The sequence below is a fragment of the Pseudomonas migulae NBRC 103157 genome (assembly GCF_002091715.1).
GTDB lineage: Bacteria > Pseudomonadota > Gammaproteobacteria > Pseudomonadales > Pseudomonadaceae > Aquipseudomonas > Aquipseudomonas migulae_A.
In genome coordinates this window covers 1-57,671 of record NZ_BDAG01000044.1, presented here as the reverse complement: position 1 = coordinate 57,671, position 57,671 = coordinate 1, and the positions used below count along the sequence as shown (strand labels likewise).

Below are 57,671 nucleotides of genomic sequence, written 5' to 3'. Positions count from 1 at the left end.
CGTTGATCCCGTCCGCGATCGAATCGCTGATCAGGCTTTCCCGTGGCCCACTGGTGCCTCGAAAGGCGATGCCGATTTCACTGAGATGGCCCTGGGCGTCGTACTTGCCGAGGATTTCCACCTGCGCGCTGGTGTAGCCGGCCTTCTCGCCGAAAAACGTTCCGCGGGCATCGACCTTGCCGTCATAGCCCAGCTGAGTCGCAGTAAGGGGCGTCCAACCGGCCTTCTGCACCGCCTCCCGCGCGGCTTTTTCCGAATCCGGATTCCATGGCACGCCGGGGATGACGCCCTGGGAATCGGTGCCGCCAATCAGCGCGGTCACCAGCGTCGCCGGCAAGCCAAGGCCAAAGCCGTTGTGCTGATAACCGGTGGCAAAGCCGTTATCGAGGTTGTGATAGGAATACAGCGTGATCGCCATGGCGTCCGTGAACAACGCCTTTGAATCTGCCGGGCCGAAGTTTTTGTAGTCGTAAACACCCATGGTAAAGCCTCTTTTTTTGTTGGAATTGTCAGAGATCGTTGCGGCGGCCTCGCCCAAACGCCTCGTCAACCTTGGCCAGCTCCTGCTCGCTCAAGGTTCCGGCGTAGTAATGCAACTTGATCCAGGCCATCAAATAGTCGTACCGGGTCTGGGCCAGGTCGCGGCGTGTGGTGTAGAGCTGCTGTTCGGCGTTGAGCGCATCGAGGTTGACCCGTTCGCCGCCAAGGATGCTTTGCTTCGTCGAGACCACCAGGGCTTCGGCGGACGTCAGGGCTTTCTGATAGGCCCGCAATTTGCTCACCCCGGACTGGCACGCGCTGAACTGCCGACGCAGCTCGATCAGCGTCTCCCGGGTCTGACCGTCAAGCTGATATTCAGCCTGCTCCATCGCGCGGCTGGCCTGGCGCGTCGAGGCGGAAACCCCGCCGCCGGCATACAGCGGCACATTGACCTCGATACCAATGGTGTTGGTGTCGTAACGCTGGTTGTAGGTGTTGCCACTTTCCGATTCGTTCTGCCGCACCGACGCGTAGGCACTGACTTTCGGCAGGTGCCCGGCGCGATTGCGTTCGACTTCGTAACGCGCCACTTCCACGGCCTGGCGCTGTGAAGCCAGGTTCGGGTTGTTTGCCACGGCCATCTCGTGCCAAGTGTCGTAGCGGGCGGGTCGCAGGGTGAAGGTCTGGAAGTTCTGGTCCAGCGGCGCCAGGTCTGCTATGTCGATGGCCGGCACGCCAATCAGCGCGCCGAGCTCTCGCAAGGACGCATCCTGCTCATTGCGCGCCTCGATTTCTTCGGCGGTCGCCAGTTCGTAACGGGATTGCGCCTCGAGAATATCGGTGCGCGTGCCCTCACCCTGACGGAACATGTGTTCGTTCTGCTGGAACTGTTGTTCGAAGGCTTTCTTTTTCGCCAGTGCAATGTCGATCTGGTCCTGGGCGAACAGCGCCTGGGTGTAGCTTTCCAGCACGCGTACCAGCAACTCCTGGCTCTTGCCACGGAAGGCTTCGTCGGCAAACAGCGATTGCGCCACGCCTTTTCGGTACGCCGCATAGGCTTCGTAATCGATCAACGGCTGCTGCAACGTCAGGGTCGAGCCGTAACTGCTGTAGTTGCGATCATCTCGCTGGTTTTGCCCGCGCTCATTGAGGTAGGTGACCTTGGAGGTGTTGCGGCCCTTGTTGTAGGTGTAACCCAGGTGTGGCAGCAGCCCGGCGCGGCCAATGGCGCGATTTTCCAGGCCGGCATCGCGTTCCTTGATGGCACCGAGAAACACCGGATCATTGCGCAACGCTTGTTCGTAAATGTCGAACGGGCCCATGGCCATTGAAGTGTTGCAGGTCAGCAACGCGAAACTCGCTGCAAAAAGGGAAAGCTTATTCATACAGCGGAACATCCTTATTCCTCGGTCAACGCGGAACCTGCGCGGTCGAGCAGCGGTTTGAACAGGTAGTTGAGGAGAGAGCGCTCGCCGGTGCGCACGAACATTTCCGCAGGCATGCCGGGCTTGATCACCAGACCGTTGAGTTTTTCCATGGCCTGATCGCTGACGCTGCTGCGCAGCACGTAATACGGCACGCCGGTTTTCTCATCGACCATCTGGTCGGCGGAAATCAGGCTGACTTCGCCGGGCACGCGCGGGGTGCGGCTCTGGTTGAACGCGGTGAACAGGATGTCCACCGGCAGGTGCGTGCCGACCTTGTCGATCAGGTTGATCGGCAAGTGCCCTTCGACTTCCAGGTGTGTGCCTTGCGGGACGATCTCCAGCAGAGTTTCGCCCTGACGCACCACGGCGCCTTCGGTGTGCACACCCAGGTTGACCGCAATGCCGTCGGCGGTGGCGATAATCTCGCTGTGTTGCAGGTCGAATCCGGCAGAGGTCAGTTGCTCTTCGAGGGTCACGCTTTTGAGCTGCGCATCGGCCAGTTGGGTGCGGACTTCTTTCTGGTATTCCTCGATGTGTTGTTGCAGCTTCAGGCGCGATTCGAGGATCCCCTGCTCTACCCGGCCGCTTTCTCCGGTGTTTTCTGCCAATTGTTGTTGAACTTGCGATAGCTGACGCTGGTACTCCATCAACCGGTTGCGCGGAATGTAGCCGTTGTCTGCCAGCGGCTGGAGATTGCCCAACTGTTGTTGCAGCGAACTGGCTTGAGCCGTCAGGTCCGAACGGGCGCGGCGCATGCCGGCCAGTTGCGCCCCGGCGCCTTCGATGCTGGCGCGCAAGGCGGCCTGTTCGCGGGAAAACGCTTGGCGGCGACTGCTGAACAACTGCCGCTGACCTTCCAGCACCAGTGCCAGGCGCGGGTCAGGATCGGTGCTCAGTTCGGCAGGAAAACTCACCTGCCCGAGGTTGTCCCGTTCGCTTTGCCAGCGTGCCAGGCTGGCCCAGGCCATGCGGTATTGGGCCCGCAGGGATTGCACGTCGGCGGCGACTTGCGTGCGGTCGAGCTGGAACAATGGCTGACCCTGCTTCACCACCTCGCCTTCGCGCACCAGAATCTGGCTGACCACGCCGCTGCTCATCGATTGCACGGCTTTGCGTTTACCGGAGACCACGACCGTGCCTTGCACGGGAATGCCCTGGTCGAGCGGCGCGAGGCTGGCCCAGGCAAAGAAACTGCCGGCGCCGACAATCGCCAGTATCCAGCCCGCGCGGGCGAAATAGCGTGCATCGCGTTCAGGGCGCTCGGCGATGTAATCGTGTTCCAGGGTGGCTTCGCTAGTGTTGCTCATACGCCCGAACTCCTTGTCGAGGACTGATACTGCCGGCTCATGCTCAGCCCGGCCGGTGCCTGCGCTGGCTTGTGTTCCTGAGCGCCGGCGAGCGCCTTGAGCACATCCTGGCTCGGGCCGAACGCCTGCAAACGTCCATCGTTGAGCACCAGCAATTTGTCGGCCTGGGCCAGCGCCGAAGAACGGTGAGTCACCAGAATCACGCTGGTGCCCTGGGCTTTCATTTGCGCAATCGCGCCGGCCAATGCGGCTTCGCCGACGGTGTCGAGGTTGGAATTCGGTTCATCCAGCACCACCAGGCTCGGTTTGCCATACAGGGCTCGCGCGAGTGCCACACGCTGTTTCTGACCACCGGACAAACCGCTGCCATCCTCGCCAAGCACCGTGTCGTAGCCCCGAGGCAGGCGCAGGATCAAGTCATGGACGCCCGCCTGATGCGCCGCTTCCACAACTTTTTGGGGGTCGGCGTCACGGAATCGGGCGATGTTTTGCGCGATGCTGCCGCTGAACAGTTCGATGTCCTGCGGCAAGTAACCGATGAAGGGACCGAGTTCGTCGCGATTCCAGCGATGGATGTCGGCACCGTCCAGCCGCACGGTGCCGCCGAGGGTCGGCCACACGCCGACCAATACTCGAGCCAACGTCGACTTGCCGGAACCGGAGGCACCCAGCACGCCCAGCACTTCGCCGGCACCGAGCTGGAAACTGACCAGGTGCAAGGTCGCGCCCCGTTGGCCGGGAGGACCGGCACTGACCTGTTCGAAGGTGATCTGCCCTTTCGGCGCCGGCAACGCCATGGCGTCGTCGCTCGGTGGAAAGGCTTGTAGCAGCGCGTCGAGACGTCGGTAGGCGAGTTTCGCGCCACTCCACTGTTTCCACACGGCGATCAACTGGTCGATGGGGCTCAGCACACGCCCCATCAGGATCGAGCCGGCGATCATCATCCCGGCCGTCATGTCGCCCTTGATCACCAGCAATGCACCCAGTCCCAGCACGAGTGATTGCAGGCAAAGGCGCAGGGTTTTGCTCAGGGAACTGATGACTGCGCCGGTATCACTGGCCAGGTTCTGCAGGCCGAGGAAGCGCGAATGCACCTGGAACCAGCGATGGCGCAAGGCACCGAGCATGCCCATGGCTTGAATGGTTTCCGCGTTATGCAGGTGACTGGTGGCCATCTGGCTGGACTTCTGGGAAAAAAAAGCCGCTTCGCCCAGCGGCTTTTTGGTCATCGCCTCGTTGAGACACGCCAGCCCGATCAGCAATACCGCGCCCGCCGTGGCAAACACGCCGAGCCAGACGTTGAACAGATAAATCACGAACAGGTACACCGGAAACCAAGGTGCGTCGAAGAAGGCAAACAGCGCCGGGCCGGTGACGAACTGGCGTATGTGAGTCAGATCCCCCAGCGACTGCCCGGCGTTGCCCTCGCCCCTGAACAGGTTGCGTTCGAAAGCCGCCTGATACACCCGCAGGTTGAAGCGGCGCTCCAGTTGGCTGCCGATACGAATGACGATGAAACTGCGAACAATCTCCAGCAAACCGATAAACGCAAAGAACCCGACGACCATGAGCGACAACATGGCCAGCGTGGTTTCATTTTGTGAGGACAATACCCGGTCATAAACCTGAAGCATGTAAATAGAGGGCACTAACATCAGAATGTTGATCAGCGCCGTAAAACAGCCGACGCTGATCAGAATGCTCTTGTAATCACCCAGCGCCATAATTAACGGCACGGTGACCGGGTTCTTAGCCATCTTCATGCGCTCTTCCTGAGGTGTTATCCCTCGCCTGCCTGGCGAGGTCGTTACTTACACTTTAATTACAACTTGTAGGGTTTCGATTAATGCAGCGGGTGCTCAAGTGTAATGACCCGCCCGGTCTTCGAAGTGCCTCGATACAGTCCGTCACGCTGACGACTGAAAAACACAATCTTCGACCCTTCCTTACCGGTGAGCGCGATGCCGTCGGGCTCAGGAAACCAACCGATCGGCTCCTCTCCCAGCCATCCAGCGAGGCATTCGGTGCCGTCGCCCAAGTTCTGGTCAGCTTTTAATTCCAGGGGGCAAACGTTCGACGGGTCGTCCTGCTGCGTCACCCGCCATTTCCCCGCCAACTCCGACGGGTCTGCCAACTTCAGGCTGCTTGCCATGGCTACATCTCCAAAAAAAATCATGAGCGTCGCGAACAGCCACGCGGTTGCTTTGTAGGTAAAAGCGTCAGGGATCATAAGGCGTTTTACTCAGGGTTGTGGCTCAAGGGGCAAAGAGCGGCGCTTTCGGCACCGCCCTCCTTTTGCCTTGAATCAGGCCACGATGTCCGAGAACGCCGCCTGGCCCACGGTGCTGACGAGGAAGTCAGCCACGCCATGCCCGGAGAAGTCCACCGACAACAGGCTGTTGCCACCAGAGGTGGTCAGCACTGCATCGCCCGCCGCACCCGTGAATGCGCTCACGAAATGCAGGCCTGCGCCGTTGGTGATACCGGTCAGGTCGATCTTGTCCAGACCGCTGACAAAGTCGAGGATCTGGTCGACCGAACCCGGCTTGGAGTCGCTGCTGGCCGCGAACACAAAAGTGTCCGAACCGGCGCCGCCCCACAACTTGTCTGCACCGCCCGCACCAAAAAGGATGTCGTTGCCGGCACCGCCCTTCAGCTCGTTGGCGACACCGTTACCGATCAGCAAATCATTGCCCGAACCGCCGATAGCGTTCTCCACAGTAACGCCTTTGGCAATGGACACGTTGCCCACCAGGCCGCCAACGTCGGAGAACGAGGCTTCATTGAGATTGATCTTCTGGTTTTGAGTAAACCCGGAGAAATCCAGGGTGTCCTTGCCGCCCGCATCCCACACCGAAAACACGACCTTGTCCGACGACGAGGACGCGCTGAGGAAGTCGCGACCGGCGTTGGAGTTGAAACCGTAGGTGGTGTCGCCGGTCCGGGTGGTGGTGTTGGCGCCGTAGAGTTTCTGGATGGCAGCGATATCGTCCATCAGCGGGCCCGATGAATAGGCTTCGACACCGCCCTTGCTGAAGTTCTGGCTGGTGTTGCTTTCACTCCAGTAACTCATGACGCTGTAGCCGCGGGTGTCTTGCCCGTAGGACGCGTCGTTGTAGGTCGGTGCGCCTTCACCGGCGTTGTAGTCGCCGGGATGGGCCAGGCCCAGGGTGTGACCGATTTCGTGGGTCAGGGTTTGCCGGCCGTAGTTGTTCAGGTCCGGGGTCTTGTTAGGCGTGTAGCTGCTGTTAGTCAGGTACCAGGAAGTCCCGTCGTAACCTGCGCCCGTGCCGGGCAAATAAGCGAATGCCGCTGCGCCGTCCTGACCACCGCTGTAGTTGCCGAAGGTCATGTGACCGTCGCCGCCGGTGGCCTTTTCCGTGAAGGTGACGTTGGCCACGTCGGCCCAGGATTGCATGGCGAGCACGGCCTGGCCTTTTTGCTGCGCACTGAATTGGCTGAACCCGGTGATCCCGTGCTTGTTCATGGTGCTCGACGAGGCCGAGGTCAGGAACGTGTAGGTCAATTCGATTTTGCCGCTGCCGTCCTTGTCCTGGTAGGCAGCACCGTCGCGCAGCAATTGGGTGGCTGCCTGATCGACGGAGAACGACGGTTTGCCATTGACCGTGAGGTTGCCGCCACGGTCGTATTGATGGCTGAAACTATTGATCTGATTGAACGCGGAACTCGGGGCAGCCAACGCTTGCAAGGGCTGAAAGGCCAGTTCGGCACTCTCAATAGCGTTACCTTTTACTTTCGACATAAACACACTTCCTTGTATTGCTATGGAACAGTTTTAGTCAGATAGCGACAATCTCTGGCGAGATCGTCCTATCACTCGCCCAATGAAGGCGAAAGAAAACTGACACAATTTGAAATCAAACGTCCACTACTTTTTTGACGTTAAGTTTGTGTGTTTGGGAAAGTGCCCGAAAACAATAGGCGCATCGAAAAAGCATGGAATATAAAAATAACGATTCAGCGCATTGTCTGACAATCGACAATTTAAATATTAAATAAAGGTAAGTTGCCCGAATGAGAATCGTCCGACTATTCAAGTTCTGCTTCGTACAGTTCGATCAGTGAAAATTAGACTTTTCGAGGAATGTGACCACACTGAAATACCGAGTTATCGTTCTTCGCGAAGCTCATAGACGATCCGGGTGGAAGCCGAAATGAAAATGGTCACGCCCTTTTTGGCCGCTCTCATCGCCGCCAGCGCGTGCGCGACGACCAGCCTTTGTGCAAAGGCCGGGACTTCTACGGTCCTGGCGACCAGCTTCGATTGTGCCAGGGCCAGCGCAGCCGTCGAGAAACTGATCTGTCGCGACCCCCAACTGAAGCAGATGGAGATCGAACTGACGCGCCTTTATCGCCTGGCACTCACGGACGATCATTCAGTGCCGCGTCCTGACAAAGTCGAGATCGACCAGCGATTCTGGGTCGACGCCCGCAATCAGTGTGCAGCCGACAAAGAGCCCAAGGCATGCACAATTCGAAGTTATGCCGAGCGTGCGCATCAGCTCCGTCAGGGTTCGGCGATTGCGCGAACCAAGGATCCGTACAGGCTCACCGATGGTCCCGTCGCCTTGCATTGCACAGGGTTAAACGCGTTGATTGCCGCCACGTTCTTCAACGTCGAGCCGGGTGTCGTATACCTGAAATGGGCGAATACCTCTGTCACCCTCACCCAGGTGCCGAATGATTCCGAGACCCGATACAGCGCCAGGGATAACCGGGGCAACTACAGCTTCTGGCAAGACGGCAACGAGGCCTTTTTCCAGATGCCGGGTTCTGCGCTAATGAGTTGTACCGTCGAGCAGACGGGCTGATCGCGCAACAGACAACCTGTCAATTTTTGCCGGGGCGGGTCACAGTTGTAACTCCTGTCACCTCAAATACCATCTCTACATGATATTGGTGCCACCCCACAACCGCTTCCGCTGTGAAGTCCAAGACACCAGTGATTCTTGACTCCGGGGTATGGTTTTCAAGGGTGATATAGCCGCTTATGGCATTGAATGTATAGAAGGGATCATAAGGGTTATAAATGAAAAGAGCTTCAACCTCTGGATCGTCAAATCTGTATGTCTTCGAGGGTGCATTTTCGCCGACGAGCTGAAATTCCACGTGAACCGGGGTATCGGCGTCCTGCACTGTCATCTTACTCTCTACACGCATGATGCCATTCTGTGATCTACGTATTACCACGGTACTCGTGTAGTCGAATTTTTTGTCAGGAGCATCCGTCGGCGTGATGGTCCCTTTCATCGTACCGGCGAGTGGTGTTTGCACAGGCGCTTGAAATTTTTTGTTCAGATCATTTGTCATGTCATTTCCCTTTGATTGGGTAACCGCTTTTGCGGTAGCGAGCTACTGCTCACCTGATCATTACAAATCAAAAATGACGCAGATAAACCTGATAAAAATGACAGGCCTCAAGACTTGTTCGGCATATCAAATGCCTTTTACCAAAGGTCCGGCGCCGGGAGTACCAGCGCCGGGACGACAACTCCCGTTACCTCAACTGCCAGTGCGAATCTTGTTCCAAACCCGTGTCCGGATCCGGTCTACATTCAGCTGCATCGCTTCCAGTGCAAACAACTTGCCCATCATTTCCGGGCTCGGGTAGACCTTGGTGTCGTTCTTGATGGCCGGGTCGATCAGTCTGTCAGCCTGTTCGTTGCCATTGGCGTAATGCACGTAGTTGCTGATGCTGGCCATGACGTCCGGGCGCAGCAGGTAGTTCATGAAGGCATAACCGGCTTTTTCGTCCGGGGCGTCGGCGGGCATGGCGACCATGTCGAACCAGATCGCAGCGCCTTCCTTGGGAATCGCATAGCCAATGTCGACGCCGTTGTTGGCTTCCTTCGCGCGGTTTTCGGCTTGCAGGATGTCCCCGGAGAAACCGACGGCCACACAGATATCACCGTTGGCGAGGTCGCTGGTGTACTTGGACGAGTGGAAATAGCTGACATAAGGCCGGACTTTCATCAGCAGCGCTTCAGCCTTTTTGTAGTCTTCCGGGTTCTTGCTGTGATGCGGCAGGCCCAGGTAGTTCAGCGCCGCCGGGAGCAATTCCGGGCCATTGTCGAGGATCGCCACGCCGCACTTCTGCAGCTTCGCCATGTTCTCGGGCTTGAAGATCAGGTCCCAGGAATCCACGGGGGCGTTATCGCCCAACACGGCTTTGACCTTGGCGATGTTGTAGCCGATGCCGGTGCTGCCCCATAGATACGGGAAGCCGTGCTCGTTGCCCGGATCGTTGGTCTGCAAAGCCGTGAGCAAGACCGGATTCAGATTTTTCCAGTTCGGCAACTGACTTTTATCGAGTTTTTTCAGCGCCCCGCCCTGAATCTGCCGGGCCATGAAGTGGTTGGACGGGAACACCACGTCGTAGCCGGATTTACCGGTCATCAACTTGCCGTCGAGGGTTTCGTTGCTGTCGTAGACGTCGTAGCTAAAGCCAATGCCGGTCGCTGTCTGGAAGTTTTTGGTGGTGTCCGGGGCGATGTAGTCAGACCAGTTGTAGATCTTGACGGTGTCGGCCGCGTGACTGAAGGAGGCGACGAGCGCCAATGGGGCCAATGCCAGGGTCTTTCGGATCATGAGTGGATTCCTGTGGGGGTTATTGTTGTTGGCAGGCAATCAGAGGATCAAAAAATCAGAACGTAGGTCTTGCGCACGGTTTCCTGGATGTCCCAGATCCCGAGGCTGTTGGCTGGCAACATCAGTGCATCGCCGGCTTCTATGTAGAGGGTTTCACCATCGTCCGGAGTGAAGGTGCAGCGTCCCTGGATGAAATGACAGAATTCCTGGGCCACGATCTGCCGGCGCCAGCGACCGGGGGTGCATTCCCAGATGCCGGTTTCGACGCCATCGTCGCGTTCGACACTGGTGGTGGACGCCACCGCCACGGGCGTTCCCAGTGGCATGGCGACCGGGTTTGATTCGTCCAGCTTCAGCGTTGCGGTGTTCTTGAATTGCGTGATGCTCATGGGAATACCTTTGGATGTAGAGAGCCGCCGTTTACTGCATGAAACCTTCCATGAACCCAGCTACGCCGCTGGCCAGTTTGCGCCGCCAGGGTGCAGTCGCCGGGTTGGCCAGGGTCTGGTCTTCATGGACGAAGCTGCGGATGATCGCGTTGTAGCCGAGCCAGCGGCAGGGTTCCGGCTCCCAGGCTTTGAGCGCATCGAGACCGCCTTGAGGGATGACCCACGGCTGGTGAACCAGCCCGGTATCGCGCTGCAGAATCAGATCGGCCAGGGTTCGCCCGCCCAGGTTGCTGGCGCCGACACCCTCCCCGCCATAGCCGCCAGAAATCGCTATGCCGCTCGCTTGATCACACAGCATGTGCGGCTTGAACCGCCGGGACATGCCAAGGTTGCCACCCCAGCCGTGAGTGATCCGTACGTTCTTGAGTTGCGGGAACAGTTCGCCGAACAGGTAACGGCGCAGCTCTACTTCGCTGGTGGTCAGGTCGAAGTCATGGCGCAGCTTGCCGGCGAACTGATAGCCGCCCCTCGCGCCGAACACCAGACGGTTATCCGCCGTACGCTGACCGTAAGTGACCTGGCGGCTGCTTTCGCCAAACGCCTGGCCGCGACTCAGGCCGATTTCGTCCCAAGTGGCAGCGGACAGCGGCTCAGTCGCCACAATCAGGCTTTGCACCGGCAACTGGTAACGGCCCAACGGTGGCAAGGTGGCTGCGTAACCTTCTACCGCCGGAACGATCCAGCGAGCGCGTACCGCGGCTTTCGCCGTGCGCAGGCTGCCCGACTGCCAATGGGTGACCGGGCTGTTTTCGTAAATCCTGACGCCCATGCGTTCCACCGTCCGAGCCAGTCCTCGCACCAGTTTTGCTGGATGAAGGGTCGCGACGTGCGGTGCATAGATACCGCCATAAGGCTTGGCAATTCTGATTTGTTGCGCCAACTGCTCCGGGCTGAGCCAGCGGTAATCGCTTTCGGTCAGGCCTTGTCGGTAGAGCTTGTCCAGATAGTGCCGCAGGCTGGCTTCCTGTTCCGGATAGCGCGCGGCGCAATACAGCGCACCACCTTTTCGGAAATCGCAGTCGATGCCTTCACGTTCGATGACAATCTCGACTTCATCCGGAATGCTGTGCAGAAGATCATAAGAGGCGCGGCGCTGTTCAGCGGGCAGATCCGCCAGCAAGCGGTCTTCGCCGAGGATGTTGCCCATCAGCCAGCCGCCGTTGCGGCCCGAGGCACCGAAACCGGCGGTCTGCGCTTCAATGATGGCGATGTCCAGGCCCGGCGCCAGGCGCTTGAGGTAGTACGCGGTCCAGAGGCCGGTATATCCCGCGCCAATGATGGCGACATCGACGTCCAGATCCTGCTCCAGCGCCGGACGCGCCAACAAGGTCTCGTCGAGCTGGTCCATCCACAAACTGATTTTGCGCCACGCCGGCATGCAGGACTCCGCCACTCAAGTTTCGATGGCGTCGATCCTAGTGCGTGGGCTCAGAGGCTGTCTTGCGCGCGTGCACGCAAAGAAATTTGTTTGGCGTAGGCCTTCGGCGACAGGCCAGTGTGCTGGCGGAAGCAGCTGTAAAACGCCGACAGCGAATTGAAGCCGGCTGCAAACGCCAGCTCATCGATCCGTAGCGGCGGCGTGGCGGTGTCCAGCGCGGCAAGCAGATGCTGCAACCGCGCCTGGTTAACGTAGCGATAGAAACTCTGGCCCAGCACCTGATTCAGCAGATAGGAAATCTGGTTGCGACTGTAACCGCACTCCTTCGCCACCCGTTGCAGGTCGAGCTCGGGATCCAGATAAGGCTGCTGACGCTGGAAATACTGTTGCAGGTCTTGCGCCATGAAACTCAGCTGACGCGGCGACAACCCGAGCCGGCTGGCGGCTGGACGCTGATTGTTGGCGGTTTTGCTGACGGGCCGCTCATGCACCAGCGAGGCGTATTCATTGACCCGCCAGATCAGCCCGTCGCGCACGGTAATCGCTTCACTGGCTCGAAAGGACACCAGCCCTTCACCGCCGCGCAGCGTAATGCGGTATTGAATGAATGCCGTGTTGCCGTCCAGTCGAATGCGGTCCGAGTGCTCCAGCGCTTCATCGGGATCGCGCGGCATGCTGCTGCGCACGTACTCGCGCAACTCGTCCAGCCCCATCACTCGGTTCTGGAAAAAGTCGTTGTACTGAACATCCGGGTGATACAGCGCCATGACCCCGTCCAGGTCCCGGTGTTTCCAGCGCAGGTGATAGCGCATGACCGTCTCGCTCGTGGCCTGGGTTTGCAACGGACCATCGTCATCGGCGGGCATAAAGGTCTCGATGAGAAAAAAGCGAGCTTGCCGAAATTCAGCCCCGGCTTCAACGTCGATTCGATACTGGCCTTTCGCCTAACAAACGCAGCGCTGTGACCTGAATCAAAAAAAACTGAACCAATCGCTAAACGGCCTGAAAAATCCACATTCCTTTCACATACGGATGCTACTTTTAAATGCAGTCACCGGTTGAGCCAATGAAGGCTCTTCCCTCCTAACATGAGCTAACGGAAGCGCTCGATGAAGAAGGCGGGCAACATATGAATAAAGGGTTCAGTAAGGTCACCTTTCCAAACGCCTGCCAGCTGATGCGCTGGCATTTTCATCCCATGGGTTTTGAGGCGACCATGGACGCACCGGGCAGCATGATCGCCCGTCTGTTTGACCGCGCCAGTGGCGAGACCATGATCGCCATCGCCGGTATTCCATGCGCAACGGTCATGAATGCCGCGGATGTAGAACGCATCATCGAAGCGGTGGAGGATGAGCTGGAGTCTTTCATTCCACCGGCAGCCCTCAGGAGTTATGCCTGAAGGTTGAACCGCTTTTTTTTAGAAATGATCGCAGCCTCGTTTCACTCGACAGCGCCTACCAAGGGAATGCGTAACCCTGTAGGAGCTGTCGAGTGAAACGAGGCTGCGATCTTTCAAGGCTTACGCCGATGTCTTGCCTGCGCGATGATCGGCAAAAAACGCTTTGCCCTTGCCAATCCGGTCGGAAGCCTTGGGCAGGTTCGCCGCTTGAGTGTCCTGGCCGTCGACATACCAGTAGCAATGGCTCACCGCCCGGGTGATGCCGACATAAGCCAGTCGCAGGATCTCGTCTTTCTGGGCGTTGTCATACGCCTCGTTGTCGCCCGGTTTGCCGAGACCCGCCATGCGGTAGACCTGATTCTTGTAAGGCGAACTGGTCAGGTGCTGACAATCCCCGAGCAAGAACACGGCATCGGCCTGAAGGCCTTTGGCGCTGTGGTAGGTCAGTTGCTTCAGCCGTCGCGATTCGTACGGCAAGCTAGAATCAACATTAACTACAGACTGAATATGCTCTTCTATCAATGACTTATCGCTACTTTTTCGATAAAGCATCAAGATTGAATCACCCTTTCTGTAGTGATCCATCAAGCGCTTGGCCATGCCCTGATCGTCGCGATCCAGCACATTGACCGGAAGCAGCGACCTCGGCTCGCCGCTGGCCTTGGCCTTTTTCCCGGCGATCGCCGGTGCGGCGCGGACGATATGTTCGGCGGCATCGATGATGTGCTGATGGCTGCGGTAGTTGTCACTGAGCATGACCCTGGTGGTGCTCGGCGACGGGAATTCCTTGTTGAATTCCATGAAGTACGTGGGCGAACTGCCGCGCCATCCATAAATGGACTGCCAGTCATCGCCCACGCAGAGCAGCGACGAACGCTGTGCGCCGCGACCGACGTGCATGGCCGGGCCACGACTGCGAATTTCCGTCAGGCTGGCACGAATCCAGGAAACGATCTGCGGCGAGACATCCTGAAATTCGTCGATCATCAGGTGCGACAGGGGCCGCAGCAATTCATCGCTCAGCAGCTTCTGATTTTCCGGGGAGTGCTCGCTGAACAAGGCAAACATGCGGTTGTAGGTCATCACCGGCGGTTTCTGATCCAGCAGATGATCTTCCAGTGCTCGCCAGTAAAGGCTCAGGGCTTCGAAGAAAAAACGGTCCGGGTCGTCCTTCGCGAAACTCATCTGGCCAACGGCGCCCGGAACATCCAGCCCCAGGTTCTCGATAAACCCGGCCGCTGCAACGAAACAGTCGAGCAACGGCGCGGAACCGAGTTCACCCTTGACCTTGTAATCGAACCCCGGCCCGGCGCTGGCATCCCCTGCCAGCGAGGCCAAAACACGCTTTGATGATTCGTAACTATCGAGCCATATCAATGGTTTACGACAGAAAGCTTGAAACAGTGTTCGTTTCACAGCCCACTCGGCGCGAACGCTGAGCTTGGCATTCGGACGGCTGACCTGCGGATTTTCCCGTGGATCGAACCCCAGTACCACCCAGGCGTCCAGGCTTGGAATATAGCCATGGCAGTGAAACGTCGAGCCATTGATATCGAACGACTGACGATTGGGCTCGATGCCCTTGATCGGCCAGGCACCGGCGCGGAACCACAAGTCCTCGATGAAATCGCACAGTTCTTCATCACGCTTGGCCGCCAGTTCGGTCACGGCCATGCGCTTTTGCACATCCGGGTGATCGCGCTCCAATTCCTTGAGCTGCAAGGCATGGCGGGATAACGGTTTGATCAGCTCGCGGAAACGCTCATCGCGGGTGTGCAGGCTGTGGTAACAGGCGTTGAGCTGCTGACGCTGAGCGTCATTGATACGCAGGTCGAACGGATTGCTGTCGGCTTCCTCATCGCCATTTTGTGGGCGATGACTGAGGTTTTCGAAGGCTTGTAGCCGTTCGAAGCCCGGCAGACTGCGCACCATCGGCAGGATTCGCGAATGGAAGGTGCGCACCAGATCCCGCGCCTCTTTGAAGCTGAGTGACCGGCCCCAGAGCGCAAACAACTCGATCAGCTTATTGATGAAGTCCTTGCGCGACTCCCGCGTAAACGTCACCACGGTCATCGAATCGAGCTCGAAACCCAAATAGTGAGTCAGCAGCAAGATACGCAACACCAGTGTGGTGGACTTGCCCGCACCCGCTCCGGCGATCACCGACGTCGATGGCGTGTCACTGAAGATCATCTTCCACTGCGCGGCACTGGGTTGGGAATGGGCTGGCAGGAAACGGGCAACGTCGGCCTTCATGCGTTTTTTCAAGTCCGCACTCAAGGGCAGGCGCCAATCATCGAACAAGTTGTCGTCGACGTTGGGCGCGCGGTGTTCGGTCGAGCGCGAGTCACGGATCAGCAACACCTGCCGACCTTCCTCCAACCCTTCGAGCTTGCCTTCCTTATAGCCATAATCCACACCCGCGATGTGACCGCTGCGAAAGCCATCAGCCTGGCCATGCAGCCATGAGGCGCGGTGCTGCGCGCGCAGCCGGGTCAGGCCATGGCCGAAGAACCGGGCCGCAAGACGCTTGAGCAGCGGCATCTCGGCCAGGGGACGAAGTTCAGGAGGAAGATCGGGGGTGTGTTGCGGCACGCGGGCTGACTCCAGGGTGTGAGGCTGTTGAAGGCTATGGTGTCTGCATTTGCCGTTCAGTTCTAGTGAAATGCTTACAGGTCATTGGCTTATGCGATGAAGTGAAGGCTGGGTGAGAATGTTTCGAGGTTATTTGATATCAACTTATTCGATGGTATTGAGGCACTTTTTACGCTTTTTATCGATCGATGCCTGATGGATGATGCTCGCCATCAAAACCCATTTCAGGAGACGATCATGCTCGAACTCAGACCTTTCAACTCCCTGGGCGGCGCCCACCATGGCTGGTTGGATGCTCATCACCACTTTTCGTTCGCCGAGTACCACGACCCAAAACGCATGAACTGGGGCAACCTGCGGGTGTGGAACGATGACGTGATCGCCTCCGGCACCGGCTTCCCGAAACACCCTCACCGGGACATGGAGATCATCACTTACGTTCGTGAAGGCGCGATTACTCACGAAGATAACCTCGGTAACAAGGGCCGCACCGAAGCGGGTGACGTTCAGGTCATGAGTGCCGGCACCGGGATCGCACACAGCGAGTACAACCTGGAAGCCACCGAAACCAGAATCTTCCAGATCTGGATCATCCCGAACGAAACCGGTCTGGCACCGTCATGGGGCGCCAAGCCGTTCCCTAAAGGCCAGCGCGAAGGTTTCGTGACCCTGGCCAGCGGCAAGAGCGGCGACGACCAAAGCCTGCGGATTCGTGCGGATGCACGGCTGGTGGCAGCGAACCTGAAGGCCGGCGAGTCTGCCGAGTATCGGCTGGACAGCGGCCGTCGTGCATACCTGGTGCCGGCCACCGGTGTCATTGAAGTCAATGGGTTGCGCGCACAAGCTCGAGACGGTGTTGCTGTGGCCGATGAGCAGGTGTTGCGGGTGACGGCCATTGAGGACAGTGAAATCGTTTTGGTTGACCTGGCTTGATTGGGTAAATGAAGCGCAAAAAAAAGGGCGACCGGAAATGGTCGCCCCTTTTTTACATGCTTGTCCCGTCCTGAATAAGGTTTGCACCTGTTTCAGGACTGGACAGCGGAATTGTGGCGAGGGGACTTGTCCCCCCCGCCACAGAGCCCTCGATCACTTCGCTGAAATTGCGCCATCCACGAGGGTTTGGGCTTCGGCCACCAACTGCTTCAGGTGCTCGTCACTGACGAAACTCTCGGCGTAGATCTTGTAAATGTCCTCCGTACCCGACGGACGCGCCGCAAACCAGCCATTCTCTGTCATGACTTTCAGCCCGCCGATAGCCTGGTCGTTGCCCGGCGCATGACTGAGGATGCTCTGGATCGCTTCGCCTGCCAGTTGGGTCGAAGTGACCTGATCCGGCGACAACTTGCTCAGCAGCGCTTTCTGTTCCGGATTGGCCTTGGCATCGACGCGCACCGAGAACGGCTCGCCCAGTTCGTCAGTCAACGCGCGGTAAGCCTGGCTTGGATCACGACCGGTACGAGCGGTCATTTCTGCCGCCAGCAGCGCCGGGATCAAACCGTCCTTGTCGGTACTCCAGACACCGCCGTCCTTGCGCAGGAACGACGCACCGGCGCTTTCTTCGCCACCAAAACCCAGCGAGCCGTCGAACAGACCGTCCGCAAACCATTTGAAACCGACCGGCACTTCGTACAGGCGGCGGCCCAAACGCTTGGCCACGCGATCGATCAAGCCGCTGCTGACCACGGTTTTACCTACCGCGGCATCGGCGCGCCATAGTGGGCGGTTCTGGAACAGGTAGTCGATCGATACTGCCAGGTAACTGTTCGGCGCCAGCAACCCACCCGACGGGGTCACGATGCCGTGGCGGTCGTGGTCCGGATCGCAGGCGAACGCCACGTCGAAGCGCTCTTTCAAGCCGATCAGGCCTTGCATCGCGTGGGTGGATGACGGGTCCATGCGGATCTGGCCGTCCCAGTCGACCGTCATGAAACGGAATGTCGGATCGACCTGCTTGTTCACCACGTCCAGGTCCAGCTTGTAGTGTTCGGCAATTGCCGACCAGTAGCGCACCCCTGCTCCGCCCAGCGGATCTACGCCCAGACGCAGCTTGGCATCGCGAATGGCATCGAAGTCGATCACGTTGATCAGGTCGGCAACATAGGTGTTGAGGTAATCATGACGATGGGTGGTGCTGGCCTTCAGCGCCTGTTCGTAGCTGATGCGTTTGACGCCGGCAAGCTTGTTGCCCAGCAGTTCGTTGGCCTTGGCTTCGATCCACTTGGTAATGTGGGTATCGGCCGGACCACCGTTGGTAGGGTTGTATTTGTAGCCACCGCTTTGCGGCGGGTTGTGGGACGGCGTGATGACGATACCGTCCGCCAGCCCGGAAGTGCGGCCGCGGTTGTAGCAGAGAATGGCGTGGGAAATAGCTGGTGTGGGGGTGTATTCGTCACCCTCGGCAATCATCACCGTCACGCCATTGGCCGCCAGCACTTCCAGAGCACTGGCGCCGGCCGGGGTGGACAGCGCATGGGTATCGATGCCGACGAACAGCGGCCCGTCGATGCCCTGGGCTTCGCGGTACAGGCAGATCGCCTGGCTGATGGCCAGGACGTGCCATTCGTTGAAACTCAGGTCGAACGAGCTGCCCCGGTGCCCGGACGTGCCGAAGGCAACGCGCTGGGTGGAGATGGCGGCGTCGGGCTGGCCGGTGTAATAGGCCGTTACCAGTCGCGGGATGTCGACCAACGATTCTGCCGGTGCCGGTTTGCCCGCAAAAGGACTGAGTGTCATGCAAAACCTCTGAAATAGAGTGGTTCAGGAATAGGACCGCAGTTTACTGGCAGTTTGACCGCAACGCGATGGGATCGATCCACGGGCCTGAAAGGAGGTTTACGGCCGTGTTCAGTCCACCGATTCCAACCGCAAGGCATCCCCCAGCAGGCTCAATGCAGCACCGATGTCATGATCTCCGCCGAACGCATGATTCAAGCGCAAGTGCTGCGTGTGCAGGCCCTGCAGACTGAAGAGTTCCCCCGGCGCAATCACCACATGATGCTTGAGCAAGCGCTGGAACACTCGACGCATATCGACCTCGCGCAGTGAGCGTGCCCAGATCGTCGCCCCGCCCTGAGGATCGACGACATGCAGGGCGTCACCCAGACGCTCCTGCAATAGCTGCGTCATGTGTACCTTGCGGTCCTTGAGCAATCTGCGCAGCACCTGAAGGTGCTGATCGATCCGGCCATTGGCGTACAAACGGGCAATGGCTTTCTGGCGAATCGGCGACAGGCGAAATGAGCGTAGCAGAAAGTGCCGCTGCATTTGCTCGCTGAAATGGCGCGAAAGCAGATAGCCGTAAGGCGCTTCCGGACCGATGACTTTCTCGAACGTGGAGAACACGATCAGCCGCTCGGGGTCGAGCAGGTCGCGGAATCGCAAACCGCCCGGCTCGAATTCGAGGTCGCCGTAACAGTCGTTTTCCAGCACCCAACTGCCATGCTGCTCCAGCAACTGCGCAATGGCGAGTCGATTGTCGTCGGGCGGCAGGCTGCCCCGTGGTGCGCTCAACCCCGACGACAGCATCACCAGCCGCACCGGTCGGGTTTCCAGCAGTGACTTGAGTCGCTCGACGTCCAGGCTGCCATTGGCTTGCACCGGCCATTCGATGACTTGAACGTCCGCCGCCTGAAGCAGACGCAGAATCGACCAGTCACACGGCGACTCGATCACCACCACGGCGTCCTTGAGCCCCAGTACAGCGATCAATATTTCCAGGACTCCGCGCAAGTCTGCGCCGACATAGACGTGATCGGCATGCCAGCAACGCACCGGCGACGTGGTGTAACGCGCCGCAAGTGCGGCGCGCAGTTCGAGCTCGCCGCAAGGTTGTGAAGGCGGTTGTGGCAGGCGCGGGTATTGGCGCAGCAGTTCGCGCTCCAGCAGCAACAACGGACTGTCGAGGGGCTGCAGCAGCGCCGGCTCATCGGCACTGAAGACCAGCATGCCCGGGCGCCTGGCGCTGACATAAACCGTTTCGAGCAGGTCGTTGCCATTGCCGGGCATGCTGATCGAGGACACCGGCAATGCGTAATAGCCGGACTTGGCCACCGAATAGACACGCCCTTCTTTCTCCAACAGCGAATAAGCGTACTGAATGGTCGAGATCGACACGCTCAGGCGATTTGCCAACTGGCGTAACGATGGCAAGCGTACGTTCGTGTCGCTGACCGGTTCGTTGATCAGGTGGGTCAGGTATCGGTACACCGCCTGATAGGCAAAGTCGGTTTCGCGAGGTCCTTTCAATGTCCCGCTGACCATTCACCTGCCACCACTGCATCATGACCAGGATCGACGGCTTCGGATTGCCCGTCCGCATCGTCGGGCTCCCCGTCATTCACCCTGCCCTCGACGCCAGGCACCGGCCCCATGCGGTACAGCTTGCCGATCAGGCTGACGGGCAACCCGCTGACGTCGACCATCCAGTGCACAATCTGTTCAGGCACCGGGTGGCCCTGCATCGCACGGTGCAAGTCAGGCATCGCCACCAGCATGCCCGGGTGGCATTGACGCAGGAAACGCTCAAGCCCGGCGCCGTTTTCGACAAAAGGCGCGAAGAGCAGGCATACCAGCTGCGCCTCGTTCAACCCAAGGTTTTTCTGCGCTTCGGCCGCTGCCAGTGCACGCTGATCGGACAACTTCGCCGGGCTGCCAAAGGTCTCCACGGCTTGTTCGCACAGACGCTCCGACAGTTGCTTGCGACGCATCATCACCAAGGCTCGCTGCAAGTATTCGGCGACGCCCGTCTCATAGCTGTGACCATGCACGAAGCACGCTTGCAACCCACGGACATGGGCAGAGATCGAAGGGCTGACGTATTCGTTCTCACTGAGCTGGGCCGTGAGTTCGTCAGGCTGAAACCCCAGAAACTCAGTGAGCAGCGGCCATCGCTCTTCCCGGTTGCTGACCAGGAGGTCGTGAATGTCGATGAACGTGGCGCGACGGCAGGCTTCGAATTGTTCGGCCGGACGCCATTGCGCCGGGCCACGCCCGTCATAAAACGTGCGGTAACAATCGCTGCCGAGTTCGTCGAGCACTGCAAACAGCTCGTCAAAGCCGGTTCCGGGATGATCGGACGTCGTGAGCCCGGCCTTCGCCGCCGCCCGCTTCAAACCCTCGATAAACAGTTTCTGCTGACGTGGCGTATCGCTGCAGATCAATGCATCCACGCCGCTGTTCCACCGGGCAATTTGCCCAACGAATTCGCCAGTGGCCAGATAGCCGTCGTCCCACAGATCGAGCGGCCCGTCGAGGGTCCGACGATGCCCCACCATCAGCAGATTGAGCCGACTGGCTTCGCGGCCGGCCTCCGAGACCGGCGCCGGATGCCTGAATGGCAAGACCTCCCGGTTATCAGCCATCAATACTTCGACCCTCGGGTCATCGTAGAGGAACAATGCGCTGTGGCTGCGATGAATGTTGTCTTGCGCCGAGGCACTGAGACCGCTCATACGCAAGGAAGCCACGCGCAGCTGGAACGTGGAAGGTGCCCTGCCGGCAATACTGAGCTGCGCCGCGCGCAGTAGCGCCAGGGTGTAGCAACTGTCCCGGGACCCGGACTGAATGGCGAGCACCTTGTAGTCGCCAATGCGCTCCATTCCACCGGCGGTGACCACCAACCGCTGAATCATCAGCTGCAATGCCGTACGTTCGGCCCGCGAGAAGAAACTCAGCAAACGTTGCAGCATTTGCTGATAGACATAATTCATCGCCTGATCATGGATAAGGGTCATCTTTATTTACCTGATACTCGTAAGTTCAATAGTGCGCAAACAACGAAATGCAATGTGCAAACCGATTGCCCGCCACGATTGAAGTGCTGAATGCTATGCCCGAATGCTAACACTTAAACTTTCAGAAGATATTTGATGAATCTGAACAGCGCGATTGCCCTGGCGACAGACAGCCCATCGCAAAGCCCCGTAATACCTGCGTCTGCGGACTTCGAGAGACGTCCTAGGAAATGTCCGACAGTGCCCCACAGACATGTAGCACAAGAAATAAAGAAAGAAGTCGCACATGATTGTTTGGCAATTGAGCAACGATCAACAGCTTGTCGGAAACATATTAACGATGTGCATTGAAAAGTATCAAACCGATACCCAGACATGACTCTTTCCTTGAGATGAAAGTAATCATTCAATTATCAGGGCTTAAATGGCGATTAGAAGATACAGATCAAGAGCAAAAACCAGTTCAGTTGCTGAACGGGCCTCATCGGCAGGGGCATCTCATATTTTCAGACCTGAAGGATCGCGACACCGCTCGCGCCTACAATGGCAGGCAAAAAAAAGTCCGTGCAGGCACGGACTTTTTCAGAGGGTGTTACGCAGGTTCGACCTGCAGGGCGACCCGTTCGCGGCATGGGCATTCGTCCATGTAGCGGTGTGCTTCGACAAACTCGGAAAACGGGAAGACCCGAGTCTTGAGCGGCAGCAGAACGCGATCGGCGGTCATCTGGTTGATGTCGCGCAAGGCACGTTGCAGTGCGACCTGGTCCTGAATGATGCCCAGTTCCGGCTTGCCGGTGAAATTGCCGATGCAATGCACAAAGAACTGAATGTTCTTCTGGAACGCTGCACAGGCCGGGAACGGTGTCTGGTTGCCACCTTGCAGGCCATACAGCACCAGACTGCCACGAGGCGCGAGCACATCGCCGAGCAGAGACATCTGCGGGCCACCCAGGCCATCGAACACCACATCGACACCGCGGTTATCGGTAATCTTGTTGATCCGCATCAGCAGATCTTCTTCCTCGGTGACGATGACCTTCTCGGCACCCAGCGACAACAGGTATTCACGCTCTTCGGCCGTCTTCGTGGCGGCAATCACCCGCACACCCAAGGCCTTGCCCAACTGTACAAAGGACGGACCGGCACAGTGGCTGGCGTCGGTGACCAAGGCAAACTGCCCAGGCTTGACCCGTGCCAGATCGGCATAGGCAAAATACGCGATCAACAGTGGCGTGTAGTGCACCGCCGCTTCGATCGGGCTGAGCACGTCCGGATAGCGGGTCAACGCTGAGCGAGGCAAAACGATCTGTTCGCCATAGACCGGATAGTCGTTCGGGCTTTCAGCCGGGAAGCTGGCGACCTTGTCACCGACAGCCAGGTCATCGACGCCCTCGCCGAGCGCCGTCACGACGCCGGACATTTCATGGCCGAGGCCTGAAGGCAGACGAGCGTGGGACGAGGCCAGGTTCTGGCGCCAGAGAATGTCGTACCAGCTGATGCCAATCGCCTCGACGCGCACCTGCACTTCGCCCGGTGCAGGGAGAGCGGCCGCATGCTCTTCGCATTTGAGCACCTCGGCTGGACCAAACTTGTGAAAACGGATCGTGCGGGACATCGCAAACCTCGTCAAAGAAACCTCTAATGCCCTGAACTCTATCTGGGCTTTCTACCCAAGACTATCAGTGGCTATTAATAGTCGACATGCCTGTCATTGATTCCGCAGCGCCGGTGACATCTTCAAATGTCGTAAGAAACCGAAGCAGCCTTTGTAGGAAAACTGAATTACTCGGTGCAGAGTAGCAGCCTTTCCCCGTAATATTCATGCCGGCCATTGTTCTCATATGGCCGCTCTCGTCAAGCTTGATGACTCTGCCAGGACTCCAGATGAATCGTAATGACCTGCGTCGTGTCGACCTGAACCTGTTGATCGTTTTCGAAACATTGATGCACGAACGCAGTGTGACACGCGCTGCGGAGAAATTGTTCCTCGGCCAACCCGCCATCAGTGCGGCGCTCTCGCGCCTGCGCGGGCTGTTCGATGATCCGTTGTTCGTGCGAACCGGGCGCAGCATGGAACCGTCCGCCCGGGCGGTGGAGATCTTCGCCCTGCTCTCGCCGGCCCTGGACTCGATCTCCACCGCCGTCAGCCGTGCGGCGGAATTCGACCCGGCAACCAGCACTGCGGTGTTCCGCATCGGCCTGTCGGACGATGTCGAGTTCGCATTGCTGCCGATGCTGCTCAAACGCCTGCGCGCCGAATCACCGGGGATTGTGCTGGTGGTACGTCGGGCCAACTACATCCTGATGCCGAGCCTGCTGGCCTCGGGAGAGATTTCCATCGGCGTGAGCTACACCGCCGACCTGCCGGCCAACGCCAAGCGCAAAGTGCTACGCCGCAGCATGCCCAAACTGCTGCGCGCCGACAGCGTGCCGGGCCCATTGAGCCTGGACGACTTCTGCGAACGCCCCCATGCGCTGGTGTCATTCGCCGGTGACCTGAGCGGCTTTATAGATGAAGAACTGGAAAAACTCGGGCGCAAGCGGCATGTCGTGCTCGCTGTGCCCCAGTTCAACGGGCTGAGTACGCTGATCAGCGGCACTGATATTGTCGCCACCGTGCCGGATTACACGGCGGAAGCGTTGACGGCAGCCGGTGGCGTGCGAGCTGAAGATCCGCCGTTGCCGGTGCGCAGCTTTGAGTTGCACATGGCGTGGCGCGGGTCGCAGGATAATGATCCGGGTGAGCGCTGGTTGCGGTCGCGGATTCAGATGTTCTTTGGGGATCCGGATAGCCTGGCCTGATCCTGATTGTGTATGAGGGCTTCTGGCCCCTTCGCGAGCAAGCTCGGCTCCTGCAGGGGATGTGGGCTCGACATAAATCCCCTGCAGGGGCCGATCTTGCTCGCGAAGGGCGCGACTCGGTCTCGCGCCGATTGCTGCATTCCCCGCAACACAGAATTGCCATCAAGCACATTGATCGCCTTCGAACCCGAGGTGCATGCTAGAGGGCTCGCTTCGACCTTATATCATTCCGAATGATAGTTACCTTCGCTTCATTCGATTCGTGCGATACCACCTCGCCGAGCATCATCCGCCCATCTCAATACATTGGCGGATGCATCCATGGAACAGTCACTCAAACATTTGCGCTTCCCCTTGGCCATGTTGGCCGTGCTGGTGATGAGCGCTTGCGGCAAGGCTCCGGAGTCTGCCGCGACCATGCCTGCGGCGAAAGTCAGCGTCGCCAAGGTGCTGGAACAACCGGTCAACGAGTGGGACGAATTCACTGGGCGCCTTGAAGCGCCGGAAACGGTAGAGATTCGTCCACGGGTCTCCGGACAGATCGATGACGTGGCCTTCACTGAAGGCGCGCTGGTCAAGAAAGGTGACCTGCTGTTCCAGATCGACCCACGTCCGTTCCAGGCTGAGGTCCGCCGCCTCGAAGCACTGGTTGCCCAATCCCGCGCCAATGCCACCCGCAGTGAAAATGAAGCCCAGCGCGGTGAGCGTCTGCGCATCAGCAACGCGATTTCCGCCGAATTGGCTGATTCGCGCACCAGCGCTGCGCAGGAAGCTCGCGCCGCGGTGGGTGCCCTTCAAGCACAACTGGATCTGGCCAAACTCAACCTGAGCTTCACCCGCGTCACCGCACCCATCAGCGGCCGCGTCAGCCGTGCGGAAATCACCGCGGGCAACCTGGTGACCGCCGACACCACACCGCTGACCAGCGTTGTGTCCACCGACAAGGTCTACGCCTACTTCGACGCCGACGAGCGTGTGTTCCTCAAATACACCCAGCTCGCTCGCCAGGGCAAACGCGGCGCCACCACCCCGGTGTACCTCGGTCTGTCCAACGAAGACGGCAACCCGCACCAGGGCGTGATGAACTTCGTCGACAACCAGGTCAACCCGAAAACCGGCACCATCCGTGGTCGCGCCGTGTTCGACAACACCGACGGCACCTACACCCCAGGCCTGTATGCCCGCCTGAAACTGGTTGGCAGCGGCACCTACTCCGCCGTGCTGATCAACGACGAAGCCGTCGGCACCGACCTGGGTAAAAAGTTTGTGCTGGTGATGGATGCGGACAACAAGACTGCATACCGCGCCGTCGAACTGGGTCCGAAAATCGAAGGTCTGCGCATTGTGCGCAACGGTCTGAACAAGGACGACACGATCATCGTCAAGGGCCTGCAACGGGTACGTCCCGGTTCGCCAGTCACCCCTGAAGTGATCCCGATGGCCAGCGAACAAACCCTCGCGGCACTCGCACAACAACGACAAGCGCTGGAAGCCAGCAACCTGCCCCAAGTCGCACCTGCCAAGGTCGCGCCAGGTTCGGTTGTGAAACTGGCTGCTGCAACCCCACGCGGTTAAGGGATAACGACTCCGATGAATTTTTCCCAATTCTTCATTTCACGGCCGATCTTCGCAGCGGTGCTGTCGCTGCTGATCCTGATCGCCGGCGCCATCTCGCTGTTCCAGTTGCCGATCAGCGAATACCCGGAAGTCGTGCCACCGACCGTTGTGGTCCGTGCCAACTTCCCGGGCGCCAACCCAAAAGTCATCGGTGAAACCGTGGCCGCTCCGCTGGAGCAAGCCATCACCGGCGTCGAGAACATGCTGTACATGTCTTCGCAGTCCACCGCTGACGGCAAGATCACCCTGACCATCACCTTTGCACTGGGCACTGACCTGGACAACGCACAGGTGCAGGTGCAGAACCGCGTGACCCGGACCGAACCGAAGCTTCCAGAAGAAGTGACGCGCATCGGTATTACCGTCGACAAGGCGTCGCCCGACCTGACCATGGTTGTGCACTTGACCTCGCCGGACAAACGCTACGACATGCTGTACCTCTCCAACTACGCCTTGCTCAACATCAAGGATGAGCTGGCGCGTCTGGGCGGTGTCGGTGATGTGCAGCTGTTCGGTATGGGCGATTACTCCCTGCGAGTGTGGCTCGACCCGAACAAGACCGCTTCGCGCAATCTGACTGCCACCGATGTGGTGACTGCGATTCGTGAGCAGAACCGTCAAGTGGCTGCCGGTGCCTTGGGCGCTCCGCCTGCACCGAATGCCACGGCGTTCCAGTTGTCGGTCAACACCCAAGGTCGCCTGGTTTCCGAAGAAGAGTTCGAGAACATCATCATTCGCTCCGGCGACAACGGTGAAATCACACGTCTGAAAGACATCGCGCGCGTTGAGCTGGGTTCCAGCCAGTACGCCCTGCGCTCCTTGCTGAACAATCAACCGGCGGTGGCGATTCCGATCTTCCAGCGTCCGGGTTCCAACGCGATCGAAATATCCAACGAAGTGCGCGACAAGATGGCGGAGCTGAAGAAGGGCTTCCCGGAAGGCATGGACTTCAGCATCGTCTACGACCCGACAATCTTCGTGCGCGGCTCCATCGAAGCGGTGGTTCACACCCTCTTCGAAGCACTGATCCTCGTGGTTCTGGTGGTGATCCTGTTCCTGCAAACCTGGCGTGCCTCGATCATTCCGCTGGTAGCGGTGCCGGTGTCGTTGATCGGTACGTTTGCAGTGATGCACTTGTTCGGCTTCTCGCTGAACGCCTTGTCACTGTTCGGCCTGGTATTGGCCATCGGTATCGTGGTGGACGACGCTATCGTGGTGGTGGAGAACGTGGAAAGGCACATCGAGCTGGGAGAAACGCCCGTAGAAGCCACCAAGAAAGCCATGCGAGAGGTGACCGGGCCGATCATCGCGACGGCGCTGGTGCTGTGTGCGGTATTTATCCCGGCGGCGTTCATTTCCGGGCTCACCGGCCAGTTCTACAAACAGTTTGCCCTGACCATTGCCATCTCGACCGTGATCTCGGCGTTCAACTCGCTGACACTGTCCCCTGCCCTGGCCGCCGTGTTGCTCAAGAGCCACAGTGCGCCGAAAGATCGCTTTACCAAAGTGCTTGATAAACTATTGGGCGGCTGGCTGTTCCGTCCGTTCAATCGGTTCTTCGAACGCGCCAGCCATGGTTATGTCGGCACCGTCGCTCGGGTTATCCGCAGCAGCGGTATTGCCCTGCTGTTGTACGCAGGCCTGATGGTGCTGACCTTCTTCGGTTTCGCCCACACCCCGACCGGTTTCGTACCCGGCCAGGACAAGCAATACCTGGTGGCTTTCGCGCAATTGCCGGACGCCTCGAGCCTGGACCGCACCGAAGACGTGATCAAACGCATGTCCGACCTGGCCTTGAAACAGCCCGGCGTGGAAAGTGCGGTAGCGTTCCCGGGCCTGTCGATCAACGGTTTCACCAACAGCCCGAACGCCGGCATTGTGTTCGTGACCCTGAAACCGTTCGACGAGCGTAAAGACCCGAGCATGTCCGCCGGTGCGATTGCCGGTGCCTTGAACGGCCAGTTCGCCGGGATTCAGGAAGCCTACATGGCGATCTTCCCGCCGCCGCCGGTACAAGGCCTGGGCACCATCGGTGGTTTCCGCCTGCAGATCGAAGACCGGGGCAACCTGGGCTACGACGAGCTGTACAAAGAAACCATGAACATCATTACCAAGAGCCACAACGTGCCGGAACTGGCCGCCCTGTTCACCAGCTACACCGTGAACGTGCCGCAGGTCGATGCCGCCATCGACCGGGAAAAAGCCAAGACCCACGGCGTGGCCGTCAGCGACATCTTCGACACCCTGCAGATTTACCTGGGTTCGCTGTATGCCAACGACTTCAACCGCTTCGGCCGCACCTATCAGGTCAACGTTCAGGCTGAACAGCAGTTCCGCCTCGAGCCGGACCAGATCGGTCAGCTGAAAGTGCGGAACAACAAAGGCGAGATGATCCCGCTGGCGACCTTCATCAAGGTCAGCGACACCTCGGGTCCGGACCGCGTGATGCACTACAACGGCTTCATCACGGCTGAAATCAACGGTGCGGCAGCCCCAGGCTACAGCTCCGGCCAGGCTCAAGCGGCCATCGAGAAACTGCTCAAGGAAGAACTTCCGAACGGCATGACCTACGAGTGGACCGACCTGACCTACCAGCAGATTCTGTCCGGCAACACCGCGCTGTTCGTGTTCCCGCTCTGCGTATTGCTGGCGTTCCTGGTACTCGCGGCTCAATACGAGAGCTGGAGCCTGCCACTGGCGGTGATCCTGATCGTACCGATGACGCTGCTGTCGGCCATCACCGGTGTGATTGCTTCGGGAGGCGACAACAACATCTTCACCCAAATCGGCTTGATCGTACTGGTGGGACTTGCGTGTAAGAACGCGATTCTGATCGTCGAGTTTGCCAAGGACAAACAGGAAGAAGGCATGAACCCGCTGGCTGCGGTGCTCGAAGCGTGCCGCCTGCGTCTGCGGCCGATCCTGATGACCTCCTTCGCGTTCATCATGGGTGTGGTGCCACTGGTGTTCTCCAGCGGTGCCGGTGCCGAAATGCGTCATGCCATGGGTGTGGCGGTGTTCTCCGGGATGCTCGGGGTGACTTTCTTCGGTCTGTTGCTGACGCCGGTGTTCTACGTATTGATTCGTAACTTTGTGGAGCGCGGTGAGAAACGCAAAGCGGCCAAGGCCCTGAAACTGGAGGCGCAACAATGAGCCTGAAAGCCTTCCTGCCGAGCCTGCTGGTACTGGCCCTGAGTGCCTGCGCCGTGGGCCCGGACTACAAGACCCCGGCCACCGAACCGGCCAACATCACTGCAGCCACCGATGGCGCTGCCGGCCAGAAAAACTTCGACCGCTCGCGTTTCGAAGGCGTCTGGTGGCAACAGTTTGAAGACCCGACCCTCAACCAGTTGGTGACGCAATCCCTGCAAGGCAACCGCGATTTGCGTGTCGCCTTCGCCCGTTGGAAAGCGGCCCGGGCGATTCGTGATGACGTCAGCAATGACGCCATGCCGACCATCACCAGCCGTGCAAGCAGTGATCTGGGCAAAGGTCAGATTCCGGGCCAGACCACCAAACGGGTCAATAGCGAACGCTATGACCTGGGTCTGGACATGGCCTGGGAACTGGACCTGTTTGGTCGCATCCAGCGCAACCTGGAATCCAGCGATGCCGAACAGCAAGCGGCCGAAGCCGATCTGTACCAGCTGCAAGTCACCATGATTGCCGAACTGGTGGACGCCTACGGTCAACTGCGCGGTGCACAACTGCGGGAAAAGATTGCCCTGGCCAACCTGAACAACCAGCAGGAATCGCGCAAGATCACCGAAAGCCTGCGTGATGCCGGCGTCGGCGATCAGCTCGATGTGGTTCGCGCCGATGCACGCCTGGCGGCCGTCGAAGCCAGCGTGCCGCAGTTGCAGGCGGAACAGGTTCGGCAGAAGAACCGTATCGCCACCTTGCTGGGTGAGCGCCCGGACAAACTGACCGTCGACTTGAGCCCGAAAGAATTGCCAGCGATTGCCAAGGCGCTGCCGATCGGTGATCCGGGTGATCTGCTGCAGCGTCGTCCAGACGTCCTCAGCGCCGAACGCAAACTGGCTTCGGCCACGGCACGTATCGGTGTGGCCAAGGCGGACCTGTTCCCACGGGTCAGTCTCAGCGGCTTCCTTGGCTGGACCGCCGGGCGTGGTTCGCAGATCGGTTCTTCGGCGGCCAACGCCTGGGCACTGGGCCCAAGCATCACCTGGGCAGCGTTTGACCTGGGCAGCGTTCGAGCTCGCTTGCGCGGTGCCGACGCGGATGCCGAGGGCGCACTGGCGACCTACGAGCAACAAGTGCTGCTGGCTCTGGAAGAATCGGAAAACGCCTTCAGCGATTACGGCAAACGCCAGCAACGCCTGATTTCGCTGATTCGTCAGAGTGAATCAAGCCGCGCGGCAGCCGACCTGGCTGAAATTCGCTACCGCGAAGGGTCGTCGGACTTCCTCGTCCTGCTCGATGCCCAGCGCGAGCGACTGGCGGCGGAAGACTCCCAGGCCCAGGCCGAAGTCGATCTGTATCGCGGCATTGTCGCGATCTACAAAGCCCTTGGTGGCGGCTGGCAACCAGAGACGGTCGCCAGCAAGTAACGCTGTAACGAACTCCTTTGGTTGGCCGCAACCAACCAGGTTTTTTTTGCCCCGCGCCTCATTCGGTCGCGGGGCTTTTTTTTGCCTGATCGTAATGGGGAATCCACCACGCCTCCTGTAGGAGCAAAGCTTGCTCGCGAAAGCGGTGGGACAATCGCCATCGATGTTGAATGTGCTGACGTCTTTGCGAGCAAGCTTTGCTCCTATATTGGCTACTGGTGATCCTGGGATTTTTGGGTTTCCTGGACGGTCACTGTCGCCGTCGTCCCCGCCCGCAGTTTGTCTTTACCGGCATAGTCCGCGTCGATCCTGATCCGCACCGGCACCCGTTGCGCCAGTTTGACCCAGGTGTAACTGGGGTTGATGTTGGCCAGCAAACGGCCGCCGGGCAGGTTTTCCCGGTCGGCAATCGCGAAAGCGATGCTTTGCACGGTGCCGCCAAAACGTTCACCACTCATCAACTCGATATCAACCCGGTCACCCTCCCCGATTCGCGGCAGTTTGGTTTCTTCAAAATAGCCGCTGATGTAAAAGGATTCACTGTCCACCAGCGCCACCAAGGGACCACCCGCAGTCGCATAGTCGCCCTGTCGGGTCAGCAGATTGGTGACGTAGCCACTGACGGGCGATTCGACCCGGGTACGCTCCAGGTCGTGTTCAGCCTCGGCCAATGCGGCGATGGCCAGATGCACGTTGGCCTGGGCAAACCCCAGGTTGGCCTGGTTGCGCAGCAAGTCGGCCTGGGCCACCGAGACATCGGTGCTGGATTTTTCCCACTCTTCACCGGAAATCGCTGCGCGTTCCTTGAGTGTACGGCGGCGGCGCTCCTCGCTCTGACGCTGTTTGAGCAGCGCCTGGCTGGCCACGATGGTCGCTTCGGATTGCCCCAGTGAGGCCTTCGCCACTTCCACCGAACGCTTGGCATGTTCCACTGCCAGGACGTAGCGCGAGGGATCGATTTCCAGCAGCAACTGGCCCTTCTCCACATGCTGGTTGTCCTGCACGCCGAGGTTGACGATGCGTCCCGCGACATCGGCGGACAAGGTCACCACATCGGCACGCACCCGGGCATCCCGGGTCCAGGGGGCGCGGGTGTAGTGTTCCCAGGCGAACCAGCCGAGCACAAAGGCCAGCACTACCACGGCCACTGTCGTGAATCGGGCGAGAATCGTCTTCAATGCATCAGGCTCCCATCAGCAGAATCAACGCGGCACACACGCAGGCGTACAGCGCGCCCTCGAACAAGGCTTCATGCCACACGAACTGCAACACGCCGAGGCGCCGCAAAATCCAGTCCAGCAGCAGATAAATCGGCAAGCCCAGCAGTAGCGCCTGAGCAATCGGCGGCAGGTAGACGCCGCCTATTTCCAGATCAATGGGCAATCGCAGGTACTCCTACTTTTGGCGCTTCAGGTTCAAAGTGGCCCCGGTGACGTTCCAGGAACGACACCACGATCAAGAGCGCAACGCGCATGCGAAACACCGACCACAGATGCTCATGGACGCCGGAATGCAGCGCATCCAGTTCATCGCCCAGGGCATGCAGGTTGTCGAGCACGCGATCCATTTCAGCGTCAGCCCGGCCGGCGACCAGTCGCCCGGTTTCCCGAACCGTAGCGAACAGCCGATTTTGCACTTCCGGGCTCAGTAACGCGTTGTTCTGCGCCTGTTGCCTGAGCTGGTTCAATGCAATGCCGAGCGCCATGCAACCGAGGCTGACGTCGAACAAGTCACGCGCGGGCTTGTCCTCGATGGACGGCAACAGGCCCAGCATCATGGTCAGTCGATCGACCATGCGGCTCTCGAAGGCAAACTGGTTTTCATCCGTGGCCGGGATTTTCAGCAAGGCGTAGACCTGCTCGCAATTCTCCTGGTGCAGCCGACGAATGCGCAGTACTGGCCTGAAGGGGAAGATCAAGGCATACACACTCAACGCCAGCGCGGTGGCGCAGACATACGAGCCGCCAAACTCGAACCACTGGATTGCGCTGTTCTGCCCCAGCCCGGTGTTTTGCGGGCCCAGTAACAGAAAGGTCGACAACCCGAGCCCAATTCCCGTGCCAGTGGTGGGCGGGCTGGACAACCCCACCGCGACGGCATACAGCAAGGGCGCCAGCAACAGCGCCAACAACTCGAAACTGCTGATCATCGGCACCAGCGCGAATTGCAGAACCGCCGACACCACCAGCGCCAGTCCCAGGCCCCGGGCAAAGCTCTGGGCGGCCAGCAGTGGCCGCGGAAACGTCGCCATCAGCGAACAGAGAATCCCGGCGACGATCATTCCGCCCCGTGCGCCGTCCCAACCGGTTTCGATCCAGATCAGTCCGGCCACCATCAATGCGCAAAAGGCGCGGATCGCGTTCATCGCTGCCAGCGTGTAGTCCATGTGCAGCGGGTTCTTCTGCCCGCGATGGAGGCTGCTGGCTTTGCGCCCACTCTGGATCGCATCGCTTAACTCAAGAATCGTTTCAAACTGCTGCAACAGACGCGCCTGTTCCCAGCGCAACGACCATGACAGCGAGCGCAAGGTCGCCGGATAGGGCTCGATGAGTTGCTCGGAACGGTAGGCCAGATCATCGAAGCGCTTCTGCAACGTTGCGAATTGGCGCCGTTGCTCATTGGGCATCGCACGCCCCAACTGCGCAAGTTGATCGAGAAACAAGACTTCTTCGGCGAGCAAACGCTGGATCTCCAGGGGAATCTCACCTTCCAGGCGCTCAAGCAATAACTCCCTCTGATGGCGCAACGCAGTCAGCCGCGCAGTCAGCAGCACCAGTTGATTGCCGAGCAATTGCACCAGGTCATCGGCGCTGCGCAAGCGTGGCGCATCGTAATACAGATGCCGGCGTACCCCTTCCAGTGCGCTGATCTGGCCGAGCAGCTGCATTTGCCGAAGGTGGAAATCGGCCTCGCTTTCCTCGGTACGAATCGCGGCGCTGGCATGGGTCGCCAGCAGCTTGATCACCTGATCGATCCTGGCGAAGTAATCCTTGGCCACGGCCTCCGGGCGCGCGGTCAAAAGGCTGACGACACACACGCAGGCCACCGCCAGCAACGTTTCGGTCACGCGGGTCACGGCCAGCAGGAAGGTGCCCTCCTGATCAGGGACCGCCAGCAGCCCCACCACCACCGCGGTATAACCGCTGAGCACGAATGCCTGGGAACTGGTGTAGCGCAACAAGGTGCCACCGGCGGTACACAATGCCAGCCACAGGGACAATGTGATGAGGAAAGGCAGCGGCGCCTGAGGGAAGATCGCCATGATCACCACGGCCACCACCGCGCCCAGGGTAGTGCCGATGACCTGGCCGAAACTGCGGGCCAGCGCCATCCCGCCCAATGGCTGGCTGACGATGACCACCGCCATGATCGACCACTTGGGCTGATCGAGGTCGAACAGAAACGCCAGGTACAGCGTCAAAAGCCCGGCCGCGATAGTTCTCAAGGCGAACAACACCACCCCCGGCCCGGGGTTGAGTATGGCCTTGAAGTATTGAAGCAGCGGTTGCATGGGAGTGCTCATCGAGTCATCTCCTGCAAGCGTAGTCACTGCTTCGGTGGCTCGACGGGGTTTCAGTGTCGACAGGACTTGTAGGAAAAATACTGACGATCCGCTGCGCAATGGCCTGCGGATTTGACTCGCAGCCCGGCCTGACAGAAGCTGGCAACCTTGCAAAAGCCTGCCAGCTCCCGGATTCCTGCATGCCCAAGTCTCGCCGCTACCTGATCATCAGCCTCTGCGTCCTGTTTGCCATTGGCCTTGCCTGGCTTTTCCTGCGCAGTACGACCCCTGTGGTGCCGGAAGCGATCAAGCGCGGTTACAGCGAAGCACTGACGCAGGCGCGGGCCGGTCAACCGGGTGCGGCGCGGGTGCTTTACCAGCAACTGGGGCGCCCCGACATTTCCCCCAAACGCCGCGTCTGGCTGCATGCCGAGCTGCCGAACTATCCCAGCCCTCAGGCCTTGAAACTGGCGGACGCTGACCTTCAACACCCCTCGGCCGATGTGCGCATCGCCGCCATCAGAAGCATCAGCGGGCTGGTCCCCAGCGGTCAGCGCAGCCTGCTGTTGGGCCCATTGCTCGATGACAGCGACCAACGTGTCCGTTTTGCCGCGGTGAACGCGTTGCTGGGGTTGTCGCCGGACGACCTGGGTTTGTATTTCGGACCGCTGCAACAGGCCATCGATGCGTGGGAACAGGTGCTGACCCAAGCGCCTGAAAGCGCCGACAACCAGTATCAGTTAGCCCGGTTGCACCTGCACAACGGTGAATTCAAAGCGGCGCAACAGGCGCTTGAAAATACCTTGCGCCTGGCCCCCGACAATCTGCCCGCACTGGTGATGCAGATCGAAGTGCTGGACCGGCAAGGACAAAGCGAAGCAGCCCGGCTGTTGTTGGCCAAACAACTGAAGACCCAGCCCGATTCCGCCTACCTGCAACATGCCCTGGGGATGTGGTTGCTGCACCACGGTCAGAGTGAGTTCGCCCTGCTCGGCTTGTCCAAGGCCGTGGAGCTCGAACCGGACAACAAGGATTATCGCTACGACCTGGCGACGACGCTGCATGACGAGCAAGAGCTTGAAGCGGCGCAGAAACAATTGCAGGAAATCGTCCAGCGTCACCCTGCCGACCGCAAGGCCCGTGTCCTGTTGATCAACTACTGGAAAGAAAGCGGGCAGCTGCAAAACGTGCAGATCCTGTTGGCGCAACTTGAACAGCTCAACCCCGACGACCCGGCGCTGCAGCAAGGTCTTTAAAAGATCGCAGCCTGCGGCAGCTCCTACGCCAGATGCGTTCATCCGTAGGAGCTGCCGCAGGCTGCGATCTTTTGCTGTTGCATTATCCCCACCCCAAAAAGTGTTGAACGCTCTTCTCGGCAAATGGTCAAGTGATCAGGCAGTCCATTCAGGCACTTCAGGCCTGCTGCCTCACTTCCCCTGGTCTTGAGAGGGCATTTTTTGTCTACATCTAACGAGTTGTTCAGTGCAAAAGCCGCCACCGGCATCGAAGGTCTGGATGACATCCTGGCTGGTGGATTGTCCCGCGGTCACGTGTTTTTGCTGGAAGGTGAACCCGGAACCGGCAAAACCACCGTCGCTTTGCATTTTCTGTTGGCCGGCGCCAGAGCCGGCGAGCGCTCGTTGTACATCACCCTGTCCGAAACCGAACGCGAACTGCGCCAAGGGGCGTTGTCCCATGGCTGGGAGCTGGATGAAAACATCCACATCTTCGAGCTGACGCCGCCGGAAAGCCTGCTCAATGCCCAGCACCAGCAGAGCCTTTTGTACTCCTCGGACCTTGAGCTGGGTGAAGCCACCAAGCAGATTTTCGAAGTGGTCGAACGGGTCAAGCCGACTCGCGTCGTGCTCGACAGTCTTTCCGAGATCCGGCTGCTGGCGCAAAGCTCCCTGCGTTACCGGCGCCAGATCCTCGCGATCAAACACTACTTCGTGCGCTATGACGCCACGGTAGTGTTGCTGGACGACCTGACCACCGAGTCCCTCGACAAGACCGTGCACAGCGTGGCGCACGGTGTGATTCGCCTTGAAGAATTGACCCCCAACTATGGCGCCGAGCGCCGGCGCATCCGCGTAGTGAAGTATCGCGGCCAGAAATACCGTGGCGGCTTCCATGACTTCACCATCATGGGCGACGGCGTGCATGTGTTCCCGCGGCTGGTGGCCGCCGAACATCGCGGCGGGTATGTTCGCCAGCAATTGACCAGCGGCATCAAGGAAATGGACGCCCTGCTCGGCGGAGGCATCGAGACCGGGTCCAGCACCCTGATCCTCGGTCCGGCCGGCACCGGCAAATCGCTGATCTCGATGATCTTCGCCGCCGCAGCCGTGGCCCGGGGTGAGAAAGCCGCGCTGTTCATTTTCGATGAAGAGTTGGGCCTGCTGTTCGAGCGCATGAAAAACATGGGGATCGACCTCAAGGCCATGCAAGACACTGGCAACTTGCTGATTGAACAAGTGGATGCCGCCGAGTTGTCCCCTGGCGAGTTTTCCTACCGGGTTCGTCGCTGTGTCGATGAACGTGACATCAAAACCGTGGTGATCGACAGCATCAACGGCTATCAAGCCGCAATGCCTGAGGAAAACGCCCTGGTGCTGCACATGCACGAGTTGTTGCTGTACCTCAATCGCCGGGGCGCCGCGACCTTCATGACCGTGGCCCAACATGGACTGGTCGGTGACATGCGAGCGCCGGTGGACATTACCTACCTCGCCGACACGGTCATTTTGTTGCGCTACTTCGAAGCGCTGGGCCAGGTTCGCCGGGCGATCTCGATCATCAAGAAACGCACCGGCAGTCATGAATCGACCATTCGCGAATACCGCATCAGTTCGCAGGGCATGACCATCGGTGAACCACTGGATGCGTTTCAGGGTGTATTGCGCGGCGTGCCGACTTATCTGGGTGCGAGCAATCCATTGCTCGGGGACGAAATCCCGTGAGGGTCCAGGAAGCAACGTCCGAGCGCGCGATCATCCTCGCGCCGCTGGGACGTGACAGCCAGATTGCCCTGAAGATGCTCAATGAAGCAGGTTACGACGGCGTCATCACCCGCGATCTGATCAGCCTTTGCGCCGAACTGGAGCATGGCGCCGGGTTGCTGCTGATCTCTTCCGAGGCTTTGTTGGGCAGTGATGTCGAACCGTTGTTCGGACTGATAGAACAACAGCCGGCGTGGTCGGATCTGCCCATCGTGCTGATGACCTACCATGGCGGCCCGGAACAGAACCCTGCCTCACGCTTCGGCCCGCAACTTGGCAACGTCACCTTCCTCGAGCGCCCTTTCCATCCCGTGACGCTGATCAGTCTGGTGACCACCGCCTTACGCGGCCGACGACGACAGTATGAAGCCAGGGATCGGTTGATCGATCTGAGTCAAAGCGAACTGCGTTTGCAAACCACCCTCGAAACCCTGGAACAACAGGTTGAGGAACGTACCGCTCAGTTACGCCACAACGAAGAAGCCCTGCGCCAATCACAGAAAATGGAAGCGGTCGGACAACTCACCGGCGGCATCGCCCACGACTTCAACAACATGCTCACCGGGATCATCGGCAGTCTTGAACTGCTGCGCCGACGCCTGGCACGCGGACGCACCGAGGATCTGGACAGCCTGATCGACCTGGGCGTGACCTCGGCCAACCGCGCGGCGGGCCTGACTCACCGCTTGCTGGCGTTCTCCCGTCGTCAGTCGCTGGACTCCAAACCCGTGGAAATGAATGCCCTGGTGGTGTCCATGGGTGAACTGCTGCAACGCAGCATCAATGAAAACATTCGCCTGGACATGCAGCTCAACGAGCAACTGTGGGTGGCCGAGGCCGATCCCAATCAACTGGAAAGCGCCCTGCTCAACCTGGTGATCAATGCGCGGGATGCCATGCCCGACGGTGGAAATCTGGTGGTCAGCACCGGCAATCAGTCTCTGGACAGCGATTTCACTGAAGCCCACAACAACCTCGAACCCGGCGACTACGTGGTACTCAGCGTGACAGACACCGGTTGCGGGATGCCGCAAAGCACGATCAACCGCGCTTTCGATCCGTTTTTCACCACCAAGCCGATTGGCCAGGGCACCGGCCTTGGCTTGTCGATGATCTACGGCTTCAGTAAACAATCACGCGGGCACGTCGCCATTGACAGTGAAGTGGGCGTAGGCACGACGGTGAGTCTGTTTTTGCCGCGTTTCAGGGGTGACCCGCCTGAGGAATGTCCGTCGGACGTGCAGCACGCCCTGTTCGCGCAGAATGGCGAAACGGTGCTGATCGTCGAGGATGATCCGGCGGTTCGGGTGCTGGTCAGCACAGTGCTGAGTGACCTGGGTTATGCCTTCGTCGAGGCCGGCGATGCCGACAGCGCGATGCCGATTCTCGATTCCGGGCGACGCATCGACCTGATGATCAGCGACGTCGGGCTACCCGGCATGAACGGTCGGCAACTGGCGGAAATCGGCCGGCAGTACCGGCCCGACCTCAAGGTGCTGTTCATCACCGGCTATGCCGAACACGCAGCGGTGCGCGGCGGGTTCCTCGATCCTGGCATGCAGATGATTACCAAGCCGTTTACCTTCGACCTTTTGACGGCGAAGGTCAGGGAGATGATCCGAATCTGACACATCCCCATGGAGGAGCTGCCGAAGGCTGCGATCTTTTGATTTTAAAACAACATCAAAAGATCGCAGCCTCCGGCAGCTCCTACGTCGACCCGATGCGATTCAGGAAAGCATTTCCTGCATCAACTCCTGCAACACATCCAGATCAAACGGCTTGCCCAGAATCGGCGCCTTGCGCGTGATCGGACTGTCGGTCTCGCGGATTTCCTGCGGGTAACCGCTGATGAAAATCACCTTGAGTTCCGGTCGCAGCTTCACGGCGGGTTCGGCGATCTGCACGCCGGAGATTCCGCCCGGCAGGCGAAAGTCGGTGATCATCATGTCCAGGTGCGGCTTGCTCGCCAGGATCTCGAAAGCCTGCTCGCCATTTTCGGCCTGTAACACCCGGTAGCCCTCACCCGACAGATAGGCCGACAGCACCATCAGAATCGAGGGGTCATCTTCGACGATCAATACGACGTCTTGTGCATCTTCACTCATGGGAAGCCTTTGTTCGGTCAATAGCTGCTGATACGACCCCGAGGTCGATCAGAGGTTGCGTTTATCCGGCTGTTTTCCTACAGCGGCAGACAAACGCGAAACAAGGCGCCTTCGCCAATCCGGCTCTCGACGGTTATAGAACCGCCATGGGCGGTCACAATCTGCTCTGAAATAAACAACCCCAGGCCCAGCCCGGCAACGGCGTGCCTGGCCGTAACGCGCTCGAACTGCTGGAAGATACGCTTCTGGTTTTCCTGATCGATGCCGATCCCCTGATCGCGCACTTCCACCAGTGCCTGATCGTGCTCACTGTACACCCTCACACTGATCGGGCTCTTGGCGCCGTATCGCAATGCATTGGTCAGCAGGTTGGAAATCACCTGCTCAATGCGGAATTCGTCCCAGTTGCCATACACCGGATGCTCGGCGTCCAGCGTGACTGAGGATTCGGCAGCATCGATCTGCGGGGCGAAATTCTGCAGCAAATTGCGCACCAGCGCCGACAGATCGAAGCGTGTCGGGCGGATCGACAACTTGCCGGTGCGTATGCGCGACACATCCAGCATGTCCTCGATCAGGCGGATCAGACTTTTGATCTGCCGTTCGTCGCGGTCGACCATCGCGTGCATCTTGTCCAGGGTGAACGCCGCAGCATTGCCCCGGGCCAGGTGCATTTTGCGCAGCTGAGTTTCGAGGATCAGGCCGTTGAGCGGCGTGCGCACTTCGTGGGCGACGATGGACATGAAGTCATCGCGCATGCGTACTGCCTGCTCCAGTTCCAGCTGCGTGCTCTGCAACTGTTGAAGCAGCGCTTCCTGTTCCCGGCGGCTCTGTTCCAGTGCATCGACCTGCTGTTTCATGGCCTTGCTCTGGCGGTACAGGTCGACGAACACGTTGACCTTGCTCTTGACCGCATGGATATCCAGCGGCTTGTGCAGGAAATCCACGGCGCCGCTTTCATAGCCTTTGAACGCATAGTTCAGTTCACGGCCGGCGGCACTGACGAACACAATCGGGATGTTCTTGGTTTTTTCCGTGCCACGCATCAACTCGGCCAGCTCGAAGCCATTCATGCCGGGCATCTGCACGTCGAGAATCGCCATGGCGAATTCGTGTTGCAGCAGCAGCGACAAGGCTTCGTCGGCAGACAAGGCTTTGTAGACCATGCGGTCTTCACGCTTGATCAGCGCTTCAAGCGCCAACAGGTTCTCCGGCAGATCGTCGACGATCAGCAGTTTGGCTTGGATGTTACTTAGCATGCTATTCGTTCCAGCTCGACAAGCAGACGGCCGATGCCGCGTATAGGGAGAATGTGGTCAGGCTGGTGGGTACCCAGCGCCGCCAGGGGCATGGTCGCAACCTGGGCTTCGTCCGGGTCCTGCACGATGGTCAGGCCGCCAAGATGCTGGACTTTGGCCATGCCGCTCGCGCCGTCGCGGTTGGCGCCAGTCAACAGGACGGCGGCCAGGTTCGGGCCGTAAGCATCGGCAGCCGACTCGAACAGAAAATCGATGGCCGGCCGCGAATAGTGCACGCGCTCTTCCAGGCTCAGGGAAAAGGTACGGTCCTGCTCCACCGACAAGTGATAACCGGGCATGGCGAAATACAACGTCCCGGCTTCGATCGGCGTTTTGTCATGGGCTTCCTGAACACGCATGGCAACGCGTCGATCAAATACGTCGGCGAGGTGGCTGCGACGCTGGTCCGGCAGGTGCAGCACCACAATGATCGGCAGCACGAAGCCTTCACGCAAAGGGCTGAGGATACTCAGCAACGCCTCCACGCCACCGGCTGAAGCACCGATCACGATAGCCTCCACAGAAGGCAACTCCCCTGCATTGTTCATGATTTGCGGTAGATCCGTTCTTGTTTGACCAACGGCTCGAACTGGTTGCCGAAGGCCGAAAATTCCGGGGTTTCCTTGCTGCCCAACACCAGAAAACCGCGATGACAAAGGGATTCGTGGAATAACCCGAACGCCCTGTCCTGCAGTTTCTTATTGAAATAAATCAAAACATTACGGCACGAAATCAACTGAGTTTCTGAAAAGACACTGTCGGTTGCCAGGCTGTGGTCGGCGAAGGTCACGTTTTCACACAGACTCTTATCGAAAATCGCGTAGCCGTATGCCGCCGTATAGTAGTCGGCAAACGAACGCTGGCCACCTGCCTGCTGGTAGTTATGAGTGTAGGCGCGGACATTTTCCATGGAGAAAATCCCCTGTTTGGCCTTGTCCAGCGAACGCGGGTTGATGTCGGTGGCGTAGATGATGGTGCGATCGAGCAAGCCCTCTTCGCGCAGCAGGATCGCCATCGAATAGACCTCTTCGCCGGTGCTGCAACCGGCGATCCAGATCTTGATCGAGGGATAAGTCTTGAGCAGTGGCACCACTTCCTGGCGAATGGCGAGGAAGTGCGAAGGATCGCGGAACATCTCGCTGACCGGGATCGTCAGCAATTGCAGCAGTTGCATGAACGCCATTGGATCGTGCAGCACCTTTTCTTGCAGCGCCGAAATGGTGGCGCACTCGAACTGGCTCAACGCATGGTGGACGCGACGTTTGATCGACGCGCCGGAATAATCGCGAAAGTCATAGCTGTATTTGAGGTAGATCGCCTCGATCAACAACCGCAATTCGATTTCGCTGTTTCGCTCGACTGAACCAATGCGTTCCACTAAATGCGTTCCATCTTCGGTAACCACACGCGAATCAGCGAGAACAATCGATCCAGGTCGATGGGCTTGGCCAGGTAATCGTTGGAACCGGCCTGCAGGCAGCGCTCCTGATCGTCCTTCATCGCCTTGGCCGTCACCGCGATGATTGGCAGCTTGCGCCAGCGCGGGTCCTGACGAATCAGCTTCGTCGCTTCGAAACCGTCCATCTCCGGCATCATCACGTCCATCAACACCAGATCGATGTCCTCCACTTCATTCAGTTTTTCAATCGCTTCACGCCCGTTCCGGCCGATGACCACGATTGCCCCCTTGTGCTCCAGCGCGCTGGTGAGGGCGAAGATATTGCGTACGTCGTCGTCCACCAGCAGCACTTTGCGACCCTCGAAGACCTTGTCGCGACTGCGCGCGGTCTTGAGCATCGTTTGCCGTTCATGGGACAACCGGGATTCGACTTTGTGCAGAAAGAGTGTGACCTCATCCAGCAAACGCTCCGGCGAGCGCGCGCCTTTGATGATGATCGAGCGCGAATACTTGCGCAGTTCGGCCTCTTCGTCGCGGGTCAGATTGCGCCCGGTGTAGACGATCACCGGCGGGAACGAGCGGATATCCTCTGTGGACATGCGCTTGAGCAGGTCGTTGCCGAGCATGTCCGGCAGTTTCAGGTCGATGATCATGCAGTCGAAAATCGTCGTACGCAGCAGGTCGAGCGCATCCTGCGCCAGGCCGACGGCGGTGATTTCAATGTCCTCGTCGCCGATCAACCGGGCAATGCTGTCGCGCTGCAGATCGTCGTCTTCGACCAACAGCACGCGCTTGACCTTCTGGGTCAGCTTGGCTTCAAGGCGGGCGAACACGTCCTTGAGCTCTTCGCGGGTGGTCGGCTTGACCGCGTAACCGATGGCGCCCATGTGCATGGCGGCTTCGACGCGGTCTTCGACCGAGATGACGTGGACCGGGATGTGCCGGGTTTCCGCGTGTTCCTTGAGGCGTTGCAGTACGGTCAGGCCTGAGTGATCCGGCAGGCGCATGTCCAGCAGGATCGCGTCGGGAATGTATTCCCTGGCCAGGTCATAACCTTCATCGGCGCCATGGGCCACCAGGCAGTGATAACCCAGTTCGTGCGCCAGGTCGTAGAGAATGCGCGCGAAGTTCGGCTCGTCCTCGACGACCAGAATGCAACGGGTCGTGAATGGCGCATTGGTGCGGTCATCGTTGAAGCGCGGGATATCGACGTCGGCAATCAGCGGCACAGGTGCAGCGGGCGTCATCTTCGGCATCATGGCCACCGGTGAAGCTTTCATCGGCTCGATCGGCGTGTCGCCCGGTTCGACGTACTGCTGCGGCAAGACCAGGGTAAACACGCTGCCCTGCCCCGGCTCGCTGGTGACGCTGATCGAACCGCCAAGCAAGGCCGCCAGATCACGGGAAATCGACAGGCCCAGGCCCGTGCCGCCGTAACGACGATTGGTGGTGCCGTCGGCCTGACGGAACGCTTCGAAAATACTTTCCTGCTGATCCGCTGCGATGCCGATCCCGGAATCGCGGACGATGAATGCGATGCCTGCGTTTGGCTGACTGGCCACCGTCAGGCTGACCGAACCTTGCTCGGTGAACTTCACCGCATTGGACAGCAGGTTCTTGATCACCTGCTCCAGACGTTGACGGTCGGTGAAGATCATCATCGGCGCATCGGGCTGCAGATCGACCTGGAAATCCAGCTTCTTGTCCGTGGCCATTGGCTGGAACATTCCGCGCAAACCGTCCACCAGGCGCGCGACGCTGGTGTTCTCCGGGTGCACTTCAAGCTTGCCGGCCTCGACCTTGGAAATGTCGAGAATGTCGTTGATCAGGTTCAGCAGATCGTTACCCGCCGAATAGATCGACTCGGCGAACTTGACCTGCTCGGCGCTGAGGTTTTCCTGCGGGTTTTCCGCCAGCAGCTTTGCCAGGATCAACGAACTGTTCAGCGGCGTGCGCAGTTCGTGGGACATGTTGGCCAGGAACTCGGATTTGTACTTGCTGGAGCGTTGCAACTCTTCGGCGCGCTCTTCGAGCTGCGTCTGGGCCTGATTGAGTTCGGTGTTCTTCAGGTCCATCGCGTCGCGTTGCTCGGCGAGGGTCTGCGCCTGTTCGGCGAGCTGTTCGTTGGTCTGTTCCAGCTCGACCTGCTGGGTTTCCAGATGCGCCTGGGATTCCTTGAGAATCCGCGACTGCTCTTCCAGCTCTTCGTTGGCGGTCTTGAGTTCTTCCTGCTGGACCTGCAGTTCTTCATTTAGCTGCTGGGTTTCGGCCAGCACTTCCTGCAAACGCTGGCGATAGCGCGCCGCCTCGATGGAGGTGCCGATGTTGCCGGCGATCAGCTCGAGGAGTTCGATGTCGCGGTCGCTCAACGGACGCAGAAAGCCCAGTTCGATGACACCGTTGACCCGATCATCATCGCTGGTCGGCACCACCAGCACGCTGTGCGGCAGGCCTTCACCAAGACCAGAGGTGACTTTGAAGTAATCGTTCGGCACGTGATCGAGCCGGATCAAACGCGCCTGTTGCGCCACCTGGCCAACAATTCCTTCATCGCTGTAAATCTGCTGATCGCGCTCTGCCTGCTCGCGGGAAAAACCGTAGGACGCCACCCGCGTCAGGCTGCCGTGCTCTTCACGCACATAAATAGCCGCGACGGCCGTGCCCAGGTATTGCGCGCAAAACTGCAGAATATTGCGACCCAGCATATTCAGAGACAATTGCCCCAGCACCTGCTCGGCCAGCTCGGTCTGACCATTACGCAGCCAGGCTTGCTGTTCCAGTCGCTCGGCACTGGCCTGTTGCGCGGCCAGCGTGGCGCTGTAGCTTTGCGACAGGTTGAGCAAATCCCGTCGGCCGATATAGGCCAGCAATGCGCTGATACCGAGGATGAACAACAGGTAAAGGCTGATGCTCCAGATCGTGGTACGGCGCACTTCTTCGTTGCGCGCGGTGCGCAACTGCTGCTCCATGTCGATCACGTCTTCAAACTGCTTGCGGATCTCATCGGTCAGGCGTTTGCCGCGCCCGGCCTTGACCGCGCTGCGGTAATCGCCGCTCGCACGCTGCAGGTCGATCATCGTCTGCGCATACGTGGCCCACTCATCCTGCAAGGCCTTGAGGCGTTGCAACCGATCCGTTTGCACCGGGTTGTCCGAAGTCAGTTCGAGCAAGGTGTTGACCGCTACCGCGATTCTCGGCTTGGCGGTTTCATAGGGTTCGAGGAATTTATCGTCGCCACTGAGCAGGAAGCCGCGCATGCCCGTTTCCAGATCAACGGTCAGCTTTACCGCTTCATTGGCGTTATTGATCACCCGGTCGGTGTGCTCGACCCACTGGATCACCGACAGCAGATAAGTGATCAGCGAGACAAAGAACACCGCACTCAGCACGCCGACACCCAACGGCAGGCTGACGTTGCGGCTCAGGAGTTTACGAAATCGTTGCTCATCAACCGAAGACGCGGTGGTCATGGGGAGGCCTTGTCGAACTGTTGAAAACCAAGGAGTTTGCCCCAATTCGGCCGGTTTGATCCATTTTTCTGACGCGTTTTCGCGCAAAATCCTACATTCAGCTGCTCCAGCTCATGGGAGCGGTTATCCTTGCCGACCCTGATGCGGCTATTCTTTTTTAGAGTGTGATTGGGAACTTGTCGGGCTCCGTCACTTACTCATGCTAGAGCCCGGCGTTTTTGATCGACCGGCCACCGCGAATTCAACTGTTGAGAGCCCCATTATGTCCGCCGAAAAATCCATCATCCTGGTCGTCGAAGACGACGACATCGTGCGCATGCTGATCGTCGATGTCCTCGATGAACTGGAATTCAAGGTGCTGGAGGCTGACGGGTGCGAACAGGCGCTGGAGTTTCTCAACGATGAAGATCAACACATCGATCTGATGATGACCGACGTCGGGTTGCCGGTGATGGATGGTCGTGAGCTGGCCAAACAGGCGCGCATGGTTCGCCCCGAATTGCCGATCCTGTTCGCCAGTGGTTATGCCGAAAGCATTGAAGTGCCTGAAGGGATGCATGTGATCGGAAAGCCGTTTTCCATTGAACAGTTGCGGGACAAGGTCAAAGGCATTCTCGACATCTGATGGGCTGAGCCATGCGTTGCGGTGTTCATTCCGAGTAACACGTATGGATAAACCCGATGATCTGCCTATAGTTTCATCATTTTTCAAATTGACAGATCGCCTATCTTTCGCGCCCCGATGCCTTGACTGCCTGTTACCAACGGCAGTCCAGGGTTTTCTCAGTTCGCGTATCGATAAGAGTCTTCATGCAATCTGCCAACGCTACTGCAACAGCTCGCTCTACTTCTACGAACCCATCCGAAACAGCAACACCAGTGCCGCGCAACAGGCTCTCCAGAGCGCAGACATGCGGCAGTTCGACCTCTCAGTTTGTAATGCCTGCCCCCCCTCTATTCGGAAGAGCGTCTGCTCCTCGTGATTCGAAACTTCAAATTCCGACTCCGGTGTATACAGGCGTATTGATAGCCAAGGATCTCCCGGCATGCTTGAAAGAAGGCGCAATATTTGACCAAGCCTCTCTTGAAAAAAAGTGGTCATCAATCGAGAGTCAACTGAGAACCCGACCAGTATCAGAGGAGGAGGTTTTACAAGTCCTCAAGTCCCGCCTGCTGCAAACTGACACAGGTAAAGTACTCGCCCCGTTGTTTGTCGAAGCAATGATGCGTTCGATCAAACCACTCGACGGGCTCAAACCTGGGCGATTGCGTGAGATGGTGGAGGCCATCTGTCATCTGCCACCAGAGCAATGGGCGGATACCTTCGGCGAGAACTCCAATTTCCCCCGTGGCCGCAATGGAGATGGGGTTCATGGCTTTATCCAGACACAACTTGAGCTGTCGCGCGCGTGTCGAGACAAGAATATCGCAGCCGGCGAGTTGCTCGACAATGACACATGGCAAACCTTGCGTGATTTCACACAGAAAGCGCGCTCGTACATCCGCGAGGGAACCCTGGATGTAATCTTGCGCACGCTTGAAGACTTCAAGCACAAGCGGCCTTCTTCGAAAGAAGCCAAAGCTCTGGTAGCCGAGTTTGTAGCCGAATTTGTCAAAGAAATAGAAACCCCCTCCTCGTCGAACGTGCGGCAGCGCTGGCCAAGAAGTTTTTCAGGCGTAGTCCGGGAACTCGGCCATCGGTTCAACGCCATTGGCAAAAACCACCCACAACGAAGCAAGCTGGAAATGGCTGTTGCTCCTGTGGCTCTGAACGCGCTAGCCGTACCGGTGAATGGCGCGCTCGATATGTTGGGTTCAGTGCCCTTCAAGCAGGTCGGGGACGGACTGCAGAACACAATCGACAGCGTGGCCTCGAAAGCCGATCTCTTCGTCTTTCCTCCTGAAAATGTGCACCCTGTCGCGCGAGGAGCGGCCCCTCCCCCTGCCGAATCAGCGCTGCTTTCCTCATGGAAAGAGATAGAAAACAAGTCGAGCTTTTACAATGAAGTCGTCACGACAGGCTCGCGCGTTCCCAATGGCCTCTTTGCGAAATTTCTGTACGCCCTCAATGTCCTGGACACTCTGGGGGTGATGTCAGTCGCGGAAAAAGTTAAACCTTATCTGCCTGCCGTTCCAATTCAACCCCCCGAGAACGCTACAAAGCAGCCCCTCCCCCCCGAACCCGCCCCCTCCGTTGCTTCAATGAAAACTCGGGTGGATCAACTTGAAACCGAGGTCAACGATTACATTGCGTCTTTGCTCCCGACACCAGAGGCAGCGGCGGGCAGTGACATCGGCGTTGATCCGCAACCTGCAGCACCATCCGAGCCAACATCGTCGGCGACAGAAACAAGCCTTCTGGAGCAAGCGTCGCAATCGGTTCTTGATGTTTTGGCAGCCATCGACAACGTTCTGACATTTCCATCGGCTATGGCGGCATCCGGCGAAACATCAGTGCTTATTGGCGATCCGGATGCGTTGGAAATGGGTCCACTGAATGAAGTGTACGAGAAACTGGTCGCGGGAAATAACGATGACGCCAGTTCGACATGGTGGGAGTCTCTAGTCCCGAGCTTGAATAGAGTCGTCGCCCAGCTTACTGCGCAATTGGCCAACTATGGCCAGTCCGCTGTCGCGGCCGGCCCGGCAGCACTTCAATTGGCGAAGGAACATCCTGTAGCGACAAGCGTTGCCACTGCGGTAACCGCACTCACAGCACTTATTTACGGCATCAGCCAATTACCAGCCACGAAAACAGAGGCGGACGATTTCCCCTCGCCCGAGGTCGAAAGCCCTGCTCTGCATCAGGAGCGGATAGACCATGAAGTAGAGAACATTTTGGACGCCCCCGTCGCCAAAGGGCAGCCGTCCCTGTCTGACGTCATCCTTGAGCGGATGTACGAATCCCCAATGCGCGACCTGCTCAATGACAAGCTGCTCCTCCATGACGTTAAGCAGATGTTGCAACAACCCTGCTCACTGAACCCCGTAAAAACCTGTCTTGAGTTAGTTGAAGAGGCGCTGGGGAAAACGCATGATCACGAAACTTCGGTGCAGCCACCGGAGAACAACTCAAAAGAAGCCCCCCGCAGAGTAAAACGCGAGAGCCCCGTCAACCCGGATTTCGCTGAATTCGATTTGCCGCATGCCAACACTCAGCCGTCTGCAGAAACAGTTGAAAGCGAAACGGATAAAGTCGCGCGCCTGAACGAATACCTTAAATCGACGGGTGAATTGAAAGGTAGTGAAACCGATACCAGCGATGACGACCTCAAGGGCTCGTCAGCCAATGTGGAAACACAAGTCATCCGCATACTTCTGCGTAAAAGAAGAAATTGGACGGATAGCTCGCGGTCCGCTGGTGATCGGGAACTGCTGCCCCGCTACACCGCGGCGTTGCTGAAATACTCCCCGACCGCCCCCAAAGCAGAGACAATCAACGTCCCGTCACATTCCACCTTCGGTCAGTGCTGGCTTAACTACGTCAATGCCATCAAAAACCCATTCTTCTCTGATTGGGCTCGAGAGGTAGACCTTGATGTTTCGACGGTGACAGTCAATAGCCACAACGACAGCCTGTCCGGCAAGGTAAAAGGCATTCAAACCACGTTCACGCGAGGAGACAATTCAGGCTGGGACAACGTCGCCGGACCAATACTCAGAGCAGTCAAAGTCATCGACCCGGCCTTTAACGGGGTGGCCTACCCCTCTACCCCGGGTGTTCCGCTTGTACTGGTTAGTGCATTTCATGGCGAAAGCCTGGATAGCTCCAGGATTCAGCAGCGCGCCAGTGAGCTGAATGCGCAACAGGCATTTGCGGCAATCAAGGCTGACGACCCCTTGAGACCCCTGGAGCAAAGGTCCGAAGCGGCCATAGAAAACCAGAAACTACACCTGGGCAATCTGTACACCCACCATGATCTGGTGGCGAACCTGATGAATCTCGTCAAAGACAAACCCGATCACGCAGCCGTCAACCTTGGTGATTGCCTGCTGTCTGCCCATCGAGATTCGTCGTTTGCCATCAAACATCCGACAGAAGCCCGAAGAATGGTCAGTGCACAACGGTACATCAGCGCTAATAACTGGAACGTACCGAAAAACGCGGGAGAAGTACGCAACCTTGCAGAAGTATTGACCATAGTCATACCCGAAGGCCCCGAGCGTGGTAACTACCGAGGCGCACTCGACTACCCACTACCCCCGACCGCTGCCCAACAACAGACTATCCGCGACACGGTCAACCAGCTGAAAAAAGGTTACAGCAGCTTGCTCGATTACCTTTTGCAGGACCAGGCAGGGTCCTTGGATGAAGCGCTGAGCAGCGGGAGAGCAACAGCATTAGGCCTGACACTCGAGGAAAATCTCGACGCCATTTCAACTCCAACCAGCACGGCGGACTGGGTCATGGCAGCGCTGTTGCTCGACATTGATGCCACGCCGGGCCTGCCGCGTAACCATGTTGGCGGTTACAACCTGACTCAGGATGCAAACTGGGGCGTAAAACCCTCGGCAGTTGTCGCCAGACTTGCAAAGCATCTTGCGGATAGTGGCGAGGTCTCCTCGAGAATGGCCCCTGTTGCCGCGCATCACTTGTTATTGGCCAACTCCCCCGAATTTCTTGTCAGGAACATGCCTGACAACCTGGTGTGCGGGTCCCATACCTGGGCAGCGCTGCGGATGGCCGCGGCCAGAATTGAACAGATCAGCCCGGGCGCTGTACCTGAGATGACCTTTGAGCAAGTCATTGCGTACGGCAAAATCGCCCCGATTAACGTGGGGGAGGAAATCGCAACACAAATGCTGTCTGTAGATCCGCTGATTGATTGGGCGATATCCCAAGGGGTTATCAAGCAAAACCCGACTGACACCTATTCACAGCAGCAGCTTGAAATTGCTCGTGAAAAGTTTCAGAAAAATGCAGAACAACTCGCCTTGGCTCAGGAATATCTGACAGCGCCCATGCCCTCGAGAATAGATCTCGCACGGGCAGAACTGACTCGGGTTTTTGGCAAGGACTATCCGTACGAAGAACGAGTGCTTTTAAAAACAAATCGGCCTGGATCTGAAACAGAAATCTATTACTCAATGCTGGACCTTTACATCGATGAAAAACTGACACCTTATTATTACTCCACCAGTGACAGTTTGCCCTTCGCTGAATTTCATTCCAGACTAACCCTCCTAAAACCAGTCGGTCCGATATTTGAAAAACAATTTACTGATTACTTTAACAATGCGCGCACGGGATCAATAACAGCCATCAGAGAATTATTCTCCAATTTGCCATCGGAAGATCGAAAAATCCTCCAATACGGCAAGCAGCGTTACTTTACGCTGAGGAGCGCAGCGACAGTACCTCTTAATCAACAAACAGAGGAGACAATAAAGCCCCTTGTAGGCCATCAGGGAGTACTGGTTCGATCCGAACTCGGAAGAAAGGTTGTCTATTACGAAATTTTCCCCACCGCGGGGCAAATCCGTAAACGGACAGACCTGCCTCACAACCTGCATCTGGGTGGAGAGATAAAGAATGTACGCGCCACGAACAGCCCCGCAGTCATTATAAAGGCGCAAGTTGCAACATCGCAGAGATTCGACTGGAGCGCCTATAGAGACGGTACTCCCCCGAAAAATGGAGTTAACTCGGATGTCATAATAGACGAACTAATCCCCAAGGAAGGACGAGCGTGGTTCAAGCCGGACAACTTTGACTTGAATACTGTGCCGAACATGCTTGCCTCCGATACTAACGTGGGCTTCATGGCTTCTACGGTGGTTGACGAACACTTCATGCCGGGGCGTGAAGAGTTATACAGACTTGCCAGAGGGATCACCAACACAGAACAAATTGCTGAAACCGACCGTATGATCAACGACTTTCTCTTGGGTTTGGTACCGTTTAAAACATGTATCGAGAATGCCGTGCAAGGTAATGTTCTAGGCGCGGTCGCGGACTGCTTGTTAGACGTATTAGGCTTTGTTATTCCGGGTGTTGGTGCCACAGGAAAAATCGCTAAAGTTGCAAAGTCCGGTGCAAACCCTTTTCATAAAGCCCTACAGACCGGCTGGATTGCCGGCAACACCCTGATCTCCTCGGTGAACCCGTTGGATGGCCTCGGGAACCTTGCAAAAACCGCAAAAAACTCGGTCTGTAAACTGGGAGTGGAAGCTTATCGCGCTGCCGAAAAAGGAATAGATCAGAGCAAAAAATTTTTCGGCGTTTCAAAGGCAATTGACTCGGGTGAGTTATCAAAACGCGCGGATATTACCGAGGGCGTTTGTGATGCTGTTCAGGTCGCAGGGCAAACGACTAAAGTCATCGCCTTGCTCAAGGAAGGGAAATGGTATGCCTTTGATCCCGTACGCAATCGACCATACGGTACGCCCCTTGAAAACTTCAAACCCAGCAGCTCCATCCCGCTGGAGCGTACGACATTCAGTGATGGGTCAACTGCACTCACCCCCTCGAAACTTCCCACGACTGAAGCGCTGAAGATACAGCGAACCGATGGTGTCGACGTTATCATAGGTGATAAGGTTTTTCGCCTCAATCCAAACAGCAAGACACTCGAAGATATAACATCGCCGCCTTACAACAAGGATCTAGACGGATACAACGCGATTTGCACCCTTGGCGGCAGAGCCAAACGCGATACGACCAAGTGTTTCTCAAAAATCATACCTGCAGCGAGTGATCCCGCAACAACGCGATTGATAGCTATTGAGCACAAACGCCTTTATCCGGCAACGGGTGAAACGCCTAAACTGGTCCACGAGCGACGATTACTTGACTGTGCTGATCCTACGCAACCTTGTGCCCCACAAGTAATAAGCGAACCGATGGCGTACAAATCTAGAACTACGGGCAAAACTATCGATGACAAGCACTTCGGTCTTCCCGACAAAGAGTTTGACCCCGATCTAGAAGCTAAAACGCGTGTAGTTCGCATTGACGGCATCATCCATGGACTGGAGGATAAGCGAGAGGTAAGAGCCTTCGTGGTCGATGTACCTGGTAGATACTATGGCAAGACGACCTATTTGGTCGCGGAGGCGGACAACGGGCTTTTTTATTACAGCCGTTACGATGCCAAGCCAAACAGCAATCTTGAATTCCACAAAATTAATTTCGGTTATATAGATGATCTTCCCAATAATCTTCTTCGACGTTACGGTGAAGCTAAAGCACCCTATCTGGGTGCCGTATCCCCTGACCGTTTATCCAGCGAAGACTTTGTCTTATTGCCATCATTAAATAAGTTGTACGCGGACATGTTGGCTTCTGGGACACCGCCTAGCGAAGTGTCCAGAATTCAAAAACTAATATCGGATCTCTCCGATACAAACCAACGTGAATTCCTGATAATGACTTGGAATAAAGGCGATCTTCGAAACGTCGAAGTTGCCATCCCGGCGATAAAAATCGACGTTCAACCGAAACCACCCTTGTTCAATACCCGGTCTGCCACCGAACAAAATCAATACTATGCCAGTGAAGGAAAAAGACAGGTGGATCAGCAACTCCAAGCTACTGGGCTTGGATCCTCTAATCAGCTCCTTCCCCAAAATGCACTGGATACACGACGTCAGGCTCTCACGGACCCCATAGTCGTAATGCAATACAACCAGTGGCGCGATGGCGCGCAACAGGCAGGCATGTTCATCAAATCCGGTGCCGGTAACTGTGACCAGATGGCTGCAACGGCTTGGGCAGTTGTGAATGCGAATGGCGGTTCTGCACATGTTTGGAAGACGCCAGGGCATTCATTTACGGTCGTAGGGGGGCCGCCGCCGGGGCCTACTGCATCGACCATGGATTTTTCCGAACCTTCATTCAGCAATGCATGGGTCGTTGATCCATGGCTCGGTTTAACTTGCCGGGCATCCGACTATAAGACTGAATTTGCAAGCAAATTGGCTGAATGGAGTGCCGAAGGAAGAAAAATCTCCGGATACGACAAAAAAGGCAATTTTCAATGGTTTGATCCGACAGACCCACATTGGAGAGACCCTGCCGTTGATGGACCCAAAAAACTAGATTATTAAAACTGAAACAGACATTTTATTTACATACCTCAAAGCGACGCTCCCTTTCGGGAGCGTTCGCATTTTTGTTGCTCGTCAATCTCCTGCCCGCAACGTGCCAACGACCTGTGCTTTAATTGCGCCGTTCATGGATCCCTACCTTCCCCGCTTCCAAGGAAACCCCTCATGAGTCTGCCCAACGCGACCAAAGTCCTGGTCATCGGTTACGTCTGGCCCGAGCCCCGCTCTTCCGCGGCCGGCGGGCATATGATGCAGATTCTTGAGACTTTCCTGCAGCAGGGTTGGGACATCACCTTCAGCAGCCCTGCCGGCACCGGCGAACACCGGGACGACCTTACGGCGCTGGGCATTCGCGAAGTGCCGATTGAGTTGAACAACAATAGTTTCGACGCTTTTATCACCAAATTGGCCCCGGATATGGTGCTGTTCGATCGTTTCATGATGGAGGAACAGTTCGGCTGGCGCGTGGAAAAACACTGCCCCGATGCCGTCCGGGTGCTCGAGACTTCTGACCTGCAAAGTTTGCGTGACGCACGCCAGCAGCGCCTCAAGAATCGCCTGAAAGCCAGTGACGATGCCAATGACTTCAGCGACCTGTTCGCCCCGGCCTTGCGTGAAGAATTCGAACTGATGGCCGACACCGACCTGGCCAAACGGGAGATCGCGGCGCTGTATCGATGCGACTTGAACCTGATGATTTCCGAATTCGAAATCGAGCTGTTGGCCGAGCAGTTCAACGTACCGCGCGACCTGTTGCACTGGTGCCCGTTGATGGTCGATGCGCCCGACAGCCCGCCCGCACCGTTCGAGGATCGGTCGCACTTTATCCATATCGGCAACTTTCGCCATGCGCCCAACTGGGATGCGGTGCTCTGGCTGAAAACCACGATCTGGCCGCTGATTCGCGAGCAGTTGCCCACTGCGCAATTGCACATCTACGGGGCCTATACGCCGCCCAAAGCGACGGCCTTGCACAATACGGCCCAGGGTTTCCATGTGATGAACTGGGCAGAAGATGCGTTGCAAGTGATGTCGGCGGCGCGGGTGTGTCTGGCGCCTTTGCGTTTCGGTGCGGGCATCAAAGGCAAAATCATCGATGCGATGCTCTGTGGCACGCCGAACGTCACCACCCCTGTCGGCGCCGAAGCCATGCACGGCGAGAGTCCCTGGCCTGGCGCGGTGACCCGCACGGCGCGCGAGTTCGCCGATTGCGCCGTGCAACTCTATATAGACCAGACGCAATGGACACACGCTCAGGCTACCGGTCTGGCGCTGCTGGCTGATCGTTATCAACTGCAAACACACGGCCCGGCCTTGATTGCAAAACTCGAATATTGCCAACAACACCTGGCTGAAATCAGAAGAGACAACTTTACCGGCAGCATGTTGCGCCATCACCAGCACAAGAGCACTCAATACATGTCGCAATGGATTGAAGCGAAAAACCGCTTTAAGGAAAACGCCTGATCGTTAAAATCGCTGCAACTTTCGACCCGATAACGGTGCAAGGATGCACAATGAATAACGCCCTCGCCATACAGTCACCTGACTTCTCTTACATCACCAGGAACTTTACTTCTCACAACTGGATGAGCAACCTCCCTGTCCTGGATGCGCTATCACTCGCAGAGCTTGTATTGCCCGGTGCGCATAATGCCGGCGTCGACAAAAAGGCCACTTATGCGACGCCGGGGATCAGTCACTGGGCTGCTTGTCAAAATCATTCTTTTTATTATCAATTGACCCAGGGAGCCCGGGCGCTGGACTTAAGGCTGGAATATGAAATCGGTAACAACGGCGTGGGGACTTTCTGGTTTCAGCACAATGATTTCCGTTCTTCGAGGTCTCTGGAAAATCTGATCATGAGCGTCATCCGGTTTTTGCAGGAAAACCCGGACGAGTTCCTCATTCTGGATTTTCACCAATTGAATGCGGGTAACCAGCGCTTTGACCATCAGGAGTTCAACAGGCTGTTGCTGACGCATCTGGGTGACCGGATGATTCCTTCGAGCAATACATCCCTGACACTCGGCCAACTGAAAAAGGCCAGTCATGCCCGGCGCGTGATGGTCGCTGCGCAGTATCACCCTGCGCTCGATGCAACGTTCTTTTGTCAGTGCATCGAACACCTGTGGAGCGGCATCGGCACAACCAGTGTCAGCGAACTGAACGCTCATATCACCCGGGTCATGAATTACCCACCAGGCCGGTCCACACCGTGGTCGCTTTCCGCAACCAGTTACCACGTAACCGGAGGGCCGGTGAACATTCGGGAGCACCTCGATCAATGGTTCGATCCCGCGCTGGATGACTGGATTCTGAACAGCAGCATTATCAACGCAGACTTTTTTGAAACATCGACGCTGGTTCGCCACTGCCGCACCGCCAACCTGATCAAGGCAAACGCGAACAATCATTAATTTGTGCATATGTTTCCGACACTGGCGATGTCGCAATGGACTCCTATGCTTTCTTTACAGCGACCCACTTCATCCAACGGACGGGATGAAGCCACTAAAAGGAATGACAATGACCCGATCTACAGAAGGAACGCTTAACAAAAAACAATGGATGAGCAACGTCCTTGAGATCGACCGAATCAAACTGACGGACGTTATCTGGCCCGGCACGCATAACAGCGGCATGGACAAACAAGCGCCCAACTATGACGTCGTGATCGGCAACTGGACCACGTGTCAAAACGATTCATTTGCCTGGCAATTGGCAAACGGCGCCCGAGCGTTCGATATCCGTCTCGGCTATACCGCAGGACACGACCAATCCGTTTTTTATTTTCACCACAATGGCTATCAGTCCCATCGCGTCATCGATGAGTTGATCGATGCTGTGTCGACCTTCCTTGATCAAAACCCGGATGAGTTCATCGTTTTCGATTTTCACCAGTTGGGGGATGGCTCGAAGCCTTTCGACGCAAAAAAGCTGAATGACCTGCTGGTGAGCCGCCTCGGCAATCGGATCATTGCGCCCTCCGATGCCACGAAAACGGTGGGCGAACTCAAAAGAGTCAGTACACGCCGCAGGTTGGTGCTGGCGGCGGCGTTTGTGCAAGGCCTGGACGATGATTACTTCTGGCCACGCATCACCCACAAATGGAGCGGCGAAGTCTTCACTGACACAACGGAACTGGAACGGCACATATCCAGCACGCTGCAACACGCGCCTTACCCAACCTTTCTCTGGTCGTTGTCCGCCACCAGTTATGGGTTTCTCGGCGGGCCGCAGGACATCAAGAACCAGATCAACGACTGGTTCGACCCGACCCGGGACTGGGTGACGCGCTGCGGCATCATCAATACGGATTTTTTCGATGAGTCGGACATCGTGCGTTATTGCTGGATCGCCACCAGCATGAAGGCCGTTTATGGCAGCGCCCTGCACCGGCCAGAAGACGCGTAACGCCCTTTGACGTGCCGCAAGCTGGCGTTGTCAGCCTGGAAAGGGGCATGATCAAGGCGCGATAACAAGAAAAGCACCCTGACATGACCCGAACTGCCCGAGTGACCGACCCTTCCTATGAATTGATGGATGACCACAATGGGTTGTCCATCATTTATCGTCAGCACGGCTTCCCCTGCCCACTGGTGCGGTGGCATTTCCACAAGGAATACGAACTGCACCTGATCGTCGCCAGTTCCGGGAAAGTGTTCATTGGCGACTACATTGGCAATTTCTACCCGGAAACACTGTTCCTTACCGGCCCCAACCTGCCCCATAACTGGATCAGCCAGGTTGCCGAGGACGAAGTGGTGCCCGAACGCGACATGCTGGTCAACTTCACCGACGAGTTGTTCGAGAGCGGTCACCAGGTGTTTGCCGAACTCAAGACGCTTGCGCCCTTGCTGGAGCGCGCCCAATACGGCATCGAGTTTCGCTGCAAACGCACGATCCGCCAGGCCATGACCTTGATGCAGCGCATTGCCGACACCAAGGGCATGACCCGCCTCGGGCACTTTTTCATTTTGCTGGAGCTGCTCGCCGCCTCCGACGACTACCAACTGCTGTCCGGTGCGACAACCCCGCAACTGGCGGACGAACACAACATCGATCGCACTAACCGGGCGGTGGATTACATCTTTGCCCACTACGCCCGCGAACTGCCGCTGGAGGAAGTCGCCGAGCACCTGGGCATGAAGCCGACGTACTTCAGCCGCGTGTTCAAACAAGCCACCGGGCGCTGCTTCATCGAGTTCGTCAATCGACTGCGCATCAGCAAGTCTTGCGAACTGCTGGCCGATGGCGACAAACCGGTGACCGATGTGTGTTTCGAGTCGGGCTTCAACAATATTTCCAATTTCAACCGGCGTTTTCAACAACTGAAAGGCATGACTCCATCGCACTACCGGCGGTTGGCGGTGCAGCGGTTGACCGAGCAAAACCTGGGTTAACCGCTCTGGGGAATGCGTCAATTTTCAGATCGAATCGCCAGCAAGCCGGCTCCTACAAGGATTGCGCAAGA

General features: G+C 57.9%; 40 protein-coding genes (1 of these 40 running past the window's edge). 16 read left to right on the top strand and 24 right to left on the bottom strand.

The window, feature by feature from the left end:
* The 6 genes from PMI01S_RS26010 to PMI01S_RS25985 form a co-directional block, all read right to left on the bottom strand.
* Positions 1–481, bottom strand: partial view of a polyurethane esterase gene (locus tag PMI01S_RS26010; protein ID WP_084322970.1) — the start only. It extends 1,367 nt beyond the left edge of the window; the window shows 481 of its 1,848 coding nt (coding positions 1–481); it begins with the start codon at positions 479–481; the stop codon falls past the left edge of the window.
* A gap of 28 nt (positions 482–509) precedes the next feature.
* Positions 510–1,877 (bottom strand): TolC family outer membrane protein, encoded by a 1,368-nt coding sequence (locus tag PMI01S_RS26005; RefSeq protein WP_084322969.1) that lies wholly within the window; start codon positions 1,875–1,877, stop codon positions 510–512.
* Positions 1,878–1,879: 2 nt separating this feature from the next.
* A complete protein-coding gene (locus PMI01S_RS26000) occupies positions 1,880–3,214 on the bottom strand; it encodes an HlyD family type I secretion periplasmic adaptor subunit (protein WP_084322968.1) in 1,335 nt (444 codons plus the stop codon).
* Positions 3,211–4,977 (bottom strand): type I secretion system permease/ATPase, encoded by a 1,767-nt coding sequence (locus tag PMI01S_RS25995; RefSeq protein WP_084322967.1) that lies wholly within the window; start codon positions 4,975–4,977, stop codon positions 3,211–3,213. Before PMI01S_RS25995 ends, PMI01S_RS26000 begins: the two co-directional genes overlap by 4 nt.
* An 80-nt stretch (positions 4,978–5,057) precedes the next feature.
* On the bottom strand, positions 5,058–5,444 hold the full coding sequence (locus PMI01S_RS25990; protein ID WP_159439533.1) for a protease inhibitor Inh/omp19 family protein: 387 nt from the start codon (positions 5,442–5,444) through the stop codon (positions 5,058–5,060).
* Between the two features lie 75 nt (positions 5,445–5,519).
* Positions 5,520–6,977 carry a serralysin family metalloprotease gene (locus PMI01S_RS25985; protein WP_084322966.1) on the bottom strand — a complete coding sequence of 486 codons (1,458 nt, stop codon included), beginning with the start codon at positions 6,975–6,977 and terminating at the stop codon, positions 5,520–5,522.
* A 412-nt stretch (positions 6,978–7,389) separates the two neighbouring features.
* On the opposite strand from PMI01S_RS25985, the gene PMI01S_RS25980 reads away from it, so the two are divergent.
* Positions 7,390–8,046 (top strand): MliC family protein, encoded by a 657-nt coding sequence (locus tag PMI01S_RS25980; RefSeq protein WP_084322965.1) that lies wholly within the window; start codon positions 7,390–7,392, stop codon positions 8,044–8,046.
* A 19-nt stretch (positions 8,047–8,065) separates the two neighbouring features.
* On the opposite strand, the gene PMI01S_RS25975 is transcribed toward PMI01S_RS25980, so the two are convergent.
* The 5 genes from PMI01S_RS25975 to PMI01S_RS25955 form a co-directional block, all read right to left on the bottom strand.
* Entirely contained in the window at positions 8,066–8,545 is a 480-nt protein-coding gene (locus PMI01S_RS25975; protein WP_084322964.1) for a hypothetical protein, read from the bottom strand.
* A gap of 192 nt (positions 8,546–8,737) precedes the next feature.
* Positions 8,738–9,823 carry a polyamine ABC transporter substrate-binding protein gene (locus PMI01S_RS25970; protein WP_084322963.1) on the bottom strand — a complete coding sequence of 362 codons (1,086 nt, stop codon included), beginning with the start codon at positions 9,821–9,823 and terminating at the stop codon, positions 8,738–8,740.
* A 47-nt stretch (positions 9,824–9,870) separates the two neighbouring features.
* Positions 9,871–10,212 (bottom strand): cupin domain-containing protein, encoded by a 342-nt coding sequence (locus PMI01S_RS25965; RefSeq protein ID WP_084322962.1) that lies wholly within the window; start codon positions 10,210–10,212, stop codon positions 9,871–9,873.
* A 31-nt stretch (positions 10,213–10,243) separates the two neighbouring features.
* A complete protein-coding gene (locus PMI01S_RS25960; protein WP_084322961.1) occupies positions 10,244–11,650 on the bottom strand; it encodes an NAD(P)/FAD-dependent oxidoreductase in 1,407 nt (468 codons plus the stop codon).
* A gap of 50 nt (positions 11,651–11,700) precedes the next feature.
* Positions 11,701–12,516, bottom strand: coding sequence for an AraC family transcriptional regulator (locus PMI01S_RS25955; protein WP_084322960.1), 816 nt, complete (start codon positions 12,514–12,516; stop codon positions 11,701–11,703).
* Between the two features lie 263 nt (positions 12,517–12,779).
* Here PMI01S_RS25955 and PMI01S_RS25950 point away from each other — a divergent pair, with 263 nt between their 5' ends.
* Positions 12,780–13,052 (top strand): DUF1652 domain-containing protein, encoded by a 273-nt coding sequence (locus PMI01S_RS25950; RefSeq protein ID WP_084322959.1) that lies wholly within the window; start codon positions 12,780–12,782, stop codon positions 13,050–13,052.
* A gap of 120 nt (positions 13,053–13,172) precedes the next feature.
* Here the strand turns inward: PMI01S_RS25950 and PMI01S_RS25945 are convergent, their stop codons facing one another.
* A complete protein-coding gene (locus tag PMI01S_RS25945; RefSeq protein ID WP_084322958.1) occupies positions 13,173–15,647 on the bottom strand; it encodes a UvrD-helicase domain-containing protein in 2,475 nt (824 codons plus the stop codon).
* A gap of 237 nt (positions 15,648–15,884) precedes the next feature.
* On the opposite strand from PMI01S_RS25945, the gene PMI01S_RS25940 reads away from it, so the two are divergent.
* Positions 15,885–16,580, top strand: coding sequence for a pirin family protein (locus PMI01S_RS25940; RefSeq protein ID WP_031318906.1), 696 nt, complete (start codon positions 15,885–15,887; stop codon positions 16,578–16,580).
* A 153-nt stretch (positions 16,581–16,733) separates the two neighbouring features.
* On the opposite strand, the gene pgm is transcribed toward PMI01S_RS25940, so the two are convergent.
* The 4 genes from pgm to PMI01S_RS25920 all read right to left on the bottom strand — a co-directional run bounded on the left by pgm (position 16,734) and on the right by PMI01S_RS25920 (position 22,994).
* Positions 16,734–18,380 carry a phosphoglucomutase (alpha-D-glucose-1,6-bisphosphate-dependent) gene (pgm, locus tag PMI01S_RS25935; protein ID WP_084322957.1) on the bottom strand — a complete coding sequence of 549 codons (1,647 nt, stop codon included), beginning with the start codon at positions 18,378–18,380 and terminating at the stop codon, positions 16,734–16,736.
* Between the two features lie 111 nt (positions 18,381–18,491).
* On the bottom strand, positions 18,492–19,892 hold the full coding sequence (locus PMI01S_RS25930) for an aminotransferase-like domain-containing protein (protein ID WP_084322972.1): 1,401 nt from the start codon (positions 19,890–19,892) through the stop codon (positions 18,492–18,494).
* Positions 19,889–21,379 (bottom strand): hypothetical protein, encoded by a 1,491-nt coding sequence (locus PMI01S_RS25925; RefSeq protein WP_084322956.1) that lies wholly within the window; start codon positions 21,377–21,379, stop codon positions 19,889–19,891. Before PMI01S_RS25925 ends, PMI01S_RS25930 begins: the two co-directional genes overlap by 4 nt.
* A 592-nt stretch (positions 21,380–21,971) precedes the next feature.
* Complete coding sequence (locus tag PMI01S_RS25920) at positions 21,972–22,994, bottom strand: zinc-dependent alcohol dehydrogenase family protein (protein ID WP_084322955.1); 1,023 nt, start codon at positions 22,992–22,994, stop codon at positions 21,972–21,974.
* Between the two features lie 269 nt (positions 22,995–23,263).
* Here PMI01S_RS25920 and PMI01S_RS25915 point away from each other — a divergent pair, with 269 nt between their 5' ends.
* From PMI01S_RS25915 to PMI01S_RS25900, 4 genes are all read left to right on the top strand, one after another.
* Positions 23,264–24,181, top strand: a complete 918-nt coding sequence (locus PMI01S_RS25915) for a LysR family transcriptional regulator (protein WP_084322954.1) — start codon at positions 23,264–23,266, stop codon at positions 24,179–24,181.
* 321 nt (positions 24,182–24,502) lie between these two features.
* Positions 24,503–25,756: a multidrug efflux RND transporter periplasmic adaptor subunit MexE gene (gene mexE / locus PMI01S_RS25910; protein ID WP_084322953.1), complete on the top strand. Its 1,254-nt coding sequence runs from the start codon at positions 24,503–24,505 to the stop codon at positions 25,754–25,756.
* 15 nt (positions 25,757–25,771) lie between these two features.
* Positions 25,772–28,951, top strand: coding sequence for an efflux RND transporter permease subunit (locus PMI01S_RS25905; RefSeq protein ID WP_084322952.1), 3,180 nt, complete (start codon positions 25,772–25,774; stop codon positions 28,949–28,951).
* A complete protein-coding gene (locus PMI01S_RS25900; RefSeq protein ID WP_084322951.1) occupies positions 28,948–30,369 on the top strand; it encodes an efflux transporter outer membrane subunit in 1,422 nt (473 codons plus the stop codon). The genes PMI01S_RS25905 and PMI01S_RS25900 overlap by 4 nt, the downstream gene beginning before the upstream one ends.
* 212 nt (positions 30,370–30,581) lie before the next feature.
* On the opposite strand, the gene PMI01S_RS25895 is transcribed toward PMI01S_RS25900, so the two are convergent.
* The 3 genes from PMI01S_RS25895 to PMI01S_RS25885 are packed head-to-tail and all read right to left on the bottom strand — an operon-like array spanning position 30,582 to position 33,892.
* Entirely contained in the window at positions 30,582–31,547 is a 966-nt protein-coding gene (locus PMI01S_RS25895) for an HlyD family secretion protein (protein ID WP_084322950.1), read from the bottom strand.
* 4 nt (positions 31,548–31,551) lie between these two features.
* On the bottom strand, positions 31,552–31,752 hold the full coding sequence (locus tag PMI01S_RS25890) for a DUF1656 domain-containing protein (protein ID WP_084322949.1): 201 nt from the start codon (positions 31,750–31,752) through the stop codon (positions 31,552–31,554).
* Complete coding sequence (locus PMI01S_RS25885) at positions 31,742–33,892, bottom strand: FUSC family protein (protein ID WP_084322948.1); 2,151 nt, start codon at positions 33,890–33,892, stop codon at positions 31,742–31,744. The genes PMI01S_RS25890 and PMI01S_RS25885 overlap by 11 nt, the downstream gene beginning before the upstream one ends.
* 179 nt (positions 33,893–34,071) lie before the next feature.
* Between PMI01S_RS25885 and PMI01S_RS25880 the strand changes: the two genes are divergently transcribed.
* The 3 genes from PMI01S_RS25880 to PMI01S_RS25870 all read left to right on the top strand — a co-directional run bounded on the left by PMI01S_RS25880 (position 34,072) and on the right by PMI01S_RS25870 (position 38,498).
* On the top strand, positions 34,072–35,127 hold the full coding sequence (locus PMI01S_RS25880) for a HEAT repeat domain-containing protein (protein ID WP_084322971.1): 1,056 nt from the start codon (positions 34,072–34,074) through the stop codon (positions 35,125–35,127).
* Between the two features lie 201 nt (positions 35,128–35,328).
* On the top strand, positions 35,329–36,831 hold the full coding sequence (locus tag PMI01S_RS25875) for an ATPase domain-containing protein (protein WP_084322947.1): 1,503 nt from the start codon (positions 35,329–35,331) through the stop codon (positions 36,829–36,831).
* Positions 36,828–38,498 (top strand): response regulator, encoded by a 1,671-nt coding sequence (locus tag PMI01S_RS25870; protein ID WP_084322946.1) that lies wholly within the window; start codon positions 36,828–36,830, stop codon positions 38,496–38,498. The genes PMI01S_RS25875 and PMI01S_RS25870 overlap by 4 nt, the downstream gene beginning before the upstream one ends.
* Positions 38,499–38,600: 102 nt before the next feature.
* Here PMI01S_RS25870 and PMI01S_RS25865 read toward each other — a convergent pair whose 3' ends face one another.
* The 5 genes from PMI01S_RS25865 to PMI01S_RS25845 all read right to left on the bottom strand — a co-directional run bounded on the left by PMI01S_RS25865 (position 38,601) and on the right by PMI01S_RS25845 (position 45,145).
* Entirely contained in the window at positions 38,601–38,978 is a 378-nt protein-coding gene (locus tag PMI01S_RS25865; RefSeq protein WP_059405185.1) for a response regulator, read from the bottom strand.
* A 77-nt stretch (positions 38,979–39,055) separates the two neighbouring features.
* Positions 39,056–40,237 (bottom strand): hybrid sensor histidine kinase/response regulator, encoded by a 1,182-nt coding sequence (locus PMI01S_RS25860; protein WP_084322945.1) that lies wholly within the window; start codon positions 40,235–40,237, stop codon positions 39,056–39,058.
* On the bottom strand, positions 40,231–40,824 hold the full coding sequence (locus PMI01S_RS25855) for a chemotaxis protein CheB (RefSeq protein WP_084322944.1): 594 nt from the start codon (positions 40,822–40,824) through the stop codon (positions 40,231–40,233). The genes PMI01S_RS25860 and PMI01S_RS25855 overlap by 7 nt, the downstream gene beginning before the upstream one ends.
* Entirely contained in the window at positions 40,821–41,654 is an 834-nt protein-coding gene (locus PMI01S_RS25850) for a CheR family methyltransferase (protein ID WP_084322943.1), read from the bottom strand. The genes PMI01S_RS25855 and PMI01S_RS25850 overlap by 4 nt, the downstream gene beginning before the upstream one ends.
* A complete protein-coding gene (locus PMI01S_RS25845; protein ID WP_084322942.1) occupies positions 41,654–45,145 on the bottom strand; it encodes a response regulator in 3,492 nt (1,163 codons plus the stop codon). Before PMI01S_RS25845 ends, PMI01S_RS25850 begins: the two co-directional genes overlap by 1 nt.
* 262 nt (positions 45,146–45,407) lie before the next feature.
* Here PMI01S_RS25845 and PMI01S_RS25840 point away from each other — a divergent pair, with 262 nt between their 5' ends.
* The 6 genes from PMI01S_RS25840 (at position 45,408) to PMI01S_RS25815 (ending at position 57,600) form a co-directional block, all read left to right on the top strand.
* Entirely contained in the window at positions 45,408–45,770 is a 363-nt protein-coding gene (locus PMI01S_RS25840) for a response regulator (protein WP_084322941.1), read from the top strand.
* A gap of 425 nt (positions 45,771–46,195) precedes the next feature.
* Entirely contained in the window at positions 46,196–53,194 is a 6,999-nt protein-coding gene (locus tag PMI01S_RS25835; protein ID WP_084322940.1) for a hypothetical protein, read from the top strand.
* A 165-nt stretch (positions 53,195–53,359) separates the two neighbouring features.
* Entirely contained in the window at positions 53,360–54,661 is a 1,302-nt protein-coding gene (locus PMI01S_RS25830; RefSeq protein ID WP_084322939.1) for a glycosyltransferase, read from the top strand.
* Between the two features lie 50 nt (positions 54,662–54,711).
* On the top strand, positions 54,712–55,614 hold the full coding sequence (locus tag PMI01S_RS25825) for a phosphatidylinositol-specific phospholipase C domain-containing protein (RefSeq protein WP_084322938.1): 903 nt from the start codon (positions 54,712–54,714) through the stop codon (positions 55,612–55,614).
* Positions 55,615–55,723: 109 nt separating this feature from the next.
* Entirely contained in the window at positions 55,724–56,611 is an 888-nt protein-coding gene (locus PMI01S_RS25820; RefSeq protein WP_084322937.1) for a phosphatidylinositol-specific phospholipase C domain-containing protein, read from the top strand.
* 83 nt (positions 56,612–56,694) lie between these two features.
* Complete coding sequence (locus tag PMI01S_RS25815; protein ID WP_084322936.1) at positions 56,695–57,600, top strand: AraC family transcriptional regulator; 906 nt, start codon at positions 56,695–56,697, stop codon at positions 57,598–57,600.
* Positions 57,601–57,671: the final 71 nt, after the last annotated feature.

Coding starts and splice junctions, on each gene's coding strand:
- PMI01S_RS26005 (WP_084322969.1), bottom strand. CDS start 1,877: ATGTTCCGCTGTATGAATAAGCTTTCCCTTTTTGCAGCGAGTTTCGCG.
- PMI01S_RS26000 (WP_084322968.1), bottom strand. CDS start 3,214: ATGAGCAACACTAGCGAAGCCACCCTGGAACACGATTACATCGCCGAG.
- PMI01S_RS25995 (WP_084322967.1), bottom strand. CDS start 4,977: ATGAAGATGGCTAAGAACCCGGTCACCGTGCCGTTAATTATGGCGCTG.
- PMI01S_RS25990 (WP_159439533.1), bottom strand. CDS start 5,444: ATGATCCCTGACGCTTTTACCTACAAAGCAACCGCGTGGCTGTTCGCG.
- PMI01S_RS25985 (WP_084322966.1), bottom strand. CDS start 6,977: ATGTCGAAAGTAAAAGGTAACGCTATTGAGAGTGCCGAACTGGCCTTT.
- PMI01S_RS25980 (WP_084322965.1), top strand. CDS start 7,390: ATGAAAATGGTCACGCCCTTTTTGGCCGCTCTCATCGCCGCCAGCGCG.
- PMI01S_RS25975 (WP_084322964.1), bottom strand. CDS start 8,545: ATGACAAATGATCTGAACAAAAAATTTCAAGCGCCTGTGCAAACACCA.
- PMI01S_RS25970 (WP_084322963.1), bottom strand. CDS start 9,823: ATGATCCGAAAGACCCTGGCATTGGCCCCATTGGCGCTCGTCGCCTCC.
- PMI01S_RS25965 (WP_084322962.1), bottom strand. CDS start 10,212: ATGAGCATCACGCAATTCAAGAACACCGCAACGCTGAAGCTGGACGAA.
- PMI01S_RS25960 (WP_084322961.1), bottom strand. CDS start 11,650: ATGCCGGCGTGGCGCAAAATCAGTTTGTGGATGGACCAGCTCGACGAG.
- PMI01S_RS25955 (WP_084322960.1), bottom strand. CDS start 12,516: ATGCCCGCCGATGACGATGGTCCGTTGCAAACCCAGGCCACGAGCGAG.
- PMI01S_RS25950 (WP_084322959.1), top strand. CDS start 12,780: ATGAATAAAGGGTTCAGTAAGGTCACCTTTCCAAACGCCTGCCAGCTG.
- PMI01S_RS25940 (WP_031318906.1), top strand. CDS start 15,885: ATGCTCGAACTCAGACCTTTCAACTCCCTGGGCGGCGCCCACCATGGC.
- pgm (WP_084322957.1), bottom strand. CDS start 18,380: ATGACACTCAGTCCTTTTGCGGGCAAACCGGCACCGGCAGAATCGTTG.
- PMI01S_RS25925 (WP_084322956.1), bottom strand. CDS start 21,379: ATGACCCTTATCCATGATCAGGCGATGAATTATGTCTATCAGCAAATG.
- PMI01S_RS25920 (WP_084322955.1), bottom strand. CDS start 22,994: ATGTCCCGCACGATCCGTTTTCACAAGTTTGGTCCAGCCGAGGTGCTC.
- PMI01S_RS25915 (WP_084322954.1), top strand. CDS start 23,264: ATGAATCGTAATGACCTGCGTCGTGTCGACCTGAACCTGTTGATCGTT.
- mexE (WP_084322953.1), top strand. CDS start 24,503: ATGGAACAGTCACTCAAACATTTGCGCTTCCCCTTGGCCATGTTGGCC.
- PMI01S_RS25905 (WP_084322952.1), top strand. CDS start 25,772: ATGAATTTTTCCCAATTCTTCATTTCACGGCCGATCTTCGCAGCGGTG.
- PMI01S_RS25900 (WP_084322951.1), top strand. CDS start 28,948: ATGAGCCTGAAAGCCTTCCTGCCGAGCCTGCTGGTACTGGCCCTGAGT.
- PMI01S_RS25885 (WP_084322948.1), bottom strand. CDS start 33,892: ATGAGCACTCCCATGCAACCGCTGCTTCAATACTTCAAGGCCATACTC.
- PMI01S_RS25880 (WP_084322971.1), top strand. CDS start 34,072: ATGCCCAAGTCTCGCCGCTACCTGATCATCAGCCTCTGCGTCCTGTTT.
- PMI01S_RS25865 (WP_059405185.1), bottom strand. CDS start 38,978: ATGAGTGAAGATGCACAAGACGTCGTATTGATCGTCGAAGATGACCCC.
- PMI01S_RS25860 (WP_084322945.1), bottom strand. CDS start 40,237: ATGCTAAGTAACATCCAAGCCAAACTGCTGATCGTCGACGATCTGCCG.
- PMI01S_RS25855 (WP_084322944.1), bottom strand. CDS start 40,824: ATGAACAATGCAGGGGAGTTGCCTTCTGTGGAGGCTATCGTGATCGGT.
- PMI01S_RS25845 (WP_084322942.1), bottom strand. CDS start 45,145: ATGACCACCGCGTCTTCGGTTGATGAGCAACGATTTCGTAAACTCCTG.
- PMI01S_RS25840 (WP_084322941.1), top strand. CDS start 45,408: ATGTCCGCCGAAAAATCCATCATCCTGGTCGTCGAAGACGACGACATC.
- PMI01S_RS25830 (WP_084322939.1), top strand. CDS start 53,360: ATGAGTCTGCCCAACGCGACCAAAGTCCTGGTCATCGGTTACGTCTGG.
- PMI01S_RS25825 (WP_084322938.1), top strand. CDS start 54,712: ATGAATAACGCCCTCGCCATACAGTCACCTGACTTCTCTTACATCACC.
- PMI01S_RS25820 (WP_084322937.1), top strand. CDS start 55,724: ATGACCCGATCTACAGAAGGAACGCTTAACAAAAAACAATGGATGAGC.
- PMI01S_RS25815 (WP_084322936.1), top strand. CDS start 56,695: ATGACCCGAACTGCCCGAGTGACCGACCCTTCCTATGAATTGATGGAT.